The sequence below is a fragment of the Corallococcus sp. CA041A genome, assembly GCF_003612075.1.
GTDB classification, from domain to species: domain Bacteria; phylum Myxococcota; class Myxococcia; order Myxococcales; family Myxococcaceae; genus Corallococcus; species Corallococcus exiguus.
Genome location: NZ_RAWF01000021.1, coordinates 1 through 54,889, shown reverse-complemented (window position 1 = coordinate 54,889; position 54,889 = coordinate 1). Strand labels below are relative to the sequence as shown.

Sequence of the window (54,889 nt, the reverse complement as noted above, 5' to 3'; positions counted from 1 at the left end):
CACCCAGGCGGGCCCCAGCCCCTCGAAGTGCACGCGGTAGTAGTCCCTCTGGTACGGGGTGTCCGTCCACCATTCGCCACCCAGTCGCTCCGGCCCCGCCATCGCCGTCACCCGGTGCCGCCGCCCCGCGATCCGCGCCGCCAGCATCTCCCCGGACGCCGTCACCTCCGCGTCCAGCCGGGCCGGCTGGGCCAGCAGCCGCGACGGCCGCTCCCGGGCGGCCCCCGCCTCGCGCCAGACGGTGATGGGCGCGGCAGACTCCGGCGCCGGAGCCAGCGGGCCCGACGGGGACAGCAGACCGCGCCGCGCCTCTGGAGGATGGAAGGCCCGGGGCGTATGCGCGGACTCCGGCCGGTGCACGGCCTCCAGGGACGCGGCGAACAGCGCCCCCTCGCCCAGCGTCGTCGCCAGCCGCGACAGCACGCCCTCCAGGGCCGCGTCCCCCTCCGGCGCGTCCCCCAGCGCCAGCTGCTGGCCCAGGTCCTCGTCGTGCGCGTCCACCCGCACGGAGACCTCCGCCACTGGCCGCTCCAGTCGCAATTCCCCCAGCCGGTGCCGAGCCAGGTCCAACAGCAGCTTCGCTTGCGCCGTGGGCCGCGCCAGCAGGAGCGGCACCTGGGCCTCGCCGGTGGGGTCCAGGCGCAGCACGAAGGTGAGCCGCACCGCCGCCCGCTGCCGCCCGGACAGCCGCGCGCCCAGCCTGTCGAGCAGCGTCTTGAGCGCGAACTGCACGGGTTCGAAGGTGTCCGCGGGCGCGTCCAACACCACCCGATCCTCCAGCGCCTCCTCCAACGGATCCGGCGTGAAGGGCGTGTCGTCCACGCCCCGGCACCGCGCATGGACCCGGGCCGCACCGGCGCCTCCTCGCGCCGTCACCGCCCCGGCCGGCAGCGCCGCCACCTCTCCCAACGTGGACAGCCCCAGGACGGTGAAGGCCTTCGCCGCCGAGTCCTCCAGCGCGCCCATCGGAAGGGGCGCCAGAGCTCGCGCGCCCTGCCCCTCCGGCACCACCGCCACCCGCTGGGAGCCATACCGCGCCAGCACTCGCGAGGTGAACGCCTCCGACGCCACCGTCACGTGCGCCCGGTAGCCCTGCTCGCCGCAGACCTCCAGCACGCGCGCGCCCAACTCCCGTTCGCCGCCCACCAGGTGCGCCGCGCTCGCGTCGAACCACAGCCCGTCCGGTGCGTCGCGCTGGAAGCCAGGACACAGGCCGAGCAGCGACTCCCCCAGCGCGGCCAGCGCCTGGGCCTCGTCCTTCAACCGGTACGGGAAGTTCCGCAGCTCGGGCTCCAACGCGGTGGCCGCCGTCAGCGTCATCCCCGTCCGCACGCCGGCCTTCAGCGCGCGCGTGGAGGCGAACACCACCCGGCGCTGGCCGCGCACCTCCTCCACCAGCACCAGCGGCTGGCCCGCGAGCGCGGGCGACTCAATGACCTTGCGCTGCACCGGGAAGCGCGTGACGTGCAGGTAGCCCCTCCGCATGGCCCACCCTCTCTCTCTTGTCAGCGGCCGGCCGGGGACAGCGCGCTCCCCAGCGAAGGCATGGGCGCGTCCCGGCCGGGGCGCTGACCCAGGATGCCCATGCCGTTGCGCACGCGGTCGGCGGGGTCCCGGTAGAAGTCCGGCCCCGCATCCCCTGACGCCTCCACGTCCGCGTCCAGCAGCCGCGCTCCGGCATCCAGCCCCACCTCCGGGTAGAGCTCCCGCCAGGGGCTCACGACGCGCGTCCCCACGCCTCCGCCCCGGCTGCGCTCCAATTCCACGGACCAGCCCTGGACGCCCCGGGCCTCCAGTCGCAGCCGCGCGAGACCGTCCGCGGGCGCCTCCGGCGACGTCAGCAGCAACACCAGCGTCCCGCCTCGCGCCGCCGCGTCCGCGAGCTTGCGCGCCTCCGTCAGGGCCAGCCGCTCCGGACGGCCCGGAGCGCCCACGCCGAGCGTCAGATCCACCACCACCGCCGTGAAGGCACCACTGCGCGCCAGCTGCACGGCGGCCCACACCCGCTGCGCGAAGGCCTGGGGCCGCACGACGAGCAGCCGCTCCAGGTCCACGCCCAGCGCCGCCGCCGCGGGGGGATAGAGCTCCTTCGGACCATCCACCCACGCGCACAAGCGCAGCTCCCGGTGCGCGGCCGCCACCGCTCGCAACGCCAGGCTGGTGCGTCCCGACGCCGCCTCGCCGCACAGCTCCACGGAGTGCCCCAACGGCAGGCCACCTTGAGGCAGCAGCGCGTCCACCGCGTCCACGCCCGTGCGCAGCACCGACAGCGCGCGACGGGGCGCCGCCTGCAACTGGCGGATCCGTTCGCGCAGCTCCTCGACCACCGCCAACCCCGACCGTTCGACCGCCGCGCCCATGTGGCCTCCTCGCCTCGCGCACCGCGCGCGCATGGGGCCAGTATCCGAAGCCCTCTGACACCCAAACAGGCGGCATTCCGAGTGCATCGGACCTGTCGCGTCGGGTGCTCCACTCGACGGAAGGAGGCGGATCCGCGCGCATTATTTTTTTGGCACCGGACATGACAGGTCACGTGCGGGCCCACGAAAAAGGGCCCCGCGTCCTTCGCGGGGCCCTTCGGGTGATGCGCGGCGGATCAGCTCCGGGCTATCCGGCGCACAGCACCTTCACCTCCACCTTCGTGTCGCCCACGCGCCGCAGGCACGGGCCCAGGAAGAAGATGCGCGCGGAGCGGTCGCCGCTGGGGGGCTCGTAGCGGAAGTCGCCGTTGCCCGCCGTGCACGTCTGCACGGATCCATCCGCGCGCGTGACGTTCACCACCGCGAGCCGCGGATCCGGCAGGTTCACCACGGCCACGCTCTGCGCCACCGTGGCCAGGTCCGCGATGTCCAGCAGCGTCTGCTGGTAGCTCGTCTTGCAGATGGAATCCAGGTTCGCCCGGGTCGCGTCGAACGCCTTCGCCATGTCGCTCTGCCGGTAGCCGGGCCCGTAGGACGTCGGGCAGTCGACGTTGCGCACGTAGGTGGTGCCGCTCGTCGTGTCCACGATCAGCTCCGCGCGCTTGTCCGTCACCGCCACCGGCCCGATGGTCGCCCACAGCACCTCGCGCGACACGCCCTGGCTGTCACGCAGGCTCTGGAAGGCCTGGTAGTACTCCGACACCGGCGTCAGCTTGTCCCCCTGCTCCGTGCACGAGTCCACGGCCCGGTCCTCGCCCAGCGCCACCGGGGGCGGCCGCTGGGTGGAGCTGCAGTCCTCCTCGTCGGACACCACCACCACCAGCAGGCGGGCGTCGTCCCGCAGGAAGCCCCCGTTGCCCCCTTCCGCCAGGGGTTGGGTGGCCAGGGGCGAAGCGACCGCCAGCCGCACCGCCTCGAAGGGCGCTTCCTGGCCGCTGCCGGAGGTGCCCTGGTCCACCAGCCGCTGGAACTTGGGCAGCAGCAGCGGATCCGACCCCTCGATGAAGCGCTCGGCGGTGGGCTGGTTCGCCTCGTCCCTCACCGGCCGCAGCCGGCCCTCCTGATCCGGGAAGGAGCGGATGACGTCCGCCCCGTCCGCGAAGCGCTGGCGCTGGTACACGGAGGTGGTGATGACCCCCACGCGGAAGTCCTGGGACACACCGTTGCCCTCCTTCAGCGCGGCCAGGAAGGCGGGCAGTTCCGTCGCGATGCCCTGCTGCTCCTCGCTCATGGATCCTGAGTTGTCGATGACGAAGAGGATGTCCGTCTTCTGGGGGGCCACCAACGGAGGGCTCGCCTCGCAGGTGTCCGGGACCGTGGAGCCGTCATCATCCACGGGGGAGTGGCATCCGAGCGCCAGGAGCGCGGACAGCGACATCAGGTGGGCGCAGGTGTGGAGCTTCACATCGTCCTCCAGTGCGGGGACGCGCGCTCGCGCACCGCATCAGGCGTGAGAGGGGGCAAGCATGCCCCACCCCTTCACCGGACGCGAGACTTCTGGGCCGTTACATAGAGGAGAGTCGTACAGCCGACGAGGCACGGAAATAACGCACATCGCGTTTGCCATGTCCCTTTTGGTTGTTACGTTGGTTCATCCGCCGCAGAAAACAACCGGATGGTTCACCGGCCCGGCCGCTTGCTGACCGGGTTCAAGCAAGGAAGAGGCCGAACTCCCATGTCTGACGAGAAGAAGAAGGGCACCGCGGCCAGCGCCATGCCCACCGCGATGGCCCCTCCGGGGCTCATCAACAAGGAAGACATTCCGCAGGTGCTGCCCATCCTGCCGCTGCGCAACAGTGTCTTCTTCCCCGGCGGCGTGCTGCCCCTGGCCGTCGGCCGCCAGAAGACGATTGCGCTGATCAAGGACGCCGTCCGTGACGACCAGGTCATCGGCGTCGTGACGCAGCGCCGCGCCGAGGAAGAGGATCCGGGCGCGTCCGACCTGTACACGATGGGCACCGTCGCCCGCATCGTGAAGCTCTTGAAGATGGGCGAGGACAACTACTCGCTCGTGGTCCAGGGCCTCGCGCGCTTCCGCGTGATGGAGCTGGTCCAGGAAGCGCCCTACCTGAAGGCTCGCGTCGACGCGGTCGAGGACAAGACCTCCTCCGAGAACGTCGAGGTCGAGGCCCTGGGCATCAACCTGAAGAAGCTGGCGCGCGAGGTCATCGAGCTGATGCCCGAGCTGCCCGCCGCCGCCACGGAGCTGGTGGAGAGCATCACGCATCCGGGCCACCTGGCGGACCTCATCGCCGCCAACGTGGACGTGCCCATCGAGGAGAAGCAGGCCGTGCTGGAGACGGTCGACCTCAAGGCGCGCATGAAGCTCGTCCTGGAGCTGCTCAACCGCAAGCGGGAGATCCTCAAGCTCTCCAACAAGATCGACTCCGCCGTGAAGGGCGAGATGTCGAAGACCCAGCGCGAGTACTACCTGCGCCAGCAGCTCAAGGCGATCAAGGAAGAGCTCGGCGAGATGGGCGAAGAGGAAGAGGAGCTGGACGAGCTCCAGGAGCGCCTGAAGAAGGCCGCCCTGCCCCCCGAGGTGGAGAAGGTCGCACAGAAGGAGCTCAACCGCCTGAAGACGATTCCGGCGGCCTCCAGCGAGTACACCGTCGCGCGCACCTACCTGGACTGGATCGCGGACCTGCCGTGGTCGAAGATCAGCGAGGACAACCTCGACATCGAGAACGCGCGCCAGCAGCTGGACAAGGATCACTTCGGCATCAAGAAGGTGAAGAAGCGCATCCTGGAGTACCTGGCCGTCCGCAAGCTGAAGAACGACATGCGCGGGCCCATCCTGTGCCTCGTCGGTCCCCCGGGCGTCGGCAAGACGTCGCTGGGCCAGAGCGTGGCCAAGGCCACGGGCCGCAAGTTCGTGCGCCTGTCGCTGGGCGGCGTGCGTGACGAGGCCGAAATCCGTGGCCACCGCCGCACGTACGTGGGCGCGCTGCCGGGCCGCTTCATCCAGAGCATGAAGAAGGCCGGGACGAAGAACCCGGTCATGATGCTGGACGAAATCGACAAGCTGGGCGCGGACTTCCGCGGCGACCCGAGCGCGGCGCTGCTGGAGGTGCTGGACCCGGAGCAGAACAGCACGTTCAGCGACCACTACCTGGACGTGGCGTTCGACCTGTCGAAGGTCATGTTCGTCGCCACGGCGAACCAGCTGGATCCCATCCCCGGGCCGCTCCGCGACCGCATGGAGATCATCGAGCTGACGGGCTACACGTTCGAGGAGAAGCAGGCCATCGCCCGCATCCACCTCGTGCCGAAGCAGCTCAGGGAGCACGGCCTCAACGGGGACCACATCGAGATACAGGATGAGGCACTGCTCATCCTGACCACGTCGTACACCCGCGAGGCGGGCGTGCGTAACCTGGAGCGCCGCATCGCGGACATCTGCCGCGCGGTGGCGGTGGAAGTGGCCGGCGGCAAGATGGAGAAGCAGACCATCGGCGCGGAGCGGGTGAAGGAGATCCTCGGGCCCGAGATGTTCTACTCGGAGGTCGCGGAGCGCACGGAGGTTCCCGGTGTGGCGACGGGCCTCGCGTGGACCGCGGCGGGCGGAGATCTGCTCTTCATCGAAGCGACCAAGATGGCGGGCAAGGGTGGCATGACCCTGACCGGCCAGCTGGGCGACGTGATGAAGGAGTCCGCCACGGCGGCCCTGAGCTACCTGCGCAGCAAGGCGGAGGCGCTGGGCATCCCGTCCAACTTCCTGGAGAAGACGGACCTGCACCTGCACTTCCCCGCGGGCTCCATCCCCAAGGATGGTCCTTCGGCCGGCGTCACCATCCTGACCGCGCTCACCAGCCTGCTGACGGGCATCCGGGTGCGTCACGACACGGCGATGACGGGCGAGGCCACGCTGCGTGGCCTGGTGCTGCCGGTGGGCGGCATCAAGGAGAAGGTCCTGGCGGCGCACCGCGCGGGCATCAAGCGCGTCATCCTGCCGGAGCGTTGCCGCAAGGACCTGATCGACGTGCCGGATCAGGCGAAGAACGAGCTGGAGTTCATCTTCGCCACGAAGATGGACGAGGTCCTCAACGCCGCGCTGGAGACGTCTCCGTTCAAGGAGGGCGCCGCGATCGCCGCGCCCACCACGGACACGCCTCCGGCGGAAGTCCGGGCGTAACGAGGTCCATGGTTTGAAGTGACGCGGGCAGGTTCCCTTCATCGGGGACCTGCCCGTCGTCTTTTTCATGCAGGGCATACACGAAGGAGCGGACCCATGAAGTACGCCAACCTGGGACACACCGGCCTGCGGGTCTCCCGCATCTGCCTGGGCTGCATGAGTTACGGCACTCCGAAGTGGCGCCCGTGGGTGCTGGACGAAGAGGCGGCGCAGCCCTTCTTCCGCCGCGCGGTGGAGCTGGGCGTCACCTTCTTCGACACCGCGAACATGTACTCGGACGGGGTCAGTGAAGAGGTGACGGGCCGCGCGCTGCGCAAGTACGCGAAGCTGGACGAGGTGGTGCTGGCGACGAAGGTCTACTTCCCCACGGGCAGCGGCCAGAACGAGCGCGGCCTGTCGCGCAAGGCCATCACCCAGGCGTGCGAGGCGAGCCTCAAGCGGCTGGGCGTGGACACCATCGACCTCTACCAAATCCATCGGATGGATCCGAACACGCCCATCGAGGAGACGCTGGCCGCGTTGGATCAGCTCGTGCGCCAGGGGAAGGTGCGCTACCTGGGAGCGAGCTCCGCGTACGCGTGGCAGTTCATGCGAGCGCTCAGCGTGTCCGAGCGCAATGGCTGGGCGCGCTTCGTGTCCATGCAGAACCACTACAACCTGGTCTACCGCGAGGAGGAGCGGGAGATGCTGCCCCTCTGCGAGGCGGAAGGCGTGGGCGTCATCCCGTGGTCGCCGCTGGCGCGAGGACTGCTCGCGGGTTCGCGCAAGTCGCTGGACGACAAGGAGGCCACGACGCGCGCGGGCTCCGACACGCTGTCACCCATCCTCTACAACCAGCCCGGGGACTGGGACGTGGTGGAGGCGGTGAAGCAGGTGGCGGAGGCGCGCAAGGCCCCGCCCGCGCAGGTGGCCCTGGCGTGGCTGTTGTCCAAGCCCGTCGTCACCGCGCCCATCATCGGCGCGACGAAGCCCGAGCACCTGGAGGACGCGGTGAAGGCCGTGAGCCTCAAGCTCGCGCCGGAAGAAGTGAAGGCGCTGGAGGCCCCCTACAAGCCGCACGCGGTGCGCGGCCTGTAGGCGGTGCCAGGGGTGGACGCGCTTCAGCGCTCCTTCACGAGCGCGTCCACCTTCTTCTCCAGCGGCTTCACGTCCTCGAAGAACGAGTCCATGGAGTGCGCCGGGGCCACGCGCAGCACCGGCGGCAGGAGCGAGCGGGGGAACTCCAGCTCCTCACTGAAGGGTTCGTTGCCCAGCACCTCCGACGCGTTCGTGAGGATCAGCACGCCCACCGACGCGATGACGAGCCCGCGCACCACCCGCTTGCCGCTCCAGCGCGTCACGTAGCGCAGGTGCCAGTAGAGCCCCCACCCCACCAGTGCCAACACGGCCAGCATGCGCACGAAGCCCAGCCACGAGCCCAGCGAGAAGCTGAAGCTCACGAGCGCGAAGAGGGGCGGTAGAAGCGCGAAGCCCAGCAGCACCAGGGCGGCGATGGTGGTGTGCACGCGGAAGTGGAAGCGCTTGCGCGCGATGCGGCTCGCCAGAGACCAGCCTCCGGCCCACAGGAGCGCCAGTCCCAGGGGCACCACCGCGGACATCAGCAGGTCACCCCAGTCCGTCTTCCGGAACTGGGTCACCCGCTCGGAGATGAAGGACGTCACGACCAGCGCCTGCAGCGTGAACGCGAAGGCCCGGGGGCGCTCGATCAGACGCTCACTGGGGGCTTCGGGGGCTTCGTTGACGACCGTGTCCTCCACCACGAAGGAGCGGGGCCGGAAGCGCAGCACCGTGTCCCCCACGGACACGCGCGCGTCCGGGGTGATGACCAGTTCCTTCAGCGGCGCCCACGGCTCCACGCTGAAGGTGCCGTTGACGCTGCCCACGTCATGCAGCACCACCGCGCCGTCCTCGCGCCGCTCCAGGCGCAGGTGTTCGGCGGAGACCTTCGGGTCGTCCAGGATGATGTCGTTGGCGTAGCCGCGCCCCACCGTCACCGGCAGCGTGTCCAGCCGGTGGCGGGACTGGACGGCGTCCCCTTCCAGCACCTCCAGGAAGATCACTTCGCCCATGACAGGCCCTCCAGGTAGCGGCGCGCCAGCTTGCGAGCGTTCTCCGCGGAGAAGCCGCCCAGCGTGAGGCTGGTGTCCACGCCGTGTGTGGATGCGTTCAGCGTGGCCGCGCGCAGCACCAGGTCGTAGAGGCCCGGGAAGCGGCGGTAGGCGCGCATGCAGATGGCGGCGCGCACAGTGAGGCCGTTCACGTCCACGAACTCCGACTTGCAGCGGAAGTTGGTGACGTCCTCGCGCGTGGCGGCCACCGCGTCCGGGTCCTGCGAGAAGAGCGTGCTGTAGAGCGCGGAGAAGCGCATCGCGCCCAGCTTCTGGCTTTCCACGTGCTGGTGCAGGTAGGCCACCACGCCCGTGCGGTGGCTGGAGGACAGGAAGATGTCCTCCTCGGAGGAGCACTGGTAGCTCGTCACCGTGTAGGGCGTCTCCGGATCATGCGGCGTGTCGCCCCAGCACTTGAGGAAGGGGCTCCAGCGGCCGGGGACGCGGTACTCGCCCAGCGACTGCTTCGGCAGGTCCGTGGCCATCAGCCGGTCGGTGATGCGCTGCTGGTTGGCCAGCAGCTGATCCTTCACGGACGTCATCAGCGCGGCCGGGTCCGGAGGCGCTTCCTGCTCCAGCGCCCGGTCGAGCAGCGCCCGTGCACGGGCCACCGGCACCAGGAAACCCACCTGGTTGCCCATGGTGGCCACGTTGACGCCCACGACGCCGCCTTCACCGCTGAGCGTGGGTCCGCCGCTCATGCCGGGGTTGATGGCGCCGGTGAAGTGCACGCGCTCGTAGAGGGCGTCGCGCACCAGGCCGTTGTAGGTGCCCTCCACGATGGTGGTGCCCAGGTCGCGCGGGTTGCCCATGGCGAACAGGCGCGTGCCCTGCGGCGGTTCGTGTTCCTCCAGCTTGAAGTAGTCGCTGACGGGCGTGTCCACCTGGATGACGGCCAGGTCGCTCGCCACGTCCACCGCGAGCAGGCGCACCGGCACCGTCGCGTCGCCGCGGTCCAGCTCCGCGGTGTAGTCCTCCGGGTGGAGCACCAGGTCGGAGACGACGTGATAGTTCGTGAGGGCGTGGCCCTTCGCGCTCACGAAGAACGCGGAGCCGATGGAGGACTTCGTCCCGGAGCGGCGCTCGATGATGCGCACCTGCGAGACGCGGCCCTGGATGCGGCGGAACAGCTCGTGCGTGGCCGGGGGCAACGAGGCCACCGGCAGGGGCGGCACCACCACGTCCGCGATACCAGCGTCGGGCGCTGGAAGGGCCGGCGGGGTTGGAGACGCCGAGGGCGCCGGAGGAGCCACGGGCTCCTGCGAGAGCACGGCGACAAGAAGAAGGGAGAACATGGGCGGGCGGCACCGTATCCCACCGCGAGCCCCACCGGGGGACGCCTTGGCCCTCCTGTCAGGCCACGCTACGAAGTGGCCGGTCCCTCTCCCTGCCGGCGGCGGCGCCAGGCCGCGTACGACACCAACAGGGCCCCGGCCAGGGTGCCCGCCAGCGCCCCCGCGAGCCGACGGGAGACGACGCCCGTCACCGGAGCCTCCATGCGGAAGGTCTCCAGCGAGGCGCGCACCCCGGGGGCCAGGGCGTCCCAGCGGGCGGCGGGCGCGCTGACCGTCACCACGGCGTGGCGGCCTTCGGAGGCCAGCCCCGTCACCAGCACCGTGCGCACCTGCCCTGCTTCACGCAGCGTTCCCAACACCTCCACCCGGGGCACGGGCCCGCCCACGCGGTCCACCCGCTCCGGCGTCAGCGCCACGCCCAACTCCCGTTGGAAGTGCTGGACCACGGCGGTGGAGAAGGAGTCGCGCTCGGAAGGACTGGCGGAGAAGCCTCCGTCCACCACGGCGATGAGGAACGTGGCCGCGTCCGGGCCCTCTCCGTCCGACAGCGCCGCGGACAGGGCGCGCGTGCGCACGCCGTCCTCCGACACCGCGCCCACCTGCGAGCCGGTGTAGCGCTCCCAGCGCGCCATCCGGAACGTGTCCGGAGGCCGGAAGCTGTAGCCATCCCGCCGCAGCTCCGTGCCGAGCGCACCGGACAGCGACAACCACACACCGGTGAGGACGGGCAGGAGCACGGGCCCCGAGGATAACCCCGAAGCCCGCGCCGCGCCCGCTCCCCTGCCCCGCCGCTACCCGATCTTCTTCTTCAGGTCGTCCACCGGCGTCGTGTGCGTGACGATGCGGGACTGGAGCTCCCGCGCCACGTTGGTGATGAGCGGCTTGCGCATCATCGTCATGTGCGTGCCCGGCATGTCCACGACCTCCACGCCGCCGGTGACGAACTCCTCCCAGCCGGTGTGCTCACGCGTGTCCGGCCGCTGGCTGGCGCGCAGCAGCACGATCTTCCCGTCGAGCGGCTTCGCGTCGTACTGCGTGAAGGCGCGCGAGGTGGACTCGAACACCCGGTACAGGTTGCGCACGCGCTCCACGCCCACGTCGGCGATCTGCGTGTCACCCTGGCTGCCCACCTCGTAGAAGTAGTTCACGCGCTCCGCTTGCGTCATCTGGGAGATGCGCTCGCGCAGCTCCAAGGGGTCACGGCCGGTGGTGGCCGCCAGCATCATGGTGAGCTCGGAGGTGAGCATGTCCTCCAGGACCTGCTCCGGCGTCTTGTCCGGCACCATGTGCTGCACGGTGTACGCGTCGATGCTCGCCAGCAGCGCCACCTCTTCGCCCACGGCGCGCAGCTGCCGCGCCATCTCGAAGGCGATGATGCCGCCCAGCGACCAGCCCGCCAGGTGGTAGGGCCCGTGCGGCTGCACCTCGCGCACGGACGCCAGGTACAGCGCGGCCATCTCCGCCACGGTGCCCAGGGGCTCCTCGCCCTCGGTGCCCCGGGCCTGCAGGCCGTAGCACGGCTGATCCGCGTCCAGCTCACGCGCCAGGTCCACGTAGCAGAGGACGCCGCCGCCCGCCGGGTGGATGGCGAACAGCGGAGGCTTGGTGCCCTCCGGCTTCAGCGCCACCAGCGGCGACCAGGCGCGTGACTCGGCCTCCAGCAGCGCGGCCAACTGCTCCACCGTCGACGCCTGGAACAGCGACGCCAGGGGCAGGTTCTTGCCGGTGAGCTGCTGGATGCGGCCCATGAGCTGCACCGCCAGCATGGAGTGGCCGCCCAGGTCGAAGAAGTCGTCGCGGATGCCAATGGGCGACATCCCCAGCGTCTCCTCCCAGACTCGGACCAGCTGCAGCTGAAGCGGCGTGCACGCCACCACCAACATGGAGCCTTCCGCGCGAGCGGTGTCCGGCGCGGGCAGCGCGCGGCGATCCACCTTGCCGTTGGACGTGAGCGGCAGCGACTCCAACGTCATGAAGGCGGACGGCACCATGTACTCAGGCAGCGTGCGCCGCAGCTGCTCGCGCAGCTCCGGGACTCCCGCCACGCTCTGACCCGGCGCGCCCACCAGGTACGCCACCAGGCGCTTGTCGCCCGGCACGTCCTCGCGCACCAGCACCACGGCCTCGCGCACGCTCGGGTGCGAGAGCAGGCCCGCTTCGATTTCGCCCAGCTCGATGCGGAAGCCACGCACCTTCACCTGGAAGTCCGCACGGCCCAGGTACTCCAGCGTGCCGTCAGGACGCCACCGCGCCAGGTCGCCGGAGCGGTAGAGCCGCGCGCCCGGAACGGTGCTGAACGGATCCGGGATGAAGCGCTGCGCGGTCAGCTCCGGCCGGCCCAGGTAGCCGCGGCTCAGGCCGTCGCCGCCCACGTACATCTCACCCGTGACGCCTGGAGGCACCGGCTGTCCGTGCGCATCCAGCACGTACACCTGGAGGTCCGGAATCGCGACGCCCACTTCGCTGCCGCGCCCGCCCTCCGCGTCCGCCGCCTTGAGTGCGCGGTAGGTCACGTGAACGGTCGTCTCGGTGATGCCGTACATGTTGACGAGCACCGGCGCGTTGTCCGCGTGGCGCGCGTACCACGGGCGCAGGCTGCCGAACTCCAGCGCCTCGCCGCCGAACACGACCGTGCGCAGGGACAGGCCCTCGTGGTCGCCCGTGCGCTCCTCATGCTGGATGAGCTGACGGAACGCGGACGGCGTCTGATTGAGCACCGTGACGCCCTCGCGCTTGAGCAACGCGTGGAAGTCCGCGGGCGTGCGGCTGACTTCGTACGGCACCACCACCAGCTTGCCGCCGTACAGCAGCGCGCCCCACATCTCCCAGACGGAGAAGTCGAAGGCGTACGAGTGGAACAGCGTCCACACGTCCTTCGCGCCGAAGTTGAACCAGTGCTTCGTGCCGTCGAAGAGGCGCACCACCTGGGCGTGCTCAATCTGCGCGCCCTTGGGACGGCCCGTGGAGCCGGACGTGTAGATGACGTACGCCAGGTGATGCGGCGCCACGCCGCTGTCCGGCGTCGTGGTGGGCGCGGAGGCCCAAGCGGCGGCATCCGAGTCCAGGCACAGGCGCTTCGCCGCGCCCGACGGCACCACGTCCAGCAGGTGCTGCTGCGTGAGCACCACCGGCACGCGAGCGTCCTCCACCATGAACTCCAGGCGATCCCGCGGGTACGCCGGATCCATGGGCAGGTACGCGCCGCCGGCCTTGAGGATGGCCAGCAGGCCCACCATCAGCTCCAGCGAACGCTCCACCGCGAGGCCCACCAGGACCTCCGGCCCCACGCCCAGCGTGCGCAGGTGATGCGCCAGCTGGTTCGCCCGCGTGTCCAGCTCGCGGTACGTGAGGCGCTGTTCGGCGTAGGTGACCGCGATGGCGTCCGGGGTACGGGCCGCCTGCCGCTCGAACAACGTGTGCAGGCACGCGTCCACCGGGAAGCGGAAGGACGTGTTCCAGTCCGTCACCACCTGCGTGCGGTCCTCCTCCGTGAGCAGCGGCAACTGGTGCAGCCGCGCGTCTGGGTTCGCCCCGATGCCCGCCAGCAACACGCCCAGGTGCCGGGCGAGCCGCTCGGCGGTGCTCGCGTCGAACAGGTCGGTGTTGAACTCGAGCCCGCCCTCGATGCCGTTCGCCGTCTCCGTGAGGCCCAGCGACAGATCGAACTTCGCGGTGCGGTGCTCCACCTCCACGCCTTCCAGGGTGAGGTCGGTCAGCGTGAACGCCCCTTCCGGCGCGTTCTGCAGCGTCATGGACACCTGGAACAGCGGCGTGCGGCTGGTATCGCGCGTGGGCGCCAGCTCCTCCACCAGCTTCTCGAACGGCACTTCCTGGTGCGCGTACGCGCCCAGCGTCGTCTCCCGCACGCGGCCCAGCAGCTCGCGGAACGTGGGGTCGCCGTCCAGCTTCGTGCGCAGCACCAGCGTGTTGACGAAGAAGCCGATGAGGCCTTCCGTCTCCGCGCGCTGGCGGCCCGCGATGGGCGTGCCCACGCTGATGTCATCCTGCCCGGAGTAGCGAGACAGCAGCGTCTGCCACGCGGCCAGCAGGACCATGAAGGGCGTGGTGCCCTCCTTCAACGCCAGGGCCCTGAGCGTCTCCGTCAGCTCGCGGCTGACCTTCACCGGGACGCTGGAGCCGTGCGACGTCTGCACGGCCGGACGCGGACGGTCCGTGGGCAGCTCCAGCGCGGAGGGCGCGCCGGTCAGCTGCTGCTTCCAGTATCCGAGCTGCTTCTCCAGCACCTCGCCCTGGAGCCAGCCGCGCTGCCAGCCCGCGTAGTCCGCGTACTGCACCGGCAGCTCCGGCAGGGACGGCGTGCCGCCGTTGGAGAAGGCCTCGTAGGACGCGGCCATCTCGCGCACCAGCACGCCCATGGACCAACCGTCGGAGACGATGTGGTGCATGACGAGCAGGAGGATGTGCTCCTCCTCATCCAGCTTGAGCAGCTTCACGCGCAACAGCGGGCCGGTGGCCAGCTGGAACGGCTGCACCGCTTCGTCGTCCGCGAGCCGGCGGGCCTCGTCATGGCGCTCCGGATCCGCGATGTCGGAGAGGTCCACCACCGGGAGCGGCAGCGACACCGCCGGGTGGATGACCTGCGTGGCCTGTCCGTTGTCCAGGTGGAACGACGTGCGCAGCGATTCGTGCCGGCGCACCAGCTCCGTGAAGCTCTGCTCCAGCGCCATCACGTCCAGCGAGCCCTTCAGGCGAAGGACCATGGGGACGTTGTAGGCCGGGCTGGACGCGTCCAGCTGGTGCAGGAACCACAGGCGCTGCTGCGCGAACGACAGCGGCAGGCGGCCCTCGCGCGGCAGCGGCACGATGGCGGGCGCCTGGGTGCCCGCGCCGGCCTGGAGCGCCTGGTCGATGAGGACGGACAGCTTCTGCACCGTGGGCGCGTTGAAGACGTCTCGCAGCTGCAGGTCGATCCGGAAGATGCTCCGGACGCGCGACAGCACCTGCGTGGCAAGCAGCGAGTGCCCGCCCAGCTCGAAGAAGTCGTCCGTCGAGCCCACGCGGTCCACGTTCAACAGCTCGCTCCACGCTCCGGCGAGCAGCTGTTCGGTGGGAGTGCGCGGCGCGATGAACGCGTCGTCCTGCGCGCGCTCGTCGCTGGGGAGGGGCAGCGCCTTGCGGTCCACCTTGCCGTTGGAGGTCACCGGCAGCGCCTCCAGGACCACGAAGGCGGACGGCACCATGTACTCCGGCAGCGTGCGCTCCAGGTGCTCGCGCAGGCCCTTGCGGTCCAGGGACTCCACGTCACCCGCGACGTAGGCGACCAGCCGCTTGTCGCCGGCCACGTCCTCGCGGACGACGACGACGGACTCGCGCACGCCGTAGGCGCCCATGAGGGCGGATTCGATCTCCCCCAGCTCGATGCGGTAGCCACGCACCTTCACCTGGTGGTCGACGCGGCCCATGTATTCCAGCGTGCCGTCGGCGCGCCAGCGGGCCAGGTCGCCGGAGCGGTACAGCCGCGCTCCAGCGTCGGTGCTGAACGCATCCGGCACGAACTTCTCCGCCGTGAGCTCCGGCCGGCCCAGGTAGCCGCGGCCCACCTGCACGCCGCCGATGTACAGCTCACCCGGCACGCCCACCGGCACGGGCTGCAGCTGCGCATCCAGCACGTACATCCGCGTGTTGGGCAGCGGCTTGCCGATGCGCACCGCGCCGGAGGCGGAATCCTCCGGGGCCACGACGTGCACCGAGCAGCCCACCACCGTCTCCGTGGGGCCGTACTCGTTGATGAGCCGCGTGGCCGGCGCGTGCTTGCGCCAGAACGCCAGCTCTTCCGAGAAGAGCGCCTCGCCGCCGATGACGAAGGCGCCCGTGCGCCCCGCCGCCGCGTCCGCGCCCAGCAGGTCCGACAACAACCGCAGGTGGCTGGGCGTCAGCTTCACCAGGCTGAAGCCCGTGCCTTCACGCAGCACGTCCGCCAGGCCTTCCACGCCCCGCGTCTCCGACACCATCACCACGCCCCGGCCCGCGACCAGCGGCGCCAGCATGCTGGTGACGGTCAGGTCGAACGCGAGCGACGAGTGCACCGGTGCGCCCGCCCCCGTATCCAGCCCGTACGCCGACAAGCACCACGTCAGGTAGTTGGACACGCCGCGGTGCTCGATGGCCACGCCCTTCGGCTTGCCCGTCGAACCGGACGTGTAGATGACGTACGCCAGGTTGCCGGCCGTCACCGCCGTCACGGGCGCGTCCTCGCGCTCGCGGGAGATGCTGCGCTTCCAGTCGCCATCCAGGCTGATCAACTGCTGGGTGGTGACGGGCAGCTCGTCCGCCAGCGAGTCCTGCGTCAGCACCACCGGCACCTGCGTGTCCTCCAGCATGAAGGACAGGCGATCCAGCGGGTACTTCGGGTCGAGCGGCACGTAGGCGCCGCCGGCCTTGAGCACGCCCATCACGGCGATGACCATCTCCAGCGAGCGCTCCAGGCACAGGGCGACCTTCACCTCGGGCCCCACGCCCAGCCGGCGCAGGTGGTGCGCCAGCTGGTTGGCCTTCGCGTCCAGCTGCCGGTACGTGAGCTGCTCACCCTCGAAGGTCGCGGCGATGGCGTCCGGGGTGCGGGCCACCTGCTCCTCGAAGCGCTGGTGGATGCAGGCATCGCGCGGGAAGTCGGCCCGCGTGTCGTTCCACGTCGTCAGCAACTGCGTCCGCTCGCCATCCGTGAGCAGCGGCAGGCGCTGCACGGGCACGTCCGGCTGGGACGCCACGCCCTCCAGCAGGACGCGGAGGTGCTCCAGCATCCGCTCTGCGGTGCCGGCGTCGAACAGGTCGGAGTTGTACTCCATGGCTCCGCGCAGCTCTCCGTCCACCTCCGACAGGGTCATGTTCAGATCGAACTGCGCGGTGCGGTGCTCCAGCGGGACGGCGCGCAGCGTGAGGCCCTTGACCTCCAGCTCCGGCACCGGCGCGTTCTGGAACGACAGCAGCACCTGGAACAGCGGCGTGCGGCTGGTGTCGCGCGTGGGCGCCAGCTCCTCCACCAGCTTCTCGAAGGGCACTTCCTGGTGCGCGTACGCGCCCAGCGTCGTCTCCTTCACCTGGGCCAGCAGCGCGCGGAAGGACGGGGTTCCCTCCAGCTTCGTGCGCAGCACCAGCGTGTTGACGAAGAAGCCGATGAGGCCTTCCGTCTCCGTGCGGCCACGGCCCGCGATGGGCGTGCCCACGCTCACGTCGTCCTGACCGGAGTAGCGCGCGAGCAGCACCTGCCATGCGGCCAGCAGCACCATGAAGGGCGTGGCGCCTTCCTTCAGCGCCAGGGCCTTCAGCGTGTTCGTCACCGGCTTGCCCACGCGCAGGTTCACGCTGGCGCCCCGGTACGTCTGCACCGCCGGACGCGGGCGGTCCGTGGGCAGCTCCAGCGCGGCGGGCGCGCCAGTCAGCTGCTGCTTCCAGTACGCCATCTGCTGGGCCAGCACGTCACCCTGCAACCAGCCGCGCTGCCAGCCCGCGTAGTCCGCGTACTGCACCGGCAACTCCGGCAGGGACGGCGCGCGGCCGGAGGCGAAGGCCTCGTAGAGGGCCGCCATCTCCCGCACCAGCACGCCCATGGACCAGCCGTCGGAGACGATGTGGTGCATCGTCGCGAGCAGCACGTGCCGCTGGGCCTCCAGCTTGAGCAGCTTCACGCGCAGCAACGGACCGTTCGCCAGGTGGAACGGACGCTGCGCCTCTTCGTTGGCCCGACGCTGGGCCTCGGCCTCGCGGACGTCCTCGGGCTGACCGGACAGGTCCACCACCTGAATCGGCAGCGTCGCGGCCGGGTGGACGACTTGCGCGGGCTGGCCGTCGCGCATGGGGAACGTGGTGCGCAGCGATTCGTGGCGGCGCACCAGCTCCGTGAAGGCGCGCTCCAGCGCGGACACGTCCAGCGTGCCCTCCAGCCGCACCGGCAGCGGGAGGTTGTAGAAGGCGCTGTCCGGCTCCAGCTGGTTGAGGAACCACAACCGCTGCTGGGCGAACGACAGCGGCATCCGCTCCGCGCGCGGCAGCGGCACGAGCGGCGGCGCCCTCACGCCCCTGCCCTGCGCCACGAGCGCGTCCACGCGCCGGGCCAGGTCCGACACCGTGGGCGCCTCGAAGAGCGTCCGCAGCGGCAGCTCCACGTCGAAGGCCTCGCGGATGCGCGACGCCAGCCGCGTGGCCATGAGCGAGTGGCCACCCATCTCGAAGAAGTGGTCCTCCACGCCCATGCGCTCCACGCCCAACAGCTGCGCGAAGAGGGCCGCGAGCAACTCCTCCGTCGGCGTGCGCGGGGCCACGAAGGTGCGCGTGCGCGACACCTCGCCCGTCGGCGCGGGCAGGGCCTTGCGGTCAATCTTGCCGGCGGGCGTCAGCGGCAGCGCTTCCAGCACCACGAAGGCCGAAGGCACCATGTACTCCGGCACCTCGGTCTTCAGGTGGCGGCGCAGCTCCACCGCGTCCAGCGTGCCCGCGGCCTGGGGCACGACGTACGCCACCAGGCGCTTGTCGCCCGGCGCGTCCTCGCGCACCACCACCGCCGCCTCACGCACCTCCGCGTGGTGCAGCAGCACGGATTCGACCTCACCCAGCTCGATGCGGAAGCCGCGCACCTTCACCTGGGAGTCGATGCGGCCCAGGTACTCGAGCTCGGCCAGGGACGTCCACCGCACGCGGTCACCCGTGCGGTACAGCCGGGCACCCGGCTCCTGGCTGAACGGGTTCGGGATGAACCGCTCCGCCGTCAGGTCCGGCCGGCCCTGGTAGCCACGCGCCAGGCCCGCGCCCGCCACGTACAGCTCGCCCGGGACGCCCGTCGGCTGGGGCCGGAGCGCGTCATCCAGCACGTACACCTGCACGTTCGCCCACGGCTTGCCGATGGTGAGCCGCTCCGGGTTCGCGCCGTTCTCGGTCAGCGTCGCGCAGACCGTGGCCTCCGTGGGGCCGTAGGCGTTGATCATCAAGCGCCCTTCGCCCCACTTGCGCGCCAGCTCCACGCTCAGCGCCTCGCCGGCGGAGATGACGGTGCGCAGGCCCTCCAGCCCTTCCGTGCCCAGCTGCGCGAGCACCGACGGCGTCAGGGTGATGGCGGTGATGCGCTGCTCCTGGAGCAGCGTGCGCAGCGGCTCATCCGGCAGCAGCCGGTCGCGCGGCGCGAGCACCAGCGTGGCCCCGGCGACGAGCGTGCCGAACACCTCGCACACGCTGGCGTCGAAGCTGGACGCCGCGTACTGCAGCACCCGGCTGCCCGGCGCGTAGCGGTGCGCGCGGCCCGCCTGGATGGCCGTGTTCACCAGGCCCTGGTGCTGGAGCAGCGTGCCCTTGGGGCGGCCCGTGGAGCCGGACGTGTAGATGACGTACGCCAGGTTGGCGGAGGTCATGTTCACGGACGGCGCCGTGGTGGGCAGTGCCTGGAGCACGTCCCGCACGTCATCCAGGTGCAGCCCGACACGGTCTTCCGCGTGCAGGCCCGGCATGGGCTCGCCGCGCGTCACGAGCACCGTGGCGCCGCTGTCCTCCAGCATGTAGTCGAGCCGGTCGATGGGGTACGCCGGGTCGAGCGGTACGAACGCGCCGCCGGCCTTGAGCACGCCCAGCATGCCGACCACCAGATCCAGCGAGCGGTCCAGGCAGAGCGCCACGCGCACTTCCGGCGCGACGCCCAGGGTGCGCAGGTGGTGCGCCAGCTGGTTCGCCTTCGCGTCCAGCTGCGCGAACGTGAGCGACGTGTCCTCGTAGACGAGCGCCACGGCGTCCGGCGTGGCGCGGGCATGCGCCTGGATGAACGACTGGATGCACGCCTCGCGCGGGAACTCCACGCGGGTGTCGTTCCACACCACCAGCGCCTGCCGCGCCTCGTCCTCCGTCATCAGGGGCAGCGCCATCACGCGCTGGTCCATGTCCGTGGCGATGCCTTCCAGCATCATCACCAGGTGCTGCACCAGCCGTTCGGCGGTGGCGCGGGAGTACAGGTCGGAGTTGTACGCGAGCCGGCCCAGGAAGCCCTCGGACGCGTCCGCCAGCGACAGGGACATGTCGAACTTCGCCGTGCGCGCTTCGGCCTCGAACGTCTTCAGCGTGAGGCCGGCCACGGACACCTGACCGGACAGATCCTCCGCCTGGAGCACGAACATGGCCTGGAAGAGCGGCGAGCGGCTGGTGTCGCGCACCGGGTGCAGTTCCTCCACCAGCTTCTCGAACGGGACCTCCTGGTGGACGTGCGCGGACAGCACCGTGTCACGCACCTGGGTCAGCACGTCGCGGAAGGACGGGTTGCCCTCCAGCTTCGCGCGCAGCACCAGCGTGTTGACGAAGAAGCCGATGATGCCCTCCGTCGACGAGTGCCCGCGGCCCGCGGCCGGAGAACCCACGCTGATGTCGTCCTGGCCCGCGTGGCGCGCCAGGAGCACCTGCCACGCCGCCAGCAGGAACATGAACGGCGTCACGCCCTTCTCGCGGCACAGCGCCTTGATCCGCTGCGACAACGGATGCGGCACCTTCACCGCCACGCCGCCGCCCGAGTACGTCATCACCGCCGGGCGCGGGAAGTCCGTGGGCAGCTCCAGCGCGGAGGGCGCGCCGGACAGCTGCTGCCGCCAGTACTCCACGTGCTTGCTCATCACGTCGCTGCGCAGCCAGTCGCGCTGCCAGCCCGCGTAGTCCGCGTACTGAACCGGCAGCTCCGGCAGCGGCGACGGCTTGTCCTCGCGGAAGGCCGCGTAGAGCGCGGCGATTTCCCGGACGAGCAGGCTCATGGACCAGCCGTCCGTGATGATGTGGTGCAGCGACAGGAGCAGCACGTGCTCCGTCTGCGACATGCGCAGGATGAGGGCGCGCATGAGCGGCCCCGTGGCCAGCTTGAAGCCGCGGTTGGTCTCCGCGTCGGCCAGACGCTTCGCCTCGGCCTCGCGCTCCGCGTCCGGCAGGCTGCTCAGGTCCACGACGTTGAGCGACGCAGGCGTGGGCGCGTGGATGCGCTGCACGGGCTGATCGCCTTCCGCGTGGAACGTGGTGCGCAGCGATTCGTGGCGGCGCACCAGCTCCGTGAAGGTCCGCTCCAGCACTCCCACGTCCAGCTCACCCTCCAGACGGACGGGCAGCACGATGTTGTAGAACGCGCTGTCCGGCTCCATCTGGTCCAGGAACCACAACCGCTGCTGGGCAAGACCCAGCGGCAGCGAGCCCTCGCGCGACAGCGGCACGATGGGCGGAGCCTGGAGTCCCTGCTCCGAACGCACGGACTGATCCACGCGCTGGGCCAGGTCCGCGATGGTGGGCGCTTCGAAGAGCGCGCGCAGCGGCAGCTCCACGCCGAACGCCTCGCGGATGCGCGAAGCGACCTGCGTGGCCAGCAGCGAGTGCCCGCCCAGGTCGAAGAAGTTGTCGCGCACCCCTACCCGCTTCACGTCCAGGATCTCCGTCCAGACCGTGGCGAGCATCTCCTCCGTCGGCGTGCGCGGCGCGGCGAACTCCGCCTCGCTGCGCTCCGTGCGGGAGTCGGACGGCGCGGGCAGCGCCTTGCGGTCCACCTTGCCCGCGGGCGTCATCGGCAGCGACTCCAGCACCACGAAGGCGGACGGCACCATGTACTCCGGCACCTCGCCCTTCAGGTGGCGGCGCAGCTCCGCCACGTCCAGCTCCGTGTCCTCCTGCGCGACGACGTAGGCCACCAGGCGCTTGTCGCCCGGCACGTCCTCGCGCACCACCACCGCCGCCTCACGGATGTCCGTGTGGTGCAGCAGCACGGACTCGACTTCGCCCAGCTCGATGCGGAAGCCACGCACCTTCACCTGGAAGTCGATGCGGCCCAGGTACTCCAGCTCGCCCGTCGCCAGCCAGCGCACGCGGTCACCCGTGCGGTACAGCCGCGCGCCCGCGTCCGTGCTGAACGGATGCGGCACGAACTTCTCCGCCGTCAGGTCCGGCCGGCCCTGGTAGCCACGCGCCAGCGCCACGCCGCCGATGTACAGCTCACCGCCCACGCCCACCGGCACCGGACGCTGCGACGCGTCCAGCACGTACACCTGCGCGTTCGCCCACGGCTTGCCGATGGTGATCCGCTCGGGGTTGACGCCGCCTTCGGTCAGCGTCGCGCAGACCGTGGCCTCCGTGGGGCCGTAGGCGTTGATCATGAGGCGCCCCGCGCCCCACTTGCGCGCCAGCTCCACGCTCAGCGCTTCACCGGCGGACACCACGCTGCGCAGACCCTCCAGCCCTTCCGTGCTCAGCTGCGCGAGCACCGACGGGGTCAGCGTGGCGGTGGTGATGCCCTGCTCCTTCAGCAGCGTGCGCAGCGGCTCGTCCGGCATCAGCCGGTCGCGCGGCGCGAGCACCAGCGTGGCGCCCGCGGCCAGGGTGCTGAAGATCTCCCAGACGCTGGCATCGAAGCTGGACGCCGCGTACTGCAACACGCGGCTGCCCGGCCCCACCCGCTTCGCCGCGGCGGCGCGCAGGGCCGTGTTCACCAGGCCCTGGTGCTGGAGCAGCGTGCCCTTGGGACGGCCCGTGGAGCCGGACGTGTAGATGACGTACGCCAGGTTGTGGGCGGACACGCCCGTGCGCGGCGCCTCTTCCGGCATCCGCTCGATGGCGTCCACGTCCATGTCCAGCTGGATGGTCAGGCGGCCGTCGGTGGGCAGCGAGTCCATCAGCGACTCCTGCGTCACCAGCACCGGCGCGCCCGAGTCCGACAGCATGTAGTCGAGCCGCTCCACCGGGTACGACGGATCCAACGGGATGAACGCGCCACCGGCCTTGAGGATGCCGAGCATGCCCACCACGAGATCCAGCGAGCGCTCCAGGCAGAGCGCCACGCGCACCTCGCGTCCGACGTACCGGCGGCGCAGGTGGTGCGCCAGCTGGTTCGCCTTCACGTCCAGCTCCGCGTACGTGAGCGACTGGTCCTCGTACACGAGGGCCACCGCGTCCGGCGTGGCCTCCGCGTGCGCTTCGATGAGCGAGTGGATGGTCGCCTCGCCCGGCAACTCCGCGCGGACGCTGTTCCAGCCCACCAGCACCTGGTGCCGCTCCTCGGCGGACAGCAGGGGCAGATCACCCACGGGCGCCTCGGGCTTCGTCACGATGCCCGCCAGCAGCACGTGCAGGCGCGCCATCATCCGCTCCGCGGTCGCACGGGCGAACAGGTCGGAGTTGTACTCCAGGCGGCCCACGAAGCCGTCCGCCGCGTCCAGCATGGACAGGGCCAGGTCGAACTTCGCGGTGCGCGCTTCCGCCTCGTAGGCGCTCAGCGTGAGGCCCGGCACGGACAGCTTCGCCGCCAGCTCCTGGTGCAGCACGAACCACACCTGGAAGAGCGGCGAGCGGCTGGTGTCGCGCACCGGCTGCAGCTCTTCCACCAGCTTCTCGAACGGCACTTCCTGGTGCGCGTGCGCGCCCAGCACCGACTCCCGCACCCGCGCGAGCACCTGGCGGAACGAGGGGTCCCCTTCCAGCCGCGTGCGCAGCACGAGCGTGTTGATGAAGAAGCCGATGAGGCCTTCGGTCTCCATGCGGCCACGGCCGGCCACGGGCGAACCCACCGTGACGTCGTCCTGGCCCGCGTGGCGCGCCAGCAGCACCTGCCACGCGGTGAGCAGCAGCATGTACGGCGTGACGCCTTCCTTCAGCGCCAGGGCGCGCAGGGCATCCGACAGCTCGCGCGGCAGCGTGAAGGGCAGCGTCTCACCGCGGTACGTCTGCACCGCCGGGCGCGGGAAGTCCGTGGGCAATTCCAGCGCGGAGGGCGCGCCGGTCAGCTGCTGCTTCCAGTAGCCGACCTGCTTCTTCAGCACGTCGCCCTGGAGCCAGCCACGCTGCCAGCCCGAGTAGTCCGCGTACTGCACCGGCAGCTCCGGCAGCGGCGACGGCTTGCCCTGGCGGAAGGCCTCGTAGAGCGCGGCCACTTCGCGCACGAGCACGCCGCGCGACCAGCCGTCGGACACGATGTGGTGCACCGTGAGCAGCAGCATGTGGCGCACGTCCGAGATGCGCACCAGCGTGGCGCGCAGCAGCGGGCCCGTGGCCAGGTTGAACGGCCTGCCCGCGTCCTCGTCCGCCAGACGCTGCGCCTTCGCCTCGCGCTCCGCCTCCGGCAGGTGCGTGAGGTCCACGAGCGGCAGCGGCATGGCGGCCGCCGGGTGGACGACCTGCACCGGGTTGCCACCCTCCGCGCGGAAGGTGGTGCGCAGCACTTCATGCCGGCGCACCAGCTCCGTGAAGGCCTGCTCCAGCGGGGCCACTTCCAGCGCGCCGTCCAGCATCACCGGCGCGGCGATGTTGTAGAACGCGCTGTCCGGCTCCAGCTGATCCAGGAACCAGAGGCGCTGCTGCGCGAACGATAGCGGCAGCGTGTTCTCGCGAGACAGCGGCACGATGGCCGGTGCCTCCAGGCCGAAGCCCTGGCGGACCGCCTCATCCACGCGAGCGGAGAGCGTCTCCACCGTGGTCGCCTCGAAGAGCGCGCGCAGGGGCAGCTCCACGCGGAACGCGCTCCGGATGCGGGAGATCATCTGCGTCGCCAGCAGCGAGTGTCCGCCGAGCACGAAGAAGTCATCCTTCGCACCCACGCGCTCCACGCCCAGCAACTTCGACCACAGGCCCGCGATCAGCTCCTCGGTGGGAGTGCGCGGGGCCACGTGGGCGCGGCCTGCTTCGGTCTCCTGCTCCGGCGCGGGCAGCGCGCGGCGGTCCACCTTGCCGTTGGACGTGAGGGGCAGCGCGTCCAGCATGACGAAGGCGGACGGCACCATGTAGTCCGGCAGCCGCGTCTTCAGGCCCTGGCGCAGCGCCCCGGCCTCCAGCGTGTGGCCGGGCACCGCGACGACGTAGGCCACCAGGCGCTTGTCGCCCGGCACATCCTCGCGCGCCAGCACGGCGACTTCCGCGACGCCGGGCAGGCCGCTCATCGCCGCCTCGATTTCAGGCAGCTCGATGCGGAAGCCGCGCACCTTCACCTGGAAGTCGACGCGGCCCAGGAACTCCAGCGCGCCGTCCGGCAGGTAGCGGACGCGGTCGCCCGTGCGGTACACGCGCGCGCCGGGCTCCGCGTGGAACGGATCCGCCAGGAAGCGCTCCATCGTGAGGCCGGGCTGTCCCAGGTAGCCCCGGGCCACGCCCGCGCCGCCGATGAACAGCTCGCCGGGCACGCCCACGGGGACGGGCTGCAGCGCCGCGTCCAGCACGTACATCCGAGCATTGGGCAACGGACGGCCCAGCGGCACGGAGGCCGTGGCCGACAGCTGCGTGCCCCGCTCCACCTTCCACGTCAGCACGCCGACCGTGGTCTCTGTGGGGCCGTAGTGGTTGAAGACTTCGAGTCCGGGCACCAGCGCGTGCACGCGCGCCACGAGCGCCGGATCGGACGCCTCACCGCCCAGCACCAGCCGCTTGCGAGGCAGGACGCGCTCGGGCGACGGCGACGACAGGAGCGCCGTCAGGTGCGAGGGGACGATCTTCAAGCAGTCCACCGCGTGGCGCTGGAAGTAGTCGCCCAGCGCGGCCGGATCGGAGGCGCGGTCGCGGGAGATGAGGTGCAGCGTGCCGCCGCCGCGCAGCGTCGGGAAGACGGCGGTGTGGCCCAGGTCCGCGGCCAGCGTGGACACCGACGCGAAGCTCGCCGCCGGGGGCAACTCCAGGCGCAGCGTCACGCCCTCCACGTAGTGGTTGAGCTGACGGTGCTCGATGGCCACGCCCTTGGGCCGGCCCGTGGAGCCGGACGTGAAGATGACGTAGGCCAGGGAGCTCGCGTCACCCAACCGCTTCGGGTCGTCCTCACGCTCGCGCGAGAGCAACCCGGCGTCGGAGTCCAGGCACACGTGTCCCCTGGAGGCGTCCGCCACGTGCTCGGCGAGCGAGGCCTGGGTGACCACGAGCGAAGCCGCCGCGTCCTCCAGCACCGTGCGCAGGCGCTCCGGAGGATGCGACGGATCCAGCGGCACGTACGCGCCGCCGGCCTTGAGGATGCCCAGCATGCCGACGATGGCGTCCGGGGTGCGCTCGGTGAGCAGACCCACGCGCGCATCCGGGCCCACGCCGCGCGCGCGCAGCCAGTGCGCGAGCTGGTTGGCCCTGCGGTTCAGCTCCCCGTAGGTGAGCTGGCCGTCGTCGCAGACCACCGCCACGGCGTCCGGCGTGCGGGCCGCGTGGACGGCGAAGCGCTCATGGACGAGGGTGTCGCCCGCGGACGCCGAGGCCGTGGCGTTCCAATCCACCAGCAGCTTCTGGCGCTCCGCGTCCGGCAGCAGCCGCGCGTGCTCGTGACGCGCGTGCGGGTTGGCGGCCATCGCTTCGAGGGCGCGGAAGTAGTAGCCCGCCAGCGCCTCCGTCTGGTCCGCGTCGCGCTGCGTGCCGTTGGTGCGCAGCACGAGCATCAGCGCGCCGGTGTCCGGGCGCTGGAGGAACAGCGTGCTCAGCGGAAGCTCCATCCACGCGGTGGACGGCGTCTCCTCCAGCAGGCGCACGCCTTCGAGCTGCGACAGGCCTCCGGCCACGTGGAAGTGGACGAAGTTGAAGATGGTCTCGAACAGCCGCTGGCCACCCAGCTGCTGCTGCAACCGGCCCATGGGGTAGCGGCGGTGCGGCCAGATGTCGCCGTCCGCCTTCGAGACCTGGCGCACCAGGTCCAGCCACGAGCCGTCCGCCAGCGTCACCGGGAACGGGATGCTGTTGAGGAACAGGCCCACCATGCGCTCACTGTCGGCCGTCTCCGGACGTCCGTTGGAGACCACTCCCGTCACCACCGAGCGCTGTCCCTCCATCAGCGCACGCACGCGCAGGTGCGCCGCCAGCAGCACGGTCTTCAGCGGCACGTTGACCGCCTGTGCCACGCGCTGCAGTCCTTCCTGGAGCGCGGCGGGCACGTCGACCTGCCGCATGCTCAGCACCGGCTCCTGGCCCGCGGGCAGCGGCGCGCGAGGAGCAGGACGGTCCACTTCCGACAGGCGCGACTTCCAGAACTGCTCGCCCTCGCCGGAGGTGAGCGACTGGTGCTCCAGCGCGACGAACTGACGGTAGGTGACGGCCAGCGGCGCCGCCTCCGGGGCCGGCGTGCCGCGCAGCAGGTTCACGTAGCCGCGGAACAGCTCCGACAACAGCGTCGCGAGGCTCCAACCATCCAGGATGGCGTGGTGGAAGATGAGCGAGAACTGGAGCGTCTTCTCCGTGCGCCGGTAGATCGCGAAGCGCAGCAGCGGCGCGCGGTTCCAGTCGAACGGACGGCAGCGGTCCGCTTCCACGAGCCTGCGCAACAGCGCGTCCTGCTCCGCGGCGGGCACGTGGCGCACGTCGTGGAGCTCCAGCGGCACCTGGGCCTCGCGGTGCACGAACTGCAACGGCTGCTCGTAACCGGTGAGGTCGAACGACGTGCGCAGGATGGCGTGGCGGCGAGCCAGCTCGGCCAGCAGCTGGCGCATCTTCGCCTCATCGAGCGCCATCTCCAGGTGGTAGCTGGTGGCGTCGTGGTACATGCCGGACGCCTGGTCCAGCTCGCTCTGGAAGAGCATGCCGGCCTGGAGCACGGCCACCGGATACGCATCCTCCACATCCGCGGGGAGGCGCGCGCGGTCCGCTTCGGACAGCAGGCTGAAGGGCTCCGAGCCAGGGACGGCCTGCGCCGCGGCCTTCGACGGGGCCGCGTGCACCAGGTTCCCCAGCGCGCGGATGGTGGGCTGACGCAGCAGCTCCACCATGGGCAGATCCAACCCGCGCTCGCGCAGCTTCGCGATGAGCTGGATGCTGCGGATGGAGTCACCGCCCAGGTCGTAGAAGCTGTCGTCGATACCGACGCGCTCCACGCCCAGCACCTCCGCCCAGACCTCGCACAGCGCGGTCTCCTCCATGGTGCGAGGCGCGGCGTACGCGGTGGACATCTGAGGACGCTCGCTGCCGGGCACGGGCAGCGCGCGGCGGTCCACCTTGCCGTTGGGCGTGAGCGGCAGCGCGTCCAGCGCCATCAGCGCCGTGGGCACCATGTACGCGGGCAGCTTGTCGTGCAGGAACGCACGCATCGTGTCCACGCCAAGCGGCTCCGCGCCCTCTTCCGTGACGACGTAGGCCACCAGGGCCTTCTCGCCCGCGACCTCCTGCACGGCGACGGTGACGTCGAGCACGGACGCGTGTCCGCGCAGCGCCGTTTCAATCTCGCCCGGCTCGATGCGGAAGCCACGCACCTTCACCTGCTGATCGATGCGGCCAAGGAACTCCAGGGCGCCGTCCGCGCGGAAGCGGACCTGGTCGCCGGTGCGGTACAGCCGCGCGCCCGGCACGGTGCTGAACGGATCCGGGATGAACTTCTCCGCCGTCAGCTCCGGCTGGTTCAGGTAGCCATGCGCCAGGCCGTCGCCGCCCGCGAACAACTCGCCGGGGGCGCCCAGGGGCACGGGCTGCAGGGACGCGTTGAGGACGTGCACGCGCGTGCCGTTGATGGGACGGCCGATGGGCACGGAGATGCCCAGCGCGCCCGCGTACTCCACCGGGTAGCACGCGGTGAACGTCGTGTTCTCCGTGGGGCCGTAGCCGTTGATGACGCGGCAGCCCGGCAGCTGCTCCATCACGCGCAGCACGTGCGCGGGGGACAGCACGTCACCACCCGCCAGGAGCTGGCGCACGGGACGCAGGCCGTCCAGGTTGCCGTCCACCATCTGGTGGAACAAACCGGCGGTGAGCCACAAGGTGCTCACGCCCTCGCGGTTGATGACCTCCCCCAGTTCGTCCAGGGTGGGCGCGCGCGGCGGGAACACGGCGAGCTTCGCGCCGTTGAGCATCGCGCCCCACAGCTCGAAGGTGGACGCGTCGAACGCGAGCGGCGCCAGCTGGAGGAACACGTCCTTCGACGACAGGCTCACCCACTCCGGACCGCACACCAGGCGCACCACGGCGCGGTGGGGCACGGACACGCCCTTGGGGCGACCCGTGGAGCCGGAGGTGTAGAGGACGTACAGCTCGTCCTCGCCGCTCGGCGCGGTGTCGAGGTTGGCGTCCGAACGCTTCGCGAGCGCGGCAGCGTCGTCATCCAGGCAGATCACCTGGAGCCACTGCGCGGGCAGCTCGTCCGCGATCGCGGAGACGCTGACGAGCGCGGACAGGCCCGCGTCCTCGATGAGCATCGAGAGGCGTTCGGTGGGGAAGCTGGGGTCGAGCGGCACGTACGCGCCGCCCGCCTTGGCGATGCCCAGCACCGCCACGACGAGGTCCAGCGAACGCTCCAGGGACACACCCACGCGCTTGCCGGGCCTGACGCCCAGGGCGCGCAGGTGGTGCGCGAGCTGGTTGGCGCGCGCGTTGAGCTGCGAAGCGGTGAGCGTTTCGCCCTCGAAGCTGACGGCGACCGCGTCCGGGGTGCGGGCGGCCTGCGCCTCGAAGACGCGCGACACGGGCTGGCCGTGCGGGTACGTCCGCGGGCGGTCGTTCCACGCGGCGAGCGTGTTGCGCTCATCCGGCGTGAGCAGCGGCAGCGTGCCGATGCGGAGCTCGGGGTCGTCCACGACGGCGCGCAGCAGCGACTCGAAGTGGGCGAACAGGCGCTCCACCGACGCGCGATCGAGCACGTCCGTGTTGTGCTCCACCGTGACGGTGAGCCCGCCCTGCCACGGGAACACGACGACGAGCAGGTCCCACTTCGCGGTCCCGTTCGTCTCCGCGTCCAGGAGGCTCAGCTCCAGGCCGGGGAGCTGGAGCGGCGGCAGCGGCGCGTTCTCCAGCACGAACTTCACGTTGAAGAGCTGGCCACCCGGCTCGCGCGGCGGCTTGAGCGCCTGCACCAGCGTGCCGAAGGGCAGGTCCTGGTGCTCGTAGGCGTCCAGGGTCCCCTTGCGCACGCGGTCCAGCAGCGAGCGGAAGGACAGGTCGCCCGACACCTGCGTGCGCAGGACAAGCTGGTTGGTGAAGAAGCCGACCAGGGACTCCAGCTCCTCGCGGGCGCGGTTCGCGATGTCCGTGCCCACGACGATGTCGTCCTGGCCGGTGCGGCGGTGCAGGAGCGCGTCGAACGCGGCGAGCAGCACCATGAACAGCGTAGCGCCCTCCCCTCGCCCCAGCGCTTCGATGCGGGACGTGAGGTCCGGGGACAGGTGGAAGCGGCGGCTGTCACCGTGGAAGCGGTCGCCCGCGGGACGCGGCGCGTCCGTGCGCAGCGCGATGCGGGGCGCTCCGGCGAGCTGCTTCTTCCACCAGGAGATCTGCTGCTCCAGCACGTCGCCGCTCAGCCACTGGCGGTGCCAGAGGGTGTAGTCCGCGTACTGCACGGGCAGCGCGGGCAGCGGCGAGGGCTCTCCGCGCGAGAACGAGGTGTAGAGCGCCTGGAGCTCGTTCATGAACACGCCCACGGCCCAGCCATCCACCACGATGTGGTGCATGGCGAGGCACAGCACGTGCTCGCGCGCGCTCAGCTTCAGGAGCTGGGCGCGCAGGAGCGGGCCCTGAACCAGGTCGAACGGCCGGGCGGCCTCCGCGTTCAGGTGCTTCCGGGCCTCGGCCTCCGCCTGGTCGGCGGGCAGCGAGGACAGGTCCACCACGGGCAGCACGAACGGCTTCGCCGGCAGGATGACCTGCACGGGCGCGCCGGACGCGTCCTGATGGAAGACGGTGCGCAGCGCATCGTGGCGCCGGACGATCTCCTCCAGGCCGCGGCGGAGCACGTCGACGTCCAGGTCGCCAGTCAAACGCGCCGCGCTGGGCACGTTGTAGATGGGCGTGCCCGGCGTGAGCTGCTCGAAGAGCCAGAGGCGCTCCTGATCGAACGACAGCGGCAGCGAGCCCTCACGCGACGCGGGCTTGAGCGGCGGCGTCTTGAACTTCCGCTCGGCGCCGGTGGCCTCGTCCACGCGGGCGGCCAGGGCGGCCACCGTCGGAGACTCGAAGAGCGCGCGCAGGGGCAGCTCCACCTGGAACTCGCCGCGCAGACGCGACACCAACTGCGTGGCCATCAGTGAGTGGCCGCCCAGTTCGAAGAACGAATCCTCCGCGCCCACGCGCTCCACGGTGAGCACGCGCGCGAAGAGGGCCGCCACGCGCGTTTCCGTCGACGTGCGCGGGGCCACGTAGGCATCCGGACGCGTGAGCGCACCCGTGGGGGCTGGCAGGGCCTTGCGGTCCACCTTGCCAGCGGGCGTCATCGGCAGTGCGTCCAGCACCACGAACGCCGACGGCACCATGTACTCCGGCACGCCGTCCTTCAGGTGCTTGCGCAGCGAGGCCGCGTCCACCGTCCGCTCCGGCTGCGGAACGACGTAGCCGACGAGCCGCTTGTCGCCCGGGACGTCCTCGCGCACCACGACCGCCGCCTCACGCACGTCCGAGTGGCGCAGCAGCACGGCCTCGATTTCACCCAGTTCGATGCGGAAGCCACGCACCTTCACCTGGTGGTCGATGCGGCCCAGGTATTCGAGCTCGCCCTCGGCCAGCCAGCGCACGCGGTCGCCGGTGCGGTACAGCCGCGCGCCGGGCTCCTGGCTGAACGGGTTGGGGACGAACCTCTCCGCCGTCATGTCCGGCCGGCCCTGGTAGCCGCGCGCCAGGCCTTCACCCGCGACGTACAGCTCGCCCGCGACACCCACGGGCACCGGATGGTGCAGGGCATCCAGCACGTACACCTGCACGTTCGCCAGCGGCTTGCCGATGGTCAGGCGCTCCGCCCGGACACCGCCGTGCGTAAGGGTCGCGCAGACCGTGGTCTCGGTGGGGCCGTACGCGTTGATCAGCGTCCTCCCCTGCCCCCACTTGCGAGCCATCTCCACGCTCAGCGCCTCACCGGCGGAGACGATGGTGGACAGCCCGTCCAGTCCGTCCGTGCTCAACTGCGCGAGCACCGACGGCGTCAGCGTCACGGTGGTGATGCGCTGCGACTTCAGCAGCGTGCGCAGCGGCTCATCCGGCAGCAGGCGGTCGCGAGGCGCGAGCACCAGCGTGGCCCCGGACACGAGCGTGCTGAACACCTCCCACACGCTGGCGTCGAAGCTGGACGCCGCGTACTGCAACGCGCGGCGGCCCGTACCCAGGCCCTTCGCCGCGGCGGCCTGCCGGGCGGTGTTGTTGAGGCCCCGGTGCGGCAGGAGCGTGCCCTTGGGGCGGCCCGTGGAGCCGGACGTGTAGATGACGTACGCCAGGGTGTCGGCGTTGGCGCTGGAGGCCGGAGCGGTCTCCGGCAGCGTCCGGAGGTGCGTCGCCTCCACGTCCATGCGCACGACGCGCAGGCCGTCGGAGGGCAGCTGCTGGCTCAGCGATTCCTGCGTCACCAGCACGGGCGCGCCGCTGTCCTCCAGCATGAAGGACAGGCGCTCACGCGGGTAGGACGGATCCAACGGCACGAAGGCGCCACCGGCCTTCTGGATGCCGAGCATCGCCACCGCCAGCTCCAGCGAACGCTCCACGCAGAGCGCCACACGCACCTCGGGCCCGACGCCCAGCGTGCGCAGGTGGTGCGCCAGCTGGTTCGCCCGCGCGTCCAGCTGCGCGTACGTCAGCGAGGCATCCTCGAACACCAGCGCCTGCGAGTCCGGCGCGCGACGCACCTGGGCCTCGAAGAGCACCGGGAACGTCACGTCACCCGTGACGTCGCCGCGAGTGTCGTTCCACGCCACCAGCACCTGGTGACGCTCCTGCTCACCCATCAGCGCGAGCTGGGACAGCTTCGCCATGGGCCGCACCGCCACGGACTCCAGCAGCACCCGCAGGTGCTCCGTCATCCGCCGCGCCGTCGCCGCCGCGAACAGGTCCGTGTTGTACTCCAGCGTTCCTTCCAGGCCGCCCGCCGTCTCCGTCAGCGACAGCGTCAGGTCGAACTTCGCGGACTTCGCGTCAACTTCGTACGGCGACAGCTCCACGCCCGACAACTTCAGGTGCGGCAGCACGTCCTGCTGCAACGCGAACATCACCTGGAACAGCGGCGCGTGGCTCAGGCTGCGCTGCGGCTGGAGTTCTTCCACCAGCTTCTCGAACGGCACGTCCTGGTGCGCGTACGCGCCCAGCGTCGTCTCACGCACCTGCTTCAGCACCTGCTGGAAGCTCGGGTTGCCCGCCAGCTTCGTGCGCAGCACCAGCGTGTTGACGAAGAAGCCGATGAGGCCCTCCGTCTCCGCCTGCGTGCGGCCCGCGATGGGCGAGCCCACCGAGATGTCGTCCTGCCCGCTGTAGCGAGACAGCAGCACCTGGAACGCCGCCAGGAGCAGCTGGTACGGCGTGACGCCTTCCTGCTTCGCCAGCGCGTTCAGCGTGCGGCTCAGGTCCACGCCCAGCTTCACCGGCACCGTCGCGCCGCGGTACGTCTGCACCGCGGGACGCGCGAAGTCCGTGGGCAGCTCCAGCACCGCGGGCGCTCCGGACAGCTGCTGCTTCCAGTAGCCGACCTGCTTCTCCAGCACCCCGCCCAGCAGCCACTCCCGCTGCCATTGCGCGAAGTCCGCGTACTGCACCGCCAGCTCCGGCAGCGGCGACTTCTGGTTGAGGACCTGGGCCTCGTAGAGCGCGGCGACCTCACGCACGAGCACGCCCATGGACCAGCCGTCGGAGACGATGTGGTGCATCGTCACCAGCAGCACGTGATTCGCTTCTCCCAGCTTCAGCAGCTTCGCGCGGAAGAGCGGACCCGTGCCCAGATCGAACGGGCGCGCGGCTTCTTCCTCCGCCAGCCGCCGCGCTTCCGTGTCCTGTGCACCGGAGACATCCACCACCGGCAGCTCGAAGACCTTCGCCGGGTGGATGACATGCACCGCCTGACCGTTCTCATCGCGGAAGGTCGTGCGCAGCGACTCATGCCGGCGGACGATCTCTTCCAGGGCCCGCCGCATGGCTTCCACATGCAGCGCGCCCTCCAGCTTCACACCGCCCGCCACGTTGTAGAAGGCGCTGCCCTGCTCCAGCTGGTCCAGGAACCACAGACGCTGCTGCGCGAACGACAGCGACTCCGTGGCGCTCCGGGGCCGAGGCGTGATCGCCGGGGCCTTGGACGCATCACGGCCTGACACGGCCGTATCCACGAACGCCGCGAGCGAAGCCACCGTGCTCAGCTCGAAGAGCGAACGCAGCGGGACCTCGGCGCCGAAGGCCGTGCGCAGCCGGGAGACCAGCTGCATCGCCAGCAGCGAGTGTCCGCCCAGTTCGAAGAACGAGTCCTCCGCGCCCACGCGCTCCACGCGCAGCAGCTGCGCGAAGATCGTCGCGACCTGCTCTTCCGTCGCAGTGCGCGGAGCCACGTACTGGCCCTGCGCCACCTGGGCCTCCGGAACCGGCAGCGACTTGCGGTCCACCTTCCCGTTCGGATTCAGAGGCAGTGCGCTCAACACCACGAACGCCGACGGCACCATGTACTCCGGCAGCCGCGCCTTCAGGCCCTTGCGCAGCTCCGCCACGTCCAGGGGCGAACCCGCCACGTACGCCACCAGGCGCCTGTCGCCGGGCACGTCCTCGCGCACCATCACCACGGACTCGCGCACGCCGGGCTGCGTGGACAGCACCGACTCCACTTCGCCCAGTTCGATGCGGAAGCCACGCACCTTCACCTGGAAGTCGATGCGGCCCAGGTACTCCAGCTCGCCATTCGGCAACCAGCGGATGCGGTCGCCCGTGCGGTACATCCGCGCGCCGGGCTCCTGGCTGAAGGGGTTGGGGACGTACCTCTCCGCCGTCAGAGCAGGCTTCGCCAGGTAGCCTCGCGAGAGGCCCGCACCCGCGATGTACAACTCGCCCGGCACGCCCTGCGGTACCGGACGCAGCCACGCATCCAGCACGTACCCCCGCGAGCCCGTCAGGAGACGGCCAACGGTCGGCTCCCGCGCCGCGCCTTTCTCCACTCGCAAGTACGTCGAATACGTCGTGTCTTCCGTCGGGCCGTAGAAGTTGTAGACGGCCTCCACGTTCTTCAGCCCGTACACCGCCTGCGCCAGCCGGTTCAGCAACGGCTCACCGGCGAGGTTCACCGTGCGCACCGTCTCCGGAACGCCTTGGCTGCGCAGCAACTCCGCCATCGCGGAGGGCACGGTGTTCACCAGCGTCACCCGGCTCGCGTCCTTCATCGTCGGGAGCGCCAGCGCGTTCTCCGCGACGATGACGGAACCACCGATGTTCAGCGGCGCGAAGACTTCAAACACTGAGATGTCGAAGTTCAGCGACGTCGACGCCAACATGCCCGACAGCTGTTGCGGCGTGAAGAACGTCGTCGCCCAGTGCAGGAAGGCCACCACGCTGCGCTGCTCGATGGCCACGCCCTTCGGACGGCCCGTCGAACCCGACGTGTACAGCACGTACGCCAGATTCCTCACGCCCGTGCGCGCATCGACGCGCGAAGCAGGGTTCTTGGAGATGTTCTCCCAATCGGTATCCAGGAACACGTTGCGCGCCGAGTGCGCAGGGAGCACGCCCAGCAACTTCTGCTGCGTCAGCACCACCGTCGCCTGCGCGTCCTCCAACATCCAGCCCAGGCGATCCTGCGGGTACGCCGGATCCAACGGCACGTAGGCGCCGCCTGCCTTCAGCACGCCCAGCAGCGCCACCACCATCCGTGCGGAGCGCTCCAGGCTCACGCCCACCAGCATGTCCGGGCCCACGCCCATGCCACGCAGGTGATGCGCCAGCTGGTTCGACTGCGCCTCCAGCTGCGCGTACGTCAGCACCTCTCCATCGAAGTAGACGGCCGCTGCATCCGGCGTGCGCGCGACCTGCGCCTCGAAGAGTGCCTGCATCGTCCCGGTCACCGGGGCCGGCAGGTCCGTCCCCGACACGTCCAGCAGCAGCGTCTGCTTCTCCTGCGCGCCCATCAGCGACAGGTCGAACACCTTCGCCATGGGCCGCACCGCCACGGACTCCAGCAGCACCCGCAGGTGCTCCGTCATCCGCCGCGCCGTCGCCGCCGTGAACAGGTCCGAGTTGTACTCGAGCGTCCCTTCCAGTCCGCCCGCGGTCTCCGTGAGGAAGAGCGTCAGGTCGAACTTCGCCGTCTTCGACTCCACCTCGTACGGCGACAGCTCCATGCCCGACAGCTTCAGGTGCGGCAGCACGTCCTGCTGCAGCGCGAACATCACCTGGAACAGCGGCGCATGGCTCAGGCTTCGCTGCGGCTGGAGTTCCTCCACCAGCTTCTCGAACGGCACATCCTGGTGCGCGTACGCGCCCAGCGTCGTCTCGCGCACCTGCTTCAGGAGCTGCTGGAAGCTCGGGTTGCCTGAAAGCTTCGTGCGCAACACCAGCGTGTTGACGAAGAAGCCGATGAGGCCCTCCGTCTCCGCCTGCGTGCGGCCCGCGATGGGCGAGCCCACCGAGATGTCGTCCTGGCCCGTGTACCGCGCCAACAGCACCTGGAATGCCGCCAGCAGCAGCTGGTACGGCGTGACGCCTTCCTGCTTCGCCAGCGCGTTCAGCGAGTGGCTCAGGTCAGTGCCCAGCTTCACCGGCACCGTCGCGCCGCGGTACGTCTGCACCGCCGGACGCGCGAAGTCCGTCTGCAGCTCCAACATCGCCGGAGCCCCGGCCAACTGCTGCTTCCAGTAGCCGACCTGCTTCTCCAGCGCGCCGCCCAGCAGCCACTCCCGCTGCCACTGCGCGAAGTCCGCGTACTGCACCGCCAGCTCCGGCAGCGGCATGGCGCGGCCCTGCGAGTGCGCCTCGTAGAGCGCGGCCATCTCGCGCACGAGGACGCCCAGCGACCAGCCGTCGGAGACGATGTGGTGCATCGACACCAGCAGTACGTGCTTCGCTTCTCCCAGCTTCAGCAACTGAGCGCGGAAGAGCGGACCCGTGCCCAGATCGAACGGACGCACGGCCTCTTCGTTCACCCGGCGCTGAATCTCTGCCTCACCCGCGACCGACAGGTCCACCACGGGCAGGTCCATCCGGCCCGCCGCGTGGATGATCTGCACCGCCTGACCGTTGTCCTCACGGAACGTCGTGCGCAGCGACTCGTGCCGCGCGACGATCTCCTGGAGCGTCAGCCGCAGGGCTTCAACGTCCAGCGCGCCATCCAGACGCACCGCGCCCGGCACGTTGTAGAGCGCGCTCCCCTGCTCCAACCGGTCCAGGAACCACAGGCGCTGCTGCGCGAACGACAGCGGCAGCACGCCCTCTCGCGACACCCGCTTCAGCGGCGGCAGGTTCGCGGCCTCCGCCTGCTGCTTCTTCCCGTCGACGAACGACGCGAGCGAGGCCACCGAGTTCAGCTCGAAGAGCGAACGCAGCGGGACCTCGACGCCCAAGGCCGTGCGCAGCCGGGAGGACAGCTGCATCGCCAGCAGCGAGTGTCCGCCCAGCTCGAAGAACGAATCCTCCGCGCCCACGCGCTCCACGCGCAGCAACTGCGCGAAGAGCGTGGCCACCTGCTCCTCCGTCGCCGTGCGCGGCGCCACGTACTGGCTCCGCGACTGGGCCTCCGGCACCGGCAGCGCCTTGCGGTCCACCTTCCCGTTGGGCGTCAGCGGCAGCGCGTTCATCACCACGAACGCCGACGGCACCATGTACTCCGGCAGCCGCGACTTCAGTCCCTTGCGCAGCTCCGCCACGTCCAGAGACGCGCCCGCCACGTACGCCACAAGGCGCTTGTCGCCCGGCACGTCCTCACGCACCACCACCACCGACTCACGCACGCCGGGCTGCGACGCGAGCGCCGACTCCACCTCGCCCAGTTCGATGCGGAAGCCACGCACCTTCACCTGGAAGTCGATGCGGCCCAGGTACTCCAGCTCGCCCGTTGCCAGCCAACGCACCCGGTCGCCCGTGCGGTACATCCGCGCGCCCGCGTCGGTGCTGAACGGGTTCGGCACGAAACGCTCCGCCGTCAGCGAAGGCTTCGCCAGGTAGCCGCGCGCGAGGCCCGCGCCCGCGATGTACAGCTCGCCCGGCACGCCCTGCGGCACTGGACGCAGCCACGCGTCCAGCACGTACGCCCGCGAGCCCGTCAGCGGACGGCCAATCGTTGGCTCACACGCGGCACCCTTCTCCACCCGCGTGTACGTCGAATACGTCGTGTCTTCCGTCGGGCCGTAGAGGTTGTAGACGCCCTCCACGTGCTTCAGTCCGTACAGCGGCTGCGCCAGCCGGTTCAGCAGCGGCTCGCCCGCGAGGTTCACCGTGCGCACCGACTCCGGCACGCCCTGGCTGCGCACCAACTCCGCCATCGCGGAGGGCACCGTGTTCACCAGCGTCACGCGGCCCGCGTCCTTCAGCGTCGGCAGCGCCAGCGCGTTCTCCGCGACGATGACGGCACCACCGCTGGTCAACGGCGCGAAGACTTCGAACACGGACAGGTCGAAGTTCAGCGACGTCGCCGCCAACACACCCGCCAGCTGCTGCTTCGTGAAGGTCGCCGTCGCCCAGTGCAGGAAGGCCACCACGCTGCGCTGCTCGATGGCCACGCCCTTCGGACGGCCCGTCGAACCCGACGTGTACAGCACGTACGCCAGGTTCCCCACGCCCGTGCTCGCCGTGACAGGCGTCGTCGGCTGCCGCGCGATCACGGCCCAGTCCGTGTCCACGCAGACGGCCTTCGCGGAGTGCTCAGGCAGCACGCCCAGCAGCTTCTGCTGCGTCAGCAGCACCGGCGCCTGCGCGTCTTCCAACATCCAGCCCAGACGATCACTCGGGTATGCAGGATCCAGCGGCACGTAGGCGCCGCCCGCCTTCAACACGCCCAGCAGCGCCACCACCATCCGCGCCGAACGCTCCAGGCTCACGCCCACCAGCGTGTCCGGGCCCACGCCCATGCCGCGCAGGTGGTGCGCCAGCTGATTCGCCTGCGCGTCCAGCTGCGCGTACGTCAGCGCCTGTCCATCGAAGTGGACCGCGGGCGCATCCGGCGTGCGAGCCACCTGCGCCTCGAACAGGGCCTGCATCGTCCCGCTCACCGGGGCCGACAGGTCCGTCCCCGACACGTCCTTCAGCAGCGTCTGCTTCTCCTGCGCGCCCATCAGCGACAGGTCGGACAGCTTCGCTCCCGGATCCGTGAGCAGCGACTCCAGCAGCACCCGCAGGTGCTCCATCATCCGCCGCGCCGTCGCCGCCGCGAACAGGTCCGTGTTGTACTCGAGCGTCCCGTCCAGCCCGCCCGCCGTCTCCGTCAGGTAGAGCGTCAGGTCGAACTTCGCCGTCTTCGACTCCACGTCGTACGGCGACAGCTCCACGCCCGGCAGACGGAAGTGCGGCAGCACGTCCTGCTGCAACACGAACATCACCTGGAACAGCGGCGCGTGGCTGAGGCTGCGCTGCGGCTGCAGCTCCTCCACCAGCTTCTCGAACGGCACGTCCTGGCGCGCGTACGCACCCAGCGTCGTCTCCTTCACCTGGGCCAGCAGCGCGCGGAAGGACGGATTGCCCTCCAGTTTCGTGCGCAGCACCAGCGTGTTGACGAAGAAGCCGATGAGGCCCTCCGTCTCCGCGCGCGAACGTCCCGTGATGGGCGAACCGACCGAGATGTCGTCCTGCCCCGAGTAGCGCCCCAGCAGCACCTGGAACGCCGCCAGCAGCAGCATGTACGGCGTGACGCCTTCCTTCTTCGCCAGCGCGCCCAGCGCCTTGCTCAGCTCCGCGCCCAGCTTCACCGGCACCGTCGCGCCGCGGTACGTCTGCGCCGCCGGACGTGCGAAGTCCGTGGGCAGCTCCAGCACCGCGGGCGCTCCGGACAACTGCTGCTTCCAGTAGCCGACCTGCTTCTCCAACACGCCGCCCAGCAGCCACTCCCGCTGCCACTGCGCGAAGTCCGCGTACTGCACCTTCAGCGCCGGCAGCGGGGACCCCCGCCCGCCACGGAACGCGTCGTAGAGCGCGGCGACTTCACGCACGAGCACGCCCATGGACCAGCCGTCGGAGACGATGTGGTGCATCGTCACCAGCAACACGTGCTTCGCTTCACCCAGCTTGAGCAACCGCGCGCGCACCAGCGGACCCGCGCCCAGGTCGAACGGGCGCCCGGCCTCTTCATCCACGCACCGCCGCGCCTCCTCCTCGCGCGACGCCTCCGGGAAGCCCGTCAGGTCCACCACCGGCAGCTCGAAGGCCTTCGCCGGGTGGATGAGCTGCACCGCCTCGCCGTTCTCCTCGCGGAACGTCGTGCGCAGCGACTCGTGCCGGCGGACGATCTCCTCCAGGCTCCGGCGCATCGCCTCCGCGTCCAGCGCTCCGTCCAGCCGCACCGCGCCCGGGATGCTGTAGAGCGCGCTGCCCTGCTCCAGCCGGTCCAGGAACCACAGGCGCTGCTGCGCGAACGACAGCGGCTGCGTGGCGCCACGCGGCCGGGGCGCGAGCACCGCCGCCTTCGGCTCCTGCTTCGACGCCGTGATGCGCTTCGCCAGCTCCACCAGGCTCGGCCCCTGGAGCAGCAGCTCCATGGGCAGCGCGATCCCCAGCCCCTTCTCCACCGTGTGCGCCAGCTCCACCGCGCTCAGCGAATCCAGGCCGTAGCGCGTGATGGGCTCACGCACGTCCACCGTCTTCGCCGGCACCTTCAGCTGCTCCGCCACGCGCTCCACCAGCCACGTCAGCGTGGCCCGCGCGGCCTCCGGCACGTCCTCGCGCACCGGCGCCGCGGCGGGCTCCGAGGCCTCGGCGGCATCCGACTCCTCCGCCTCCTCGAACCCCGGCTCGCGCCACACCAGCACCGTGCGCAGCTCGTCCGCGAGGAACTGCGCCTTGCTCGCGTGCCGCTGGATCTTCCCGCTGGAGGTCTTCGGGATGCTGCCGGGCTCGATCAGCGCCACGGCGTGCACCTGCACCTCGTGCCGCTCGGCGACGCGCTGGCGGATCTCCTTCACCGCCGCCTCCGCCATGTCCACCTGCTTGCGCAGGTTGCCCGCCTTGCGCAGGTCGATCTCCTGCACCACCACCAGGCGCTCCTCGCCCGCCACCTCCAGCGACACCGCCGCGACGCTGCCAGCGCGCAGCGCGGGGTGGCTCTCCTCCACCGTCTGCTCGATGTCCTGCGGGTAGTGGTTGCGGCCCCGGATGATGATCAGGTCCTTGGCCCGTCCGGTGACGTACAGCTCGCCGTCCCGCATGAAGCCCAGGTCGCCGGTGCGCAGGAACGGGCCTTCGTCCGTGCCCTTCACTCGCGCATGGAACGCCTCCGCCGTCGCCTCCGGCTTGTTCCAGTAGCCCAGCGCCACGCTGGGGCCGCGCACCCAGATTTCACCCACGCCGCCGGGCGCGCACGCCTCGCGCGTCTGGGGATCCACGATGGCCACGGGGTGTCCCGGCCGCTCATCGCCGCAGCCCACCAGGACGCGCGCCTCCGGCTTCGCCGCGTCCACCAGCACCGCCCGGCGCTGCTCCAACGCCGGAGCATCCAGCGCGCAACGCACCGGCGGCGCCTCCACGCGCCCGCCCGACACCAGCAGCGTCGCCTCCGCCAGGCCGTAGCACGGGAAGAAGAACTCCCGCTTGAAGCCTTGCGGCCCGAAGGCCTGCTCGAAGCGATCCAGCGTCGCCGGACGGATGGGCTCCGCGCCGGTGAACGCCACCCGCCACGAGCTCAGGTCCAACGACTGACGCTCCTCCGCCGGGATGCGCCGGATGCACAGGTCGAACGCGAAGTTCGGCCCGCCGCTGATGGTGGCCTTGTAGCGGGTGATGGCCTCCAGCCACACGCGCGGGTTCTTGAGCATCGTCATCGGCGACATCAGCGCCGCGTGGAACGTCGCGTACAGCGGCGTGAGGATGCCGCCGATGAGCCCCATGTCGTGGTACGGCGGCAGCCAGATGACGGCCGAGCTGCTGGGGCCCAGCTCGAACGCGTCGGTGATCAGCGCCAGGTTGTGAGCCAGGTTGCCGTGGCTCAGCATCACGCCCTTGGGCGAGCCCGTGGACCCCGACGTGTACTGGAGGAACGCCAGCGTCGACGCGTCCACCGCCGGCGGCGTCCACTCCGCTTCCCCACCCGCCGGAATCTCGTCCGTCCCCACCCAGTGCAGCGAGCGCAGATCCGGCGCCTGCTCGAAGACGAACTCCGTCATGGACAGGATGCCGGACGTGGTGAGCACCACCGTCGCGTTCGCGTCCTGGATGATCGCGCGCAGGCGCGGCAGCGTCCGCTCCAGCCGCATCGGATCCGGCGGATACGCCGGCACCGCGACGAGCCCCGCGTAGAGGCACCCGAAGAACCCCGCCACGTACTCCAGGCCGGGCGGATACAGCAGCATCACGCGCTCGCCCGGCTTCGCCACCTTCCGCAGCGCCACCGCGATCCGCCGCGCCCGCGCATCCAGCCCCGCGTAGCTCAGCGTCCCGTCTTCCTGCCCCGCGTCATCCAGGAACGTGTACAGCGCCTGTTCGGACCGCGACTCGGCCCGACTGCGCAAGATTTCGACGAGAGTGGAATGCGAGGGCGTCAGCTCAGGGGAACGCGGCAAGGAAGAACCCATGTGGAAAGCCGGAGATCACCGCAAAGGCTTCAGTGGGCCGACTTCCTGTGCGACGTCCACGCACGATGTGCGTGACACAGGCGCCCTTGCAATGTGTCCGGGGGAGCAGAACTGGATACGAGAATACCACTAGGAATGGGTTCTACCGAACTTGAACAATTTGCTCGAATCGCTCACATTCGCTCGTCAGCCCTGCTTCCTGGTCTTCAGTACTCACTCCGCCCTCCCTTGACTCCGCGCGTTCCCTTCTGGGAACCGCCGTGAATCGAGTCCGGGTGCGGGGACTCCCCGATCGCACACCATGACTGCTCCCCTGTATCGCCTCGCGGACGCCACTCTCGTTGAACCGCTCGTCCAGGACTTCCAGGCCTGGTGGATGACGGTGGCGCCCATGCCCGCGAGCCTGCATCTGCAGGCCTACCTGTTGCCGCTGCTGAAGGCCTACCTGCAGACGCCGGACTTCCACGCGAAGGCGGCGAAGGATCCGGAGCTGAGCGGCAGCTCCTTCGTGGGCATCGCGCCGGAGCGCGCGGAAGAGGTACGGGCGCTCATGCAGCGGATGACCACCGCGCAGGAGGACAACATCAAGCTGGCGGAGGCGTTCGACGAGTTCCAGACGCAGCTGCTGGCGGAGGCCAAGGGCCAGTCCCTGGAGCCGCTGTACGCGCGGCTGCCGGACGTGCTCAAGGGCAAGGTGGAGCTGGTCTACGACTACGTGAACCGCCCGTCGATGCGCGTGCACGAAGGCCTGCTGTACCGCGGCCCTCACCACAAGACGGAGCTCCAGTCGATGCGGCTGCGCCGGCTGAAGGCGGACGCGGAGCGCGACTCGCTGCTCACCACGCCGCGCCTGATGGAGGCGGGGCAGCTGGACTGGAAGGTGCCGTTCCACGACGAGCGCCTGGACAAGCTCTTCAGCCTGGACGTGGAGCCCAAGCCGCTGGAGTGGATCCGCGACCTGCTGGGCGACGCGGTGAAGTCCGACGCGGACCTGATGCCCCTGCTCACGGAGGCGCCGCAGACCCTTCCGGAGACCTGGAGCGGGCCGGGGGTGCGCATCCGCTACGTGGGCCACGCGTGCGTGCTGGTGGAGTGGAAGGGCACGTCCATCCTCATCGACGCGGTGGTGCCGGTGCGGCCGGAGAAGGTGGCGGTCCCGCTGGAGCGCATGTCCTTCGCCGACCTGCCCCGCCGCATCGACTACGTGGTCATCACCCACAGCCACCCGGATCACCTGGACATCGAAACGCTGCTGCGCCTGCGCCACCGCATCGGCACGCTGATGGTGCCGCGCGCGAGCGGCGCCCTGGCGGGTGACTACTCGCCGCGGCTGCTGGGCAAGGCGCTCGGCTTCAAGAACGTGCTGGAGCCCTACTTCTACGAATCCCTGCCCATCCCGGACGGCGAGATCATCGCCGCGCCGTTCATGGGCGAGCACGGCGACGTGGCCCACGCCAAGTCCGCGTGGATCATCCGCACCGGCGAGGAGCGCCTGTTCTTCGCCGCCGACTCCATGTGCGTGGACGAGACGACGTACCGCGACCTGCGCAGCACGGTGGGCGATCTGCACACGGTCTTCATGAACACGGAGATCGTCGGCGCGCCGCACACGTGGATGCTGGAGGGCTTCTTCCCCAAGAAGCGCGACCGCAAGCTGGAGAAGAACCGCCGGTGCCGCGGCAGCAACTCCGCCGAAGGCCTGCGCCTGCTGGAGCTGGTGGGCGCGAAGCGGATCTTCAACTACGCCATGGGCCTGGAGCCCTGGATGGAGCACATCATCGGGCCCGCCGCCACGCCGGAGACGCCCCGCATGAAGGAGTCGGATCTGCTGCTCACCACCGCTCGCGAGCGCGGCCTCCAGGCCGAACGACTCGAGGGCGCGCGGCAGGTCCACCTCAAGGGCTGATTCGCACGCGGGCGCAGGGCGGCCTGGCCGCCCTCCCCTCGTACGTAGGGCTCGACGGGACGGGCCCAACCGGTATGCTCCGGAACATGAGGAATCCCCGGAAAGAAACCCTCACGTTCATCGCGGTGACGCTCGCGGTGAGCTGGACGATGGCCGTGGCGTTCATCGCTGGCGGCGAGAAGTCCGTGTGGCTGATGCGCTGGATGATGTGCGTTCCGGGCATTGTCGGCCTTGCGTGCTCGTGGTTCTTCCGTCGCGAGCCGCCTTCCGCGGTGGGCTTCTCCTTCCCCGGCTGGAAGTGGTGGTTCCTGGGGCTGGCGTTGCCGCTGGCGTACGGCGCTGTCATCGCGCCGCTGGCCTACGCGATCCGGTTCGCGACCGGGGACGCGTCCTTCATCACGTTCCAGCCGCAGCTGCTCAAGGGTCCGTTCGGAGTGACGGGCCTGGAGACGGTGCCGGTGATGATCCTCCTGTTCTGGGCGCTGACGGTGACGTGGTGGCTGGCCGCCGCGTCCGTGCGCTGGCGCTGGGTGGAGAAGCTGGGCGCGAAGCTGCCCGAGCGCTGGCGCTGGCTGCGGTTCGGCCTGGCCGCGCTGGTGTGGGGGCCCGTCGTGGGTTTCGGTGTCCCCAGCGAATTGGGTGAAGAGGTGGGCTGGCGCGGGACGCTGGTGCGCTGGTGGATGCACCGGCCGGCGCTGGCCGCGGCCATCACCATGCCGGTGTGGGCCGCGTTCCACCTGCCCCTCATCTTCTCCTCCACGCAGCGCGGGCACGTGGGGCAGAACGTGACGTTCCTCCTGTCCATCGCCGTGGCCGCGGTGGTGTTCGCGCAGCTCTACATGGCGTCGCGTTCCATCTGGCCGCCCGCCCTCTTCCACATCAGCTGGAACATCATCAACCCGCTGCTCTTCGGCAGCGTCTACAACGGCCGGCCGGGGCTCTTCGGCGGTCAGGTCTGGGTCTTCAACGGCGAGGGCGTCTTCGGGCTCCTGCTCCACGGGCTGGTGGCCGTGTGGCTCTTCCGCCATTGGAAGCGGAGCGCCCGGACCACGGAAAGCGCGGTATTGCCGGAGTCGTCCGCCACGCCTGCCTGAGGCCTTGCGGCCCGGCGAGCGCTGGCTTTTCCGCATGTGACATCCCGGGTGGGCAACAGTTACTCTCCCGCGCGAGATGACCCCTGCCGTCCGGGCCGACATGGAAGCACGTGCCGACCGCGCCCTGCGCCGGGGCGAGCTGGCGGAGGCGTTCGAGCTCTTCGAGCACCTCCTGGCCGCCTTTCCGCGCGAAGAGAGCCTGGCCGCCAGGCTGGCCCAGCTGCGCGACAGCCTCCAGCCGGAGGAGCTGCAGCACCTGAAGAACCGCGTGCGCGAACCCCAGCGCCTCCCGCTGGGCCCGCCGTCGCCCATGCAGGAGGGCGAGCGACTCTTCACGTTGGGTGACTATGTGGGCGCCGCCGCCGCGTACCGCCGGGCACTTCAGGAGCGCCCCGGCAACGAACTGGTGCTGGAGCGGCTGGAGGAGCTGTACCGGATGGCCCGCGAGATGCCCGTGCAGTCCCCCACGGACCGGGCCCTTCCGCCACAGAAGGAGGATCGCCTCCAGGCCCTCCTGGACCGGCTGGCCTCCCGGCGTCGCCTCAAGCGCGACTGAGGGGCCGCCCCCGCGTCCCGGCGAGCGCGGATCCGACGCAACCGCTGATTCGCGCGTTGCACCCCCCTGGGGTGGCACCTACAATCCGCACCGACGTTGCTGTCATAGTGCCGCCCGTTCCTACTGACACCCGCGTCCGACTTCCTACGATCCTATGGCTCGACCTCTTCGACTCGGCGTCCTCACCGGCGGTGGCGACTGCCCGGGACTCAATGCGCTCATCCGTGGCCTCGTCCGTCGAGGCGTGCACGAGTTCGGCCACTCGTTCGTCGGCATCGAGAATGGCTACATGGGCCTGGTGGAGCCGGAGCTCGTCCGCCCGCTCGGTGTGGAGGACACGCGCGGCATCCTGCCCAAGGGCGGCACCATCCTCGGCACGTCCAACAAGGCGAACCCGTTCTCCTACCCGGTGCGTGAGGGTGATGCCTGGGTGGATCGGGACGTGTCGGATTCGGTCCTGCGCCGCTGCGAGGAGTTGCGGCTGGACGGACTGGTCGCGATTGGCGGGGACGGCACGCTGTCCATCGCGCACCAGCTGGCGGAGAAGGGGCTGAAGGTCGTCGGGTGTCCGAAGACCATCGACAACGACTTGTCCGGCACGGACCAGACGTTCGGGTTCGACACCGCGCGGCTCATCGTCACGGAGGCGCTGGACCGGCTGCACTCCACCGCGGAGGCGCATGACCGCGTGATGGTGGTGGAGATCATGGGCCGCCACGCGGGCTTCCTCACGCTGGAGAGCGGCATCGCTGGCGGCGCGGACCTCATCCTCATCCCGGAGATTCCGTACCGCGTGGAGTCCATGCTGGAGACGCTGAAGCGGCGGGCCACGCGGCGGCGCAGCTTCTCCATCATCGCCATCTCCGAAGGCGCGTATCCGGAGGGTGGCGCGCTGTCCGTGCTGGCGGAGGCCGCGGACATCCCGGGGCGGGGCGTGGTGCGGCTGGGCGGCTCCGGCAAGGTGTGCGCGGATCTGCTGGCGAGCCACATCGCGGCGGAGATCCGCGTCACCGTGCTGGGCCACCTGCAGCGCGGCGGCAGCCCGAGCGCGGCGGACCGGGTGCTGGCCACGCGCTACGGATGCAAGGTACTGGACCTGGTGCGGGACAACCAGTGGGGGCACATGGTGGCGCTTCGGAACAACGAAGTCGTTCCCGTGCCGCTGAGTGAGTCTCGCAAGGAGCGACGCGTGGACGTCCAGGGAGACCTGGTGCGGTTCGCGCGGAGCATGGGCATCGGGTTCGGGGACTGAGGGGAGAGCGCGCACCGCACGCCATGACGCTCGTCGGCCGCCATATCGGTCGCTATCGCATCCTGGAGGAGCTGGGCTCCGGGGGCATGAGCGTCGTGTACAAGGGCCTGGACACGGCCCTTGACCGCGAGGTCGCGGTGAAGGTGCTGCACCCGCACCTGGCCGGCAAGGACGAGTCGCGCCGCCGCCTGGCGCGCGAGGCCCGCGCGGTGGCGAAGCTGCACCACCCCAACATCCTGGAGGTGTTCGACTTCTCCTCGGCGGAGGCGCACGACGCCTTCATCGTCACCGAGTACATCCGGGGCCGGACGCTCAAGACGTACCTGGATGAAGGCCCGCTGGAGCCGCCGGAGCTGGCGGCGATGATCATCCACGAGCTGGCGGCGGCGCTGGCGCACGCGCACGAAGCGGGCGTCATCCACCGCGACCTGAAGCCGGAGAACGTCATGGTGCGCGAGGACGGGGTCCTCAAGCTCATGGACTTCGGCATCGCGCGGCTGCTGGACATCGAGGACCGGATGACGGTGACGGGCGCGCTGGTGGGTTCGCCCGCGCACATGTCGCCGGAGATCATCGAGGGCCTGGAGGCCGGGCCTGAGGCGGACGTCTTCAGCCTGGGGATCATGTTCTACGCGCTGATGACGGGCCGCCTGCCCTTCACCGCGTCGAACACCACGGCGACGCTCAAGCGCATCCTGGACGGGGCGTATGAAGACCCTCGCCGCCGCGTGCCCGCGCTGTCGGATGAACTGGCGGAGATCTGCGCGACGTGCCTCCAGCGCGACCCGGCGCGGCGCTACCCGAACGCGGGGAAGCTGCGCGACGCGCTGGCGGATGCGCTCGCGGGGCTGGGCTTCTCCCGCGTGGGCGAGGAGCTGATTTCGTTCTTCGCGGATCCGCCGTCGTACCAGCGGCTCGCGCGCCAGCGCATCGTCGCGGCGCTGCTGGAGCGTGGGGAGCGGCAGCTGGCGGAGAAGCGGACGCCGCGCGCACTGGCGTGTCTCAACCACGTGCTCGCGCTGGACGCGACGAATGAACGGGCGCTGGGGTTGCTCAAGGGCATCCAGCGTCAGCAGCGGCGGCGCACGTGGCGCAGGCGCGGCATCCGCGCGGGCATCGCGGCGGGCGTGGCGCTCGCGTTGGGGGTGGGCGGCTGGCAGCTGTTCCGGATGAACGCGAGCGCGCCCGAGACGCCGAAGGTGCAGACGACGGATCCGCGCACCGAGGGCTCGAAGGCCTCGGGTTCCCAGCTCACGGCTGGCGGAACGACGGGCGCCTCCACGGGCACGCAAGGCACGGGCGCGGTCCAAGGCTCGCAGGGCACGGGCGGCACGGCGGGTTCGCCCGATCGCACGGGCACCCCTCAGGGCACGCAGGCCACGGGCTCGCGACCCAACGGTGCGCAGGGCTCGGGTGGCACGGGCACGCCTGGCCGGGATACCGACCTCAACCCTCGCGTCCCCTCCCCTCCAGATCGCACGTCCTCGCGCCCCACGGTGGTCGCCAGCCTCGACCCGCAGGACGACTCCAAGCCCGCGCGCAACGGCAAGCTCCCCGTGTCCATCCTCGTGCGCCCCTACGGCTCCATCCGCGTGGACGGCGGCCCCGCGGGCACGAAGCAGCTCGCGCAGCACGACGTGCAGCTGTCCCCTGGCGAGCACACCGTCATCGTCTCCTGCGACTACTGCGAGGACGCCACGGAGACCATCGACGTGAAGCCGGACCGCGAGAACGTCTTCCGCCTGCGCGCCTTGCTGAAGGCCTCGCAGCTGGCCATGGACTACCAGCCGCCGGACGCCACCGTGCGCGTGGGCGACGTGGAGCGCGCCGCGAACGACAGCCTCCAGCACCCCTTCGACATCCGCTCCCCCCGAGGCCCCGCCAGCTTCCAGCACCGCGTGGAGGTGGAGATCTCCTCCCCCGGCTACAAGACCGAGAAGCGCGTCGTCCTGCTGGAGCCCGGCAAGCCCACCACCCTGCGCGGGAGCCTGGCGCCCGAATGAGCCGAGGCCCGCTGCTTCTCGTCGTCCTCCTGCTGGCCGCCCTGCTCGGCCCCGCGTCCGCGCGCGCCCAGGCGCCCATGGGCGCGGATCCGGAGGTCGCCGCGCTGCGCTCGTCGTTCGAATACGGCAAGTACGCGGAGGTGCTGGAGCGCGCGGGCCAGCGCATCGACCGGGGCGACCTGCCGGAGGAGGACCTGGTGGAGCTGCACAAGCTCGCGGGCCTGTCCGCCTTCAACCTCAACAAGACGGACGACGCCGAGCGCCACCTGCGCGCCGTGCTCCGGTTGGATCCCGACTTCAGCCTGGACCCCTTCGTCGTCCCGCCCCCGGCCGTCGCCTACTTCGAGGACCTCAAGAACCAGATGTCCGGCGAGCGCGATTTCCTTCGGCAGGAGCAGCGCCTGCGCCTGGAGCGAGAGAAGACCGAACAGGAGCGCCGGGAACAGGAGCGCGTCGCCCTGGAGACGCAGCGCCGCCGCGCGGAGGAGCTGGCCCGTCAGGTCACCGTGCGCACCGTGGAGAAGCACAACTTCCTGGTCAACTTCGTCCCCTTCGGCGCCGGCCAGTTCCAGCAGGGCCGCAACGGCATGGGCATCGCCTTCGCCGCGACGGAAGGCGTGCTGGCCATCACCAGCATCATCGCGTTCTTCGCGTACGATTCGCTCTTCGAGGAGCGGCTCATCAACCTGGACAACGTGCTGGACGAGGACGGCCGCGCGTCCATTCCGGTGCGCTACATCCCCACGGACCGCGCCCGGCAGGCGGACACCTGGCAGCTGCTCAAGCTCGCGTCCGCCACCGGCTTCTACACCGTCTACACCCTGGGCGTGGTGGACGCCGTCTACCACCACGAGGACCAGGTGGTGAGCAGCACCACCGTCGAGTCCCGCCCCGAACCGAAGCCCTCTCCTACCGTCTCCCAGGCCGCGCCGCCGCGCGTGCGGCTGTACTCCACCAAGGGTGGGCTGGGCGCCGGCTTCTCTCTCACGTTCTAGCCCCGAACCCCAAAGTCCGCCCATGGCCAGCCTCACCGTTCGCACCCCCGATGGAAAGGTCCGCACGGTCTCCCTGCTCAAGCGCATCACCAGCCTGGGGCGGGGATCCGACAACGACGTGCCACTGGAGGACGCCAGCGTCCCCTCCAACGCCCTGCACGTCACCTTCGACGGCTCCCGCTACGAAGTCGGCAGCCTGGGCGCCACCTTCCACGTCAACGGCAAGCGGCGCGACAATCACGCGCTCGCCACCGGTGACGTGGTCAAGGTTGGCGGCACCGAGCTGACCTTCTCCCGCGAGGATGCCCCCCGCGAGCCCGTGCGCCGCGAGGTGCCCGAGCGGGAGGTGTCCCTCCTCCCCTCCGCCGCCACCGCCTCGTCTGATTCGCACACGGCGGAGCTGCCCGGCGTGGTGGGCCGCGAGCTGGTGCTGCTCAAGCGGCTCACCGCGTTCAGCGAGCGGCTCTTCGGCAGCTACGACGTGGACCGCATCCTGGAGAGCCTGCTGGACGAGGCCATCGAGGTCACCCGCGCCGACAAGGGCTTCCTCATCCTGATGGAGAGCGGCGAGCCGCGCGTGAAGGCCGCGCGCAACGTGGCCCGGGAGAACATCGAGGACGCGGTGGAGAAGCTGTCCGACTCCATCATCGCCAAGGTGGTGAAGGACCAGAAGGCCATCATCGTCGCGGACGCGCTGGACGCGCCGGAGTTCAAGGCCAGCGAGTCCGTGGTGAACCTCAAGGTCCACTCCGTCATGTGCGTGCCGGTGATGCACAAGGGCGACCTGTTCGGCGTGCTCTACGTGGGCAACGATCGACTGGTGAACCGCTTCGAGCCCAAGAGCATGGACATGCTCACCGTGTTCGCGGCGCAGGCGTCCCTGCTCTTGCAGAACGCGCTGCTCGTGAACGACCTCAAGCTCGACAACACGGAGCTGCGCCGCAAGCTGGAGGACCAGCGCTACGGCGACATCGTGGGCGCGTGCCAGGGCATGCGGGACGTGTACAAGCGCATCGACAAGATCGCGCCCACGGACATCTCCGTGCTGATTACGGGAGAGACGGGCACGGGCAAGGAGCTCATCGCCCGGGAGGTCCACCGCCGCTCGCCGCGCACCAAGGGTCCGTTCATCACGGTGAACTGCGGCGCCATCCCGGAGAACCTGCTGGAGAGCGAGCTGTTCGGCCACGCCAAGGGCGCCTTCACCGGCGCGGTGGCCACGCGGCCCGGCAAGTTCCAGGCAGCCATCGGCGGCACGCTCTTCCTGGACGAGATCGGCGAGATGCCGCTCCAGCTCCAGGTGAAGCTGCTGCGCGCGCTCCAGGACAAGATTGTCTACAAGGTCGGTGAGAACCGCGGCGAGCCGGTGGACATCCGCGTGGTGGCCGCGACGAACAAGATTCTTGAAGACGAGGTGAAGCGGAACACGTTCCGCGAGGACCTCTACTACCGGCTCAACGTCGTCACCGTGAAGCTGCCGCCCCTGCGCGAGCGCGGCGAGGACGTCATCGTCCTGGGCCGCTTCTTCCTCCAGAAGTACGCGCGCGAGTTCAACTCCAAGGCGCGCGGCTTCACGCCCGCGGCCGCCGTGTCGATGAAGAAGTACGGCTGGCCGGGCAACATCCGGGAGCTGGAGAACCGCCTGAAGAAGGCGGTGGTGCTGGCGGACAAGCCGCTGCTCGGCGCGGACGACCTGGACCTCAAGCCGGAGAACCTGGAGCCCATCATGCCGCTGCTCCAGGCGAAGGAAGAGTTCCAGAAGCGTTACATCAACGAGGTCCTGGCCCGGAACAACGGCAACCGCACCAAGACGGCCAAGGACCTGGGGGTGGATCCCCGCACCATCTTCCGCCACCTGGAGAAACTGGAGGCGGAGAAGACGGGCGGTCCGCTTCCTCCCGAGGAGAACGAGGAACTGCTATAGCGTTCCTCCAAGCCACGCCATGCACCGTCACGCGACGCGACAGTCCCGGGGCATCCTCCAGCCGTTGGTGACGGCCCTGGGGCTCGCGGCGCTCGCGACGGGCTCCGGGTGCCTCATCCCCCAGGACGTGGCGCTGCTGGAGAGCCTGCCCGAGTTCAGGAACCGCCCGCCCCGCATCGTGGAGGAGCAGGTGGAGCCCTCCGAGCGCATCCTGCGCGCCTTCGGCGTGGGCAGCTGCACCCAGGACTTCAACGTGGTGGTGGAGGACCTGGACGTCGACGACCGCATCACCGTGGAGTGGTACGTGGACTACAACCCGTCCAACCCCACGGGCTACTACCGGCAGATCGTCCTCGCCAACACCGGCCAGCCCCGCCGTGACGACCGCGGCACGCTGCGCATGGACCTGCGCTCGGCCAACAACCCGCTGGCCCCGCCGGGCATCCACCTGATCGAGGCGTTCGTCACCGACCGGCACCTCACCAACCGCCAGCCGGATCCTCCGGACGAAGTCATCCTCGCGGACGGCGGCGTGGTGAAGAACCCGGGCTTCGTCACCTCGTACGCGTGGGTGGTGAACACCGTGGCGGGGGACTGCCAGTGAGGCGCGCGCTCCGGGCCCTGGCGCTGGCGCTCGGGCTGACCGGGGCCGGGTGCGGCTTCCTGGATGACGAGCCGCCCCCCGAGCAGCTGGTGTGCCGCTCCGACGCGGAGTGCGCAGCCGGCCAGGTGTGCTTCGTGGACGGCTGCGGCAACCCCGGCGGCGACATCGTCGTGGAGGTGCAGCCCCATCCCAAGGCGGGCCTGCTCGCGCAGGACTTCCCGGTGGACCGGCTGCGGGCGGAGCAGAACCTGGAGCTCTTCAGCCCCGTGCGCCTGACGGGCACCGTCACGAGCGGCACCACCGCCACGGAGGACGGTGGCACGGCGCCCGTCCCCTACCGCGCCCCCATCCACCTGCTGGCCACGGGCGACAGCCGCCTCATCCCGGGCGTGGCGCGGCGCTATGAGACGACGCTCACCCCGGACGACGGCGCGTGGGTGCTGCCCGTGGGCAGTGGCCAGTACACCGTGACGCTCACGCCGGTGGACCCGTCCCTGCCGCCGCTGTCGCGCGACGCCTTCGTGGACCCTTCCTCGGGCGGCATGGTGGCCTTCGACCTGCCCACCGCGTCGCGCGTGGTGACGGTGACGGGGACGCTGATGCTCCAGGGTTCGAAGCGGGTGGACGCGGACATGGAGGTGCAGGTGCTGGATGAGTCCCTGCGCCCGCTGTCCCAACGCGCCCGCGTGGCCCGCGACACGGGCGCGTTCCAGTTGGTGCTGGGCGCGGATGACGCAAGACGCGCCACGGTGCTCGTGCGCGCGACGCCCGTGAACGCCGGGGACCTGGTGCCCTGGAAGACCTTCGTGGTGGATCCGTCCACCATCCTCCCCATCCCGCTGGAGCTGGGCGACCCCGGCGCGGCCGTGACGGTGGAGGGCCGCGTGCTGGAGATGAACGGCCAGACGCCCATGGCCGGCGCGCGCGTGTCGCTCCAGGGCCGCGTGGCCGGCGGCGGCACCTTCAAGGGCGTGCCGGTGCTGACGGACGCGCAGGGGCGCTACCAGCTCACGTCCCTGCCCGGCGTCGCGGAGTCCCCGCTCACGCTGGTCATCGTCCCGCCGCCCAGCTCGTCCTCGCGTCTGACGCCCCAGCAGGTGGCGGTGGCGGCGGTGGACACGGTGCTGCCAGACGTGACGTGCCCGGAGCGCATGACGGTGGTGGGCAGCGTGAAGAACCCGGAGGGCACCGGCCCCGCATCGGGCGTGCGCGTCGTGGTGGAGCCGGTGGGGGCGCTCGAAGGCTATCCGCAGCCGCCCCTGGGCTTCGAGTCGCCCCTCACCACCAACAGCGACGGCAACTTCGCGCTGGCCCTGGACCCGGGCGAGTACCGGCTGGACTTCCTTCCTGGGGAGAACCTGCCGCGCGTCAGCCGCTTCGTCACCGTGCCGGCCGGCACCGCCGATTCAGAGGTGATGACGCTGGCGGCCTTCACGCTGTCACGGGGCCGTTCGTTGAGCGGCCGCATCACCCTGCCCCCAGACCCCGCGCTGGCGCCGGACGGAATCGGGGCGAACGCTTCCGTGCGCTTCTTCCGCGTGGTGACGGTGGGGGGACGGCCGGAGTCCATCCTGCTGGCGCAGACAGTGTCCGACAGCACGGGGCGCTACTCCACCGTGCTGCCCACGCGCTGAAGCCGTGACTACCGGCCGCTGTCCTTGCGGCGCGCGGTGTCGAAGGCGGCGTGCAGCGCGTCCACCGCGCCGCCCACCTCGCCCGCGTACTGCACCGCGTGGATGGTGTAGAGGTCCTGCACCCGCGTGAGGTGGCGGTACACCGAGCGCAGCTCCACGCGCGCCGGATCCCTCGACTCCAGGGCGCACTCGGACTCGGACTTGCGCACGCGCGTCAGCCAGTCCGTGCGGAAGCGCATCCACTCCTGGTCGACCTTACGGGCGGGGAGGACGTGCACGAGCTTCTCGCGCTCGGACTCCAGGTCCTTCCAGTGCGCGTCCGCGGCGTCCAGGCATTCGCGCACGGTGAGCGGTGGCGTCACGGCCGGGGGCCTCGCGGGCGTCATCGCCGCGACGGAGTGCCCCACGTTCCAGATCATCCACAGCGAGACCAGCGTGGCCAGCGTGATGTGGACCGCGTACGCGGCGCCACGGTAGCGGCGGAAGCGGGCGTCTTTCTGCGAGTCAGGAGCGGACACGGGGCCCAGGTCTTACGACCCTGGACCCCGGGTGGCAATGCTTCCCTTGCACACCGTCCGGAAGGCGAACCCTGCCCGGACGGCGGCGGTGTGGGGACTACGGACCCGCGGCGGGGGCGGCCACGGCCGGAGCGGCCTGGGG

Annotated in this window: 19 protein-coding genes; 11 read left to right on the top strand and 8 right to left on the bottom strand. The window is 70.5% G+C overall.

Features of this window, described 5'->3' with window-relative positions; translation table 11 throughout:
* From D7V77_RS06420 to D7V77_RS06410, 3 genes are all read right to left on the bottom strand, one after another.
* On the bottom strand, positions 1–1,485 hold a 1,485-nt coding region (locus D7V77_RS06420; protein ID WP_147451999.1), incomplete at its 3' end, for a DNA polymerase Y family protein.
* Between the two features lie 20 nt (positions 1,486–1,505).
* On the bottom strand, positions 1,506–2,360 hold the full coding sequence (locus D7V77_RS06415; RefSeq protein ID WP_120575388.1) for an ImuA family protein: 855 nt from the start codon (positions 2,358–2,360) through the stop codon (positions 1,506–1,508).
* Between the two features lie 247 nt (positions 2,361–2,607).
* Positions 2,608–3,825 carry a VWA domain-containing protein gene (locus D7V77_RS06410; protein ID WP_120575387.1) on the bottom strand — a complete coding sequence of 406 codons (1,218 nt, stop codon included), beginning with the start codon at positions 3,823–3,825 and terminating at the stop codon, positions 2,608–2,610.
* 270 nt (positions 3,826–4,095) lie between these two features.
* Here D7V77_RS06410 and lon point away from each other — a divergent pair, with 270 nt between their 5' ends.
* Entirely contained in the window at positions 4,096–6,555 is a 2,460-nt protein-coding gene (lon, locus tag D7V77_RS06405) for an endopeptidase La (protein ID WP_120575386.1), read from the top strand.
* Positions 6,556–6,651: 96 nt separating this feature from the next.
* Positions 6,652–7,632 (top strand): aldo/keto reductase, encoded by a 981-nt coding sequence (locus tag D7V77_RS06400; RefSeq protein WP_120575385.1) that lies wholly within the window; start codon positions 6,652–6,654, stop codon positions 7,630–7,632.
* Between the two features lie 23 nt (positions 7,633–7,655).
* Here the strand turns inward: D7V77_RS06400 and D7V77_RS06395 are convergent, their stop codons facing one another.
* The 4 genes from D7V77_RS06395 to D7V77_RS06380 all read right to left on the bottom strand — a co-directional run bounded on the left by D7V77_RS06395 (position 7,656) and on the right by D7V77_RS06380 (position 42,261).
* Positions 7,656–8,624, bottom strand: a complete 969-nt coding sequence (locus D7V77_RS06395) for an FHA domain-containing protein (protein ID WP_120575384.1) — start codon at positions 8,622–8,624, stop codon at positions 7,656–7,658.
* Positions 8,612–9,958 (bottom strand): serine protease, encoded by a 1,347-nt coding sequence (locus D7V77_RS06390; protein WP_120575383.1) that lies wholly within the window; start codon positions 9,956–9,958, stop codon positions 8,612–8,614. Before D7V77_RS06390 ends, D7V77_RS06395 begins: the two co-directional genes overlap by 13 nt.
* Before the next feature lie 68 nt (positions 9,959–10,026).
* The gene (locus tag D7V77_RS06385; RefSeq protein ID WP_120575382.1) at positions 10,027–10,695 is read right to left on the bottom strand and encodes a hypothetical protein; all 669 of its coding nucleotides are present in this window, start codon (positions 10,693–10,695) and stop codon (positions 10,027–10,029) included.
* 54 nt (positions 10,696–10,749) lie between these two features.
* Positions 10,750–42,261 (bottom strand): non-ribosomal peptide synthase/polyketide synthase, encoded by a 31,512-nt coding sequence (locus tag D7V77_RS06380; protein ID WP_120575381.1) that lies wholly within the window; start codon positions 42,259–42,261, stop codon positions 10,750–10,752.
* A gap of 301 nt (positions 42,262–42,562) precedes the next feature.
* Here D7V77_RS06380 and D7V77_RS06375 point away from each other — a divergent pair, with 301 nt between their 5' ends.
* The 9 genes from D7V77_RS06375 to D7V77_RS06335 all read left to right on the top strand — a co-directional run bounded on the left by D7V77_RS06375 (position 42,563) and on the right by D7V77_RS06335 (position 54,229).
* Positions 42,563–44,167, top strand: a complete 1,605-nt coding sequence (locus D7V77_RS06375; RefSeq protein ID WP_120575380.1) for an MBL fold metallo-hydrolase — start codon at positions 42,563–42,565, stop codon at positions 44,165–44,167.
* 86 nt (positions 44,168–44,253) lie between these two features.
* The gene (locus tag D7V77_RS06370; protein WP_158624347.1) at positions 44,254–45,261 is read left to right on the top strand and encodes a CPBP family intramembrane glutamic endopeptidase; all 1,008 of its coding nucleotides are present in this window, start codon (positions 44,254–44,256) and stop codon (positions 45,259–45,261) included.
* 76 nt (positions 45,262–45,337) lie between these two features.
* Positions 45,338–45,817: a hypothetical protein gene (locus D7V77_RS06365; protein WP_120575378.1), complete on the top strand. Its 480-nt coding sequence runs from the start codon at positions 45,338–45,340 to the stop codon at positions 45,815–45,817.
* 154 nt (positions 45,818–45,971) lie between these two features.
* Positions 45,972–47,069, top strand: a complete 1,098-nt coding sequence (locus tag D7V77_RS06360) for a 6-phosphofructokinase (protein ID WP_120575377.1) — start codon at positions 45,972–45,974, stop codon at positions 47,067–47,069.
* 23 nt (positions 47,070–47,092) lie between these two features.
* Positions 47,093–49,072, top strand: a complete 1,980-nt coding sequence (locus tag D7V77_RS06355; RefSeq protein WP_120575376.1) for a serine/threonine-protein kinase — start codon at positions 47,093–47,095, stop codon at positions 49,070–49,072.
* The gene (locus tag D7V77_RS06350; protein ID WP_120575375.1) at positions 49,069–50,067 is read left to right on the top strand and encodes a hypothetical protein; all 999 of its coding nucleotides are present in this window, start codon (positions 49,069–49,071) and stop codon (positions 50,065–50,067) included. The genes D7V77_RS06355 and D7V77_RS06350 overlap by 4 nt, the downstream gene beginning before the upstream one ends.
* A gap of 22 nt (positions 50,068–50,089) precedes the next feature.
* Entirely contained in the window at positions 50,090–51,991 is a 1,902-nt protein-coding gene (locus tag D7V77_RS06345) for a sigma 54-interacting transcriptional regulator (RefSeq protein WP_120575374.1), read from the top strand.
* A gap of 19 nt (positions 51,992–52,010) precedes the next feature.
* The gene (locus D7V77_RS06340; protein ID WP_120575373.1) at positions 52,011–52,595 is read left to right on the top strand and encodes a hypothetical protein; all 585 of its coding nucleotides are present in this window, start codon (positions 52,011–52,013) and stop codon (positions 52,593–52,595) included.
* On the top strand, positions 52,592–54,229 hold the full coding sequence (locus tag D7V77_RS06335) for a carboxypeptidase regulatory-like domain-containing protein (RefSeq protein ID WP_169819990.1): 1,638 nt from the start codon (positions 52,592–52,594) through the stop codon (positions 54,227–54,229). Before D7V77_RS06340 ends, D7V77_RS06335 begins: the two co-directional genes overlap by 4 nt.
* 8 nt (positions 54,230–54,237) lie before the next feature.
* On the opposite strand, the gene D7V77_RS06330 is transcribed toward D7V77_RS06335, so the two are convergent.
* Complete coding sequence (locus tag D7V77_RS06330; RefSeq protein WP_169819991.1) at positions 54,238–54,747, bottom strand: hypothetical protein; 510 nt, start codon at positions 54,745–54,747, stop codon at positions 54,238–54,240.
* Positions 54,748–54,889 lie beyond the last annotated feature (142 nt).

Excerpts from the sequence above, each read along its gene's own strand:
- D7V77_RS06415 (WP_120575388.1), bottom strand. The coding sequence starts at position 2,360 with ATGGGCGCGGCGGTCGAACGGTCGGGGTTGGCGGTGGTCGAGGAGCTG.
- lon (WP_120575386.1), top strand. The coding sequence starts at position 4,096 with ATGTCTGACGAGAAGAAGAAGGGCACCGCGGCCAGCGCCATGCCCACC.
- D7V77_RS06400 (WP_120575385.1), top strand. The coding sequence starts at position 6,652 with ATGAAGTACGCCAACCTGGGACACACCGGCCTGCGGGTCTCCCGCATC.
- D7V77_RS06395 (WP_120575384.1), bottom strand. The coding sequence starts at position 8,624 with ATGGGCGAAGTGATCTTCCTGGAGGTGCTGGAAGGGGACGCCGTCCAG.
- D7V77_RS06390 (WP_120575383.1), bottom strand. The coding sequence starts at position 9,958 with ATGTTCTCCCTTCTTCTTGTCGCCGTGCTCTCGCAGGAGCCCGTGGCT.
- D7V77_RS06380 (WP_120575381.1), bottom strand. The coding sequence starts at position 42,261 with ATGGGTTCTTCCTTGCCGCGTTCCCCTGAGCTGACGCCCTCGCATTCC.
- D7V77_RS06375 (WP_120575380.1), top strand. The coding sequence starts at position 42,563 with ATGACTGCTCCCCTGTATCGCCTCGCGGACGCCACTCTCGTTGAACCG.
- D7V77_RS06370 (WP_158624347.1), top strand. The coding sequence starts at position 44,254 with ATGAGGAATCCCCGGAAAGAAACCCTCACGTTCATCGCGGTGACGCTC.
- D7V77_RS06365 (WP_120575378.1), top strand. The coding sequence starts at position 45,338 with ATGACCCCTGCCGTCCGGGCCGACATGGAAGCACGTGCCGACCGCGCC.
- D7V77_RS06360 (WP_120575377.1), top strand. The coding sequence starts at position 45,972 with ATGGCTCGACCTCTTCGACTCGGCGTCCTCACCGGCGGTGGCGACTGC.
- D7V77_RS06355 (WP_120575376.1), top strand. The coding sequence starts at position 47,093 with ATGACGCTCGTCGGCCGCCATATCGGTCGCTATCGCATCCTGGAGGAG.
- D7V77_RS06350 (WP_120575375.1), top strand. The coding sequence starts at position 49,069 with ATGAGCCGAGGCCCGCTGCTTCTCGTCGTCCTCCTGCTGGCCGCCCTG.
- D7V77_RS06345 (WP_120575374.1), top strand. The coding sequence starts at position 50,090 with ATGGCCAGCCTCACCGTTCGCACCCCCGATGGAAAGGTCCGCACGGTC.
- D7V77_RS06340 (WP_120575373.1), top strand. The coding sequence starts at position 52,011 with ATGCACCGTCACGCGACGCGACAGTCCCGGGGCATCCTCCAGCCGTTG.